Origin of the sequence: Streptomyces sp. NBC_01224 (assembly GCF_036002945.1) — a bacterium.
Classification (GTDB): Bacteria; Actinomycetota; Actinomycetes; order Streptomycetales; family Streptomycetaceae; genus Streptomyces.
Genome location: NZ_CP108529.1, coordinates 3,619,748 through 3,676,739, shown reverse-complemented (window position 1 = coordinate 3,676,739; position 56,992 = coordinate 3,619,748). Strand labels below are relative to the sequence as shown.

The window sequence follows — 56,992 nt, the reverse complement described above, 5'->3', positions numbered from 1 at the left end:
ACGGCCCGTCGGCGCCCCCGGCGGGGCTGACGTCCGGCCGGGGGCCGGGCAACAGAGGGGTGGCACGAGCAAGGGCCCCGTGGACCGGGAGGCGGTCCATGGGGCCCTGCGCGATCAGCACCGGGACGCGGCCTCGGCGCCGAGCCGGACGGCTGCGCCCCGCGCAGACCCTTTCGACCGGATACGGTCGGCTCCGGGCGTCCCCGGAGCCGACCGTTCTTGGGGTGACCGGGCTGCTGTCCCCTGCCGACCGGTCACGCACGCTGGGGCGCGGTCCCACGGCGTACCTGCAGTACGCCACACGCTCCAGCGGAGCCACGCGTGGTTTCTTTCCAAAGCCGCCCCTGGCTGGCACGGACACCGGGACCAACGAAGCCACGGCGGACCCGGTCACGCGCCGTACGGGTGAGAGTCGGCCCGGACTGGGATACGCCCGGACACCCCCTGCCCGTGGGATGTCAGGCCCGGCCGCGGCAGAGCTCGAGCAGCGTCATGGCGAGGGAGGTGCCGGGCTTGCCGAGCGCGTCCCGGTACTGGCCGAGGATCTCCATCTCGCGCGAGAGGTTGATCCGGCGGCCGCCGGAGGTGATCCGGGCCTCCTGGATGACCGCGGAGATGGCCATCCGCTCCTGGACGAGTCCGATGATCCGGTCGTCGAGGGCGTCGATGCGGGACCTCGCGTTGTCGATCAGCGCGGCGGCCTCATCGGTGTGCGCGCCGGTCTTCTCGGCGGTGGTCTTCGCAGTGCCGGTCCTCGCGGTGCTGCTCTGCACAGGGGCGGTGCTGGTCATGGTGGTGACTCCTCGTGGGGTGCGGCCCCCGAATCCGACCGGTCCGGAACGCCAGAACGCCCCGGGCCTTTCGGCCCGGGGCGCCTGGAACGTTGCTTGTCAGTGGATCAAGCAGCACGACCATGGCAGCCGGCGGGCCGGATGCCATAGGTAAAGACGAAGGTCGTGTGCTGTCGCATAGGAGTCAGTATGGCCCTGCCTGTGCGGGCGGGCCAACACGGAGCCCGGATGCTGAGACGCCGCCCCGGCCCCGGCCCGAGGCCTGCGCTTCCCGCAGCCCGGTCCGGGCGTGACGACGGCCGCCTCCGCAACCCCGGTAGAATCGACAAAACCGACCCCCTTTCACCGCCGGAAGGCCGCCCCGTGCCAGCAGCACCCCCCGCCGCCCCCGACATCGCCACCGACGTGGTCCTCGTTGTCGACTTCGGGGCGCAGTACGCCCAGCTCATCGCCCGACGCGTCCGTGAGGCCCGGGTCTACAGCGAGATCGTCCCGTCCACGATGCCGGTGGCCGAGATGCTGGCCAAGAACCCCCGGGCGATCATCCTGTCCGGCGGCCCCTCCTCCGTGTACGCGGAGGGTGCGCCCTCCCTCGACCGTGCAATCTTCGAGGCCGGGGTTCCGGTCTTCGGCATGTGCTACGGCTTCCAGCTGATGGCCACCACGCTCGGCGGCACCGTCGACGACAACGGTGCCCGTGAGTACGGCCGCACCCCGCTCACCGTCTCCAAGGCCGGCTCCACGCTCTTCGAAGGCACCCCCGCCGAGCAGTCGGTCTGGATGTCGCACGGCGACGCCTGCTCCGCCGCCCCCGAGGGCTTCACCGTCACCGCGTCCACGGACGTCGTACCGGTCGCTGCCTTCGAGAACGACGAGAAGAAGCTCTACGGCGTCCAGTACCACCCCGAGGTCCTGCACTCCACGCACGGCCAGCAGGTCCTGGAGCACTTCCTCTACCGAGGCGCCGGCATCGAGCCGACCTGGACCACGACCAATGTGGTCGAGGAGCAGATCGCGCTGATCCGCGAGCAGGTCGGCACCAAGCGCGCCATCTGCGGCCTGTCCGGCGGCGTGGACTCCGCGGTCGCCGCAGCCCTCGTGCAGAAGGCCATCGGCTCGCAGCTGACCTGCGTGTACGTCGACCACGGCCTGATGCGCAAGGACGAGACCGAGCAGGTCGAGAAGGACTTCGTGGCCGCCACCGGCGTCCAGCTGAAGGTCGTCGACGCCGAGGAGCGCTTCCTGAACGCGCTGGCCGGGGTCTCCGACCCCGAGCAGAAGCGGAAGATCATCGGCCGCGAGTTCATCCGCGTCTTCGAGCAGGCCCAGGCCGAGCTCGTCGCCGAGGCGGGCGCGGCCGGCGAGGACGTCGCGTTCCTCGTCCAGGGCACGCTCTACCCGGACGTCGTCGAGTCCGGTGGCGGCACCGGCACCGCCAACATCAAGTCCCACCACAATGTCGGCGGCCTCCCCGACGACATCGAGTTCCAGCTCGTCGAGCCGCTGCGCCAGCTGTTCAAGGACGAGGTCCGGATGGTCGGCCAGGAGCTCGGCCTGCCGGAGGAGATCGTCCAGCGCCAGCCGTTCCCCGGCCCGGGTCTCGGTATCCGTATCGTCGGCGAGGTCACGAAGGAGCGGCTCGACCTGCTCCGCGAGGCCGATGCCATCGCCCGCGAGGAGCTGACGGCGGCCGGCCTGGACCGCGACATCTGGCAGTGCCCGGTGGTCCTGCTCGCCGATGTCCGCTCGGTCGGCGTCCAGGGCGACGGACGCACCTACGGTCACCCGATCGTCCTGCGCCCGGTCTCCTCCGAGGACGCCATGACGGCCGACTGGTCGCGTCTGCCGTACGAGACGCTCGCCAAGATCTCGACCCGCATCACCAACGAGGTCGCCGACGTCAACCGCGTCGTGCTCGACGTGACGAGCAAGCCGCCGGGCACCATCGAGTGGGAGTGACCTTCCCGACGGTCCCTGCCTGACACCCGGTCGACGCCGATGCCGTCGCTCATTCACCTGGGCGGCGGCATCGTCGCGTACCCGGACCCGTGCCCGTGCCCGAATCGAGTCCCGATGCCTCTGGCCACCTGCGGCAACCGGCGGTAACTTCCGATCCCGTACGCCCTGGGAGCCCCGAGGAGTCGCCATGCCCGAGCCCACACCCATACCTGTGGACCAGCTCCACTTCGCGATGCCGCCCGTCCATGAGTCGGTGGCGGACGAGCGTGCGTACCGCAAGGAACGGCTGGCCGGGGCGCTCAGGCTGTTCGGGGAGTACGGGTACGAGGACGGCGTCTCCGGTCACATCACCGCGCGGGACCCGGAGTTCACCAACTGCTTCTGGGTCAACCCCTTCGGGGCCCCCTTCGACGGGCTCGCGCCGGACGAGCTGATCCTGGTCAACGGGGAAGGGCAGGTCGTCGAGGGGCGGCACCACGTCAATCAGGCGGCGTTCGCCGTCCATGCGCAGGTGCACCGGGCCCGCCCGGACGTCGTCGCCGTCGCGCACACGCACTCCCTGCACGGGCGGGCGCTGTCGGCGCTCGGTGAGTTCATCGAGCCGATCACCCAGGAGTCCTGCGCCTTCTACGAGGACCACGCGGTCTACCAGGCCTACACCGGGGTCGTCGTGGACGAGGAGGAAGGGCGCCGGATCGCCGCCGCGCTCGGCGGCCACAAGGCGATCGTGCTGCGCAACCACGGGCTGCTGACCGTCGGCGACTCGGTGGACGCGGCCGCGTGGTGGTTCATCGCGCTCGAGCGCTCCTGTCAGGTACAGCTGGCCGCACGGGCGGCCGGAAAGCCGGTGCTGATCGAGCACCGGGACGCGGTCACCACCCGTGAGCAGCTGGGCAGCGACCTGGTGGCCTGGATCAACTACCAGCCACTGTGGCGCCGGGTCAGTCGCACATTCTGACGATACGCGCCGACGGGCCGCCCCGATGCCGGGCCGAGCCCTTCCGTACGGCACAATTCGCAGCAATCGCAGCCGAGTTGGCTGGACCGGGGTTTGAAAGGGCGGCGTTCTCCGTGGCGTTGGACGAGGCGAGGGCGGGCAGCACGCATGGCGGCGGCTGCACGTGCGGCGACTGCCCGCACGGGGCGCGCGAGGGCCACCGGCGTGCGGTGGCCGCCTTCCTGGCCAAGCGGGACGAACTCGCCGCAGGTCAGGGGTTGCCGCCGGGGGTCGCCCAGTCCGCCTCCGCGACCCGCCAGTGGGTCTCGGACGAGCTGACCCAGTCCGCCAGGACCGTCGCCGAACGGGGCCGGGAGGCGGGCGACGCCTGGCTGTACCGGGTGTGGCGGCGCACCCTGATCGCGGTGTGGGGGAGCGTCGCCGTGCTGGTCGTCGCCGAGGCCGCCACCGCCGTCGGTGCGGGCTGGACCAACGCTCGTACGGCCGGACTGGTCGCCGGACTCGTCACCGCGGTCCTGCTCACCGGCGCCGCCCATGTCCACCGGGCCCGCGGCGGCCTCCTCGCCCCGGTGATCGGCGAGGACAGCCGGCTCTCCACCTCCCGGGCGGTCGCCGCGTCCTGGGTGCTGCTCGCTGTCTTCTCCGTACTCGTGCTGGCCCTCCAGCTGGCGGGCGCCTCAGGCCACGCAGAGCGTGACGAACTGATCGAGGGGCTGGATCTGGCCAGGGGCGCCGGGGTGGTGACTGTGCTTGCGCTGGTGTGCGCCGTCGCCGTGGTCGTGCGCCGGGTGGTGACCGTACGGGCGCTGTCCGGGCGGCTGCAGAAGCTGCGGGCCGACCGGCCGCGCGCCGCCGACCTGCTCACCGACGACTCCGGGCGGGGCAGCTTCACGGACGTGCAGTACGTGCTGGTGAGCACCGTCGCGGTACTGTTCGCCGCGGTCCGCCTCGCCCGCCGGCCCGAGCAGCTGCCCGACCTGCCCTGGGGGCTGGCGCTGCTGGTCACCGTCTCGGCGCTCGCGTACTTCGCCGGGAAGTACGCGGAGGGCGGGCGCCCTGTGGTGCTCTCGGTGGTCCGGGCCAGGGAGGCCGGGGATCTGGACGCACCGATCCGTACCGGCGACGACATCGAGATCCGCGGTGCGGGCTTCGTGCCGCCCGGTGCCGGGACGCCGGACCGGCTGGCCCGCATGGTCGTCCGGATCGGCCGGGTCCATGTGCATGTGCCGCTGATCCCGGTGACCGGCGGCTTCGCCAACCCGACCGACAACGTCCTCACCGTGCCGGTACCGGTGGAGGTGGAACCGGGGCTGGTGGAGGTACAGGTCGTGACCGCTGCCGGGGTGGAGACGAACCGGGTCGAGATCGATGTGACGGACTGACTGCCGCAGCCCGTGCCCGGCCGGGGGGTGACGGATACCGCCGACCGGACGCCCCACCGGGTGAGCCGGGCGTCCACCGCGTACGTATGGTCTGTTGACGGGTCTACGGAAGGTGGGGCAGCCACATGCAGGACATTCAGAGTTACGGCACGAACGTACGCGGTCTGGGCGAGCCGAGAGGGCTCAAGGAGCTGGCGCGGGAGCACGCCCTGCTGCCGCTGCGGATCTTTCTCGGCGTCACCTTCATCTACGCCGGGCTCGACAAACTCACGGACAGTTCCTTCTTCCGCGCGAGCGGCGCCGGCTCCATCGGCGAGATGATGCACGCGGTACGCGACTCGTCCGCGATCCCGGCCCTCGTCGACCTCGCGCTGAAGAGCCCCGGCGCCTTCGGGTACGCCATCGCCATCGGTGAACTCGCCGTCGGCATCGGCACCCTCATCGGGCTGTGGGCACGGCTCGCCGCGTTCGGCGGGGCGCTGATCTCGCTGAGCCTGTGGCTGACCGTGAGCTGGCAGGTCAAGCCGTACTACTTCGGCAACGACCTGGCCTACCTCATGGCCTGGCTGCCGCTGCTGCTCGGCGGGGCCGCGGCGTTCTCCGTGGACGCCCTTCGCGCGTCACGACGGCGACGGATCATGTAGTTCACCCAGGTCGCGGTGGCGGCCAGCCAGAGGCCGCCGAAGAACAGCGGGAAGAAGAAGACCCATGGGGCGTCCCAGACCCCCGTGGCGTCCGCCGCGTATCCCGCTGCCAGAGCGAGCATGACCAGGCCCGCCACCGCCCGTCCCGGACGGATCTCATGACGTAGCACGGGTGACCTCCACCTGTCCGATGCCGACTTCGAGAGTGAGCTCGACCGTGCCGGCCGGTTTGCTGCCCGGGGGCGGCGGAAGCGTCCTGCGCTCCTGCTGCGACGGATCCATGTCCACATTGCCCTGCCGGCCGTCCGGCGCATCGCCCGTCCGGCTGACCGGCAGTGTGATGTTGCCGAAGCCCGCCCGCGCGTCCACCTTCACCGTCACCGCCTTCGGCACGACGACGACGGCGCGGCCCGCCCCGACGTTCACCCCCGTACGGACGGTGTCGCCCCGGGGGACCGTGATCTCGGTGAGGTCCAGCCGTGCCACCCCGGAGCCCAGTTCGTAGTGCGGCCGCACCGCCGCCACCGAGGCCGGCCGCCAGCCCTCGCGCACCCACTGGGTGCTGATGTCCTTCGGCAGCGCGGACGCACCGGCCAGCAGGGCAGCCGTGGTCATCGACAGCATGACCGTGCCGAACCCGGTCCGCCCGAGGAACGCACTGACCAGCATTCCGAGCCCGAACACCGCGAGCGCACCGGCCAGACCGATCTGCAGACTCGTACCGAACGGCTGGGAGTCCCAGCTCAGCCCCGTGCCCAGACCGCCCACGATCAGTGCGAACAGGAACACGAGACCACCGATCGAGGCCGGACCCCGGGTGCCGGCCTCCTGCGGGGGCGCGCGGAACGGGTCCTGAGGCGTGGCCCCCCGGGGGCGTACCGCCCGGCCGTCGATCGCCGCATCGGCCGGACCCCACAGATAGCCCGGGCCCACCGGACCCGAGGTGCCGTCCTTGATGATCGGATCCCGCCACCACGACGGGCTGCCCGGCGACGGCGGAGCCTTCACCTCGGGCGGCGCGTCCGCCACCGCCTGCGCGGTCGCCGGATGCAGCGGGTCCTCGGGCGCCGCCGTCCTGCGGTTCTGCGTCCAGACGGCGAAGCCGACCACCGCGAGCGACAGCATCGCGGAGAACGCCAGCGTGCCGCCGTTGCCCAGCATGGAGAGAAACAGCCCGCAGCCGATCAGCGCGAGCAGCACCGCGATCAGCGACGCACCCTCGACGCGGCCGGACAGCAGCCGGCGCGCCTCGTTCTCGTCCTCGCCCTCCAGGGGGATCAGCAGCCAGGCGAAGCCGTAGAAGATCAGTCCGATGCCGCCGGTGACGGACAGCACACCGAGCACGATCCGGAAGATCACCGGATCGACGTCGCAGTACCGGCCGAGACCGCCGCACACCCCGGCCACGACTTTGTGCCGCGGGCTGCGCCGCAGTCGTGGTCCCGGTCCGGGGGGCGGTGCGGCGCCGGGGGAGGCGTCCTGGGGAACGGTCATGGCTCCATGGTGACGGGCCGGGCGCCCGTCCGGGACCCGCACCGACCCTGGCCGATCCCTGATATTGGCCCGGCGGTCCCCTGGGGGAGGCAATCCGGTACCGGTCCGGTGGCCCCTGAGGGAGACGCTCCGGTACCGGCCCGGCGGCTCCCGCTGGAGGCGCCCCGCACACTCTCAGGGTCGAGTCGGGGGCGGACCCTGATGCCGTCGCCCGTACGGACATGTGACGATCGGGTCATGCCTGCCGCCACGCCCCGAGCAACGAGCTCTCTCAACGCCGACCCGGAGGAGCCGTCGCTGCGCAAGCTGTACCGCAGCGCCGACGGACGGCTGCTCGGCGGCGTCGCGCGCGGTCTCGCCGGGCATCTCGGGCTGCCCGTCGCCTGGGTGCGGTTCGTCTTCCTCGGTCTGTTCTTCGCGGACGGTCTCGGCGCCCTGCTCTACGCCGTGTTCTGGATCGTCGTCCCGCTCGGTGTCGGTGGTGTGGAGGCGCCGCGCTCCGTCTTCGAGACCGCCCCGGACGGCAGACGCCGGCTCCGCAAACCCGACAAGGGCCAGGTCTTCGCCCTCATCGCGCTGTTCATCGGCGCCATCATCTTCGTCGGCAACGTCGACATGGGCAGCAAGGCCGACCGCTACATCTGGCCCACGCTGCTGATCGGCGCGGGTTCCGTACTGGTGTGGCGGCAGGCCGACAACGCCCGGCGCGCCCGCTGGATGGAGGTCGGCAGCCGCCGCCGGGTGCTGCATCTGGCCCGGGGTCTTGCCGGGGTGGCCCTGGTCGGCCTGGGCCTGGCCGTCTTCATGGTGGTACGCGGGTCCGCGGCCCAGCTCGGCAACGTCCTGACCGCCGCGATCGCCGTCCTCACCGGCATCGCGCTGCTGGCCGGTCCCTACCTCGTACGCATGACCCAGGACCTCTCCGAGGAACGCACGATGCGCATCAGGGCCCAGGAGCGCGCCGAGGTCGCCGCCCATGTCCATGACTCGGTGCTGCACACCCTCACCCTGATCCAGCGCAACGCGGAGGACGCGGGCGAGGTCCGCAGACTGGCCCGCGCCCAGGAGCGCGAACTGCGCAACTGGCTGTACAACCCCGAGGGCACCGGCAAGGACGAGGACGACGAACCCGAGACCCTCGCCGAGGCGGTCAAGCGCGCCGCCGCCGAGGTCGAGGACAAGCACGGCGTTCCGCTGGAGGTCGTCGTGGTCGGCGACTGCCCGCTGGACGAGAAACTGGTCGCGCAGATGCAGGCCGCACGCGAGGCGATGGTCAACGCCGCCAAGTACGGTGGCGAGGGCGGCGCCGTGCAGGTCTACGCCGAGGTCGAGGGCCGCACGGTCTTCGTCTCGGTGCGCGACCGGGGCCCGGGATTCGATCTGGATTCCGTACCGGGGGACAGAATGGGCGTACGAGAATCAATCATCGGCCGGATGCAGCGCAACGGCGGTACGGCGCGGCTGCGTTCGGTGCCCGGCGGGGGCACGGAAGTCGAGCTGGAGATGGAGAGGGCGAGCGATGACCAAGACCACTGAGGCGACAGGGGGCCCGGAGCGCCGGGTACGGGTCGTGCTCGTCGACGACCACCGGATGTTCCGCACCGGCGTCCAGGCCGAGATCGGCCGCACCGAGGAGACGGGCGTCGAGGTGATCGGCGAGGCCGCCGATGTCGACCAGGCGGTCACTGTCATCACGGCGACCCGCCCCGAGGTCGTCCTCCTCGACGTCCATCTGCCCGGCGGCGGCGGCGTCGAGGTGCTGCGCCGCTGCGCCCCGCTGATGGGCGCCGCCGAGAACCCGGTGCGGTTCCTGGCGCTGTCCGTCTCGGACGCCGCCGAGGACGTCATCGGCGTCATCCGCGGCGGCGCCCGCGGCTATGTCACGAAGACCATCACCGGCACCGACCTGGTCGACTCGGTCTTCCGGGTCCAGGACGGCGACGCGGTGTTCTCGCCCCGGCTGGCCGGCTTCGTCCTCGACGCCTTCGCCTCCACGGACGCGCCGCCGGTCGACGAGGACCTGGACCGGCTCACGCAGCGCGAGCGCGAGGTGCTGCGGCTGATCGCCCGCGGTTATGCGTACAAGGAGATCGCCAAGCAGCTGTTCATCTCGGTGAAGACGGTCGAGTCGCATGTCTCGGCGGTGCTGCGGAAGCTCCAGCTGTCGAACCGGCATGAGCTGACCCGGTGGGCGACGGCGCGGCGGCTGGTCTGAGTCAGCCGGCCGCAGGGTCGGGGCCGAGCGAGATGTTCAGCTTCTCGCCGACCCGGCGGTAGCCGATCCCCGCGTAGATCCGCTCCACATCCGCGTCGCCCGGCTCCAGCCACACCACCCGGCAGCCCCGCTCGAAGGCGGTCGAGGTCAGGTGGGCACAGAGCGCGGCGCCGATGCCGCGGCGGCGGAAGGTGCCGGCGACGGCGAGGCCGGCCAGTTCGGTGAGGCCGTCGACCGGGACCGAGCAGCCGCCCGCGCCCGCCGGGACGCCGTCGACCGTGGCGAGGGCCGCGACCCCGCCGCCCCCGGCCGCCGCGCGCAGCCAGGCGGCCTCGCCGCCCTCGGGCTCGCCGGTCCCGCCGTATCCGTGGTGCTGGACGAGCGCGGCGGCCTCGAACTCGGCGGCGGTGACCGGTTCGGCGATCGTGAGGGAGCCCACCGGCTTCGGCGGCAGCAGGCCGTCCGGGGCACAGGCCATGACCGGGGCCCGGTTCTCGACGGTGAACCCGGCGGCGAGCAGCGCGGGTTCGACCGCGGGGGCCCAGCCGGGCAGAAACTCCAGCCGCGGCATCCGGTCGTACTCGCGGAACGCCGCGATCAGGGCGTCGAGGTCCTCCGCCGTCGGCTCGGCGTTCCGGTCGGGTATCGCGTAATTGGCGTACTTGTTCGACCAGTTCGGGTTGTACAGCACGGTGAAGGGGCCGATCCGGAGATGATCGGGGGAGCGCAGGGCGAGCGTTCGGGCATGGGTCTGGACATCGAGATCCATGGGCATGTGCGGGTGTCCTCCGGCCGGTTGATCAGAAGTCGGGAGCCTATGCCACCCGGGTCGCTCCGGCGAAGGGCATCTGGTCGATCGGCGCGATCCGGACCGGTGCTCCCGGGCGCGGGGCGTGGATCATCTGGCCGTTGCCGATGTAGAGCCCGACGTGGCTGACGCCGGAGTAGAAGAACACCAGGTCGCCCGGGGCGAGATCGGAGCGTGAGATGTGCTGTCCGGCGTTGATCTGGGTGTAGGTGGTCCGGGGTAACGAGACACCGGCGGAGCGCCAGGCGGCCTGGATGAGCCCGGAGCAGTCGAACGAGGACGGGCCGGTCGCGCCCCAGACGTACGGCTTTCCGAGCGCCCCGTACGCGAACGCGACGGCCTCGGCGGCACGGGCGTTGGGAGCCTGGACGGGACCGCGTGCGGTGCTGCGGTCGGCACGGTCGGCGGAGCGCGCGCTGTCCGAGCTCTCGTAGGCGGCACGCTCGGCCGGGGACAGGGTGGCGAGGAGCCGCTGCGCGTCGGCCAGTTTGGTCTTGATCGTCGCCTTGTGCTTCTTCAGCTCGGCCTGGCGGGATGCCAGCGCAGCCAGCTTTCCCTTGGCCTGCGAGCGCAGCTGGGCGATCCGGGCGACCTGCCGCTCCACCCCGTCGACCTCGGCGGCCTGGCGGTCGCCGATCCGGTCCACGTACGACGCGCGCTCCAGATACTGGTCGGGGTCGGAGGAGAGCGCCAGCTGTACGGCCGGGTCCAGGCCGCCGGTGCGGTACTGCGCGGCGGCGAGTGAACCCAGTGCGTTGCGCGAGGCGTTGAGACGCTCGGTCCCGCGGGCCGCCTCGTTGCGCAGGGTGTCGACGGCATCGGCGGCGGCGGACGCCTTCTCCTTCGCGCCGTTGTACTGCTCGGTGGCGACTTCCGCGTCGTGGTACAGCCGGTCCACCTCCGCCCTGACCTGGGCGGGGGTGAGCTGGGGATCGGCGTGTGCGGAACCCGGCAGAGCGGCAGCGGTGGCGGCCCCGGCGATGGCGAGGGTGGCTGCGGTGCGGGCAGCAGGGCCGGTGTACGGGCGCTGCTTGGGTTTCCGGTGCGCTGCCACGGGGGCGTGCGTCCTTCCTGGCGACTGCCCGTCGGGGACTACCGGCGGGCCTGCCCGAGGTCCGGCGGCGGGTCACCAACAGGGGGAGTGGCCCGCCGCCGGATTTCTCGGCGGGGTGACCGGTTCGCCGTCCGGGTGCGGAGCGGCGGTGAAGCCGGTCACCTGGGTAGGGACGCTAAACCCGGGGCACGGGGAAGAGTTGTAATGAAGCCTATTGCCCGAATTTGGCGCGGCGCTGTCGCCGATTGATCGGAAAAATTGCACCAGAGTCAGGCAATTGGTGCAGGCGCGAGTGAAGCGGCAGGAAGTCGTACCTGCCTGCGGAGTGGTGATATGGCCGGGGCTAGGCTGCGGACCCATGGACGTACTCATCAATGTCTTCGTCGCCCTGCACATCATCGGTATCGGCTCTCTGCTGGGCGGTTTCCTGACCCAGATGAAGGCGATGGGCGCGGGCACGGCCCGGTTCGTCCCGGCGATGCTGCACGGCGCACTGACGATGCTGGTCACCGGTGTCGCGCTGGTCGGGCTCAACGAGGCCGACGGTCACCACGTGAACAACATCAAGATCGGGATCAAGCTGCTGCTCCTGGTCGTGATCCTCGCGCTCGTCTACGTCAAGCGGGACGAGGAGAAGGCCGACAAGGGTGCCTTCGCGGCGGTGGGCGGGCTGACGCTCGCCAACATCTTCATCGCCACGCTCTGGACCTGAGCCGGCCCGTGCCGCCCATGCTGCCGGACGGGCGGGGACATCAAGCCCGTCCGGCAGCTGAGGACGCAGGGAGGTGAGCCGCTACGACGGCCGCACGCTGCCGTAGATCGGCATGTAGTAGATCGACTCCTCGCGCACATTCGCCCCCGGCTTCGGCGCGTGGATCATCATTCCGTCGCCCTTGTAGATGCCGACGTGGCTGATGTCGTCGTAGAAGAAGACGAGGTCGCCCGGCTGCAGATCGGCCGTCGCGATCCGGGTGCCTGTCTCCACCTGGTCCCAGGTGGTGCGCGGGAGGTCGACGCCCGCGGCCTTCCAAGCGGCCTGGGTGAGGCCGGAGCAGTCGTACGAGGACGGGCCCGTCGCGCCCCACACGTACGGCTTCCCGATCTGGGCCGTGGCGAAGGCGAGGGCCTTCTGGGCCTTGGCGGTGGCGCTGCTGTCCGAGCCGGTTCCGGTGCCCGTACCCGTACCCGTACCCGTACCCGTACCGCTGCCGGATCCTGCCTCCTTCGCGGCCTCTGCGGCCTTGCGGTCCGCCTCCGCCTTGGTGGCGGCCTGCTGCTTCGCGAGCTCCTCCGCCTTGCGCTTGGCCTCCGCCTCCTTCTTGCGCTCCAGCGCCGCGAGCCGCGCCTTCTCCTCGGCGGTCAGCTTGGACAGCGTCGCGCGCGCCTCGCCCAGTTTCTTCTGGACGTTCTGCTTGCTGGTGCGCAGCGTGGTCTGTGTCGAGGTCAGCGTCTCCAGGCTCCGCACCGCTTCGGCACGCTTCTTCGACGCCTTGGCCTGCTGCGTACGGAAGTCCGTGACTGCCTTCTGCTGCTGACCGGTCATCCGGCTCATCAGCTGGCTCTGGTCGAAGTACGACTGCGGGTCGTCGGCCAGGAAGAAGGTGGCGCTCGGCGTGATGGAGCCGGTGCGGTACTGCGCGGCCGCGTAGGCGCCGAGCGTCCTGCGGGCGTCGTTGAGCTTGTCGGCGCGCTTGGCCACGTCCTCCAGCAGGGCGTCGACCTTGGCGCGCTGGGTGGCGGAGGCTTCCTTTGCCTGGTTGTACTGCTGGGTCGCGGTGCCCGCCTGCCGGTAGAGGTCGTCGACCTTCTTCTGGACGTCCTCGATGCCGGGCTTCGGGGCGGGGGCGGCCGTGGCGCTCTGTGCGGAGAGAAGGGTCACGGACGCCAGTGCCGCCGTGGTGAGTCCTACGGCCGGTGTGGTGGTGCGCACCCGGGTGCGCGGTTTGCGATGCGACGCCAAGGCCGGCATCTCCTTCCGTGGACCGCCTACCGGGTTAGCTGTCGGGTTCGGGCGGAACGGAAGGCTGCCCTACGGTCCGAGTGGGGGATAAGGACCGATTCACCCCGGTGCTGCGTGTGGGTCCCCGGCTCCGAACTCCCGCGAGGGCAGGCCGGATTCGGCGTGGGCGCCCGCTCGGCGTGGTTCGCCTCAGGGGGTACGGGCCGCCCGGTCGAGCACGCTAGCCAACCCGTGGTGCTGCTGTGAAGGTCGATGTTCGATATGCCCGATACATTTTCGTGACCTTGGTGAAGTGGGGCGGCAAGGGCCGACGAGGGCCCGAATTCCCTTACACGGAGTGGGTGACCGCTGCCTTTGTGTGCCCGGTCGTCGGGTGCGGTTCGCCATGCGGCCGTCGTGTGTCGTTGCGGCGGCCTAGACTCGACAAGCGATGAGCAGCCTCTTTGACGACAGCTTCCTGGCCGGCCTCCAGCACTCGGAGGAAGAGCCCCCGCCGCCCCCCGAGGACTCCGCACCCGAAGCGGTGCCGGAGGACCTCTTCGCGGGCGTATTCGACGGGCCCCCGCCGCCGCCCAGGGACGCGTACTACCGCGACGGCGCGCACCGCCCCGTCATCGACTCCGCGGCGCTCCTCGACGGGCTGAACACCGAGCAACGCGCCGCCGTGGTCCACGCGGGCTCCCCGCTGCTCATCGTCGCCGGGGCGGGCTCCGGAAAGACCCGGGTGCTGACCCACCGGATCGCCCACCTCCTCGCCGAGCGCGGGGTGCACCCCGGCCAGATCCTGGCGATCACCTTCACCAACAAGGCCGCGGGCGAGATGAAGGAGCGCGTCGAGCAACTCGTCGGACCGCGCGCCAACGCCATGTGGGTCATGACCTTCCACAGCGCGTGCGTACGCATCCTGCGCCGCGAGTCGAAGAAGCTCGGCTTCACCTCGTCGTTCTCGATCTACGACGCCGCCGACTCCAAGCGCCTGATGGCCCTGGTCTGCCGCGATCTCGACCTCGACCCGAAGCGCTTCCCGCCGAAGGCGTTCACGGCCAAGGTCTCCAACCTGAAGAACGAGCTGATCGACGAGGAGACCTTCGCCGGCCAGGCCGGAGGGGGCACCTCCCATTCGAGCGGAGCCGAGAATGGGGGAGGCTTCGAGAAGACCCTCGCCCAGGCCTACGCGATGTACCAGTCCCGGCTGCGCGAGGCGAACGCGCTGGACTTCGACGACATCATCATGACGACGGTCCATCTGCTCCAGGCCTTCCCCGACGTCGCCGAGCACTACCGCCGCCGCTTCCGGCACGTCCTGGTCGACGAGTACCAGGACACCAACCACGCCCAGTACACCCTCGTGCGCGAACTGGTCGGCCCGGCCGGCGAGAGCGACGCCCCCGCCGAGCTGTGCGTCGTCGGTGACGCGGACCAGTCGATCTACGCCTTCCGCGGCGCGACCATCCGTAACATCCTCCAATTCGAGGAGGACTACCCGAACGCGACCACGATCCTCCTGGAGCAGAACTACCGCTCCACGCAGACGATCCTGTCCGCTGCCAACGCGGTCATCGAGCGCAACGAGAGCCGCCGCCCCAAGAACCTCTGGACGAACGCCGGTACGGGCGCCCGGATCACCGGCTATGTCGCCGACACCGAGCACGACGAGGCGCAGTTCGTCGCCGACGAGATCGACCGGCTGACCGACGCGGGCGACGCCAAGGCGGGCGACGTCGCGATCTTCTACCGTACGAACGCGCAGTCCCGTGTCTTCGAAGAGATCTTCATCCGCGTCGGACTGCCCTACAAGGTCGTCGGCGGCGTGCGCTTCTACGAGCGCAAGGAGGTCCGGGACGTCCTGGCCTACCTCCGGGTTCTCGCCAACCCCGAGGACACCGTTCCGCTGCGCCGCATCCTCAATGTGCCCAAGCGCGGCATCGGCGACCGTGCCGAGGCGATGATCGACGCGCTCTCCATGCGCGAGAAGATCACCTTCCCGCAGGCGCTGCGCCGGGTCGACGAGGCGTACGGCATGGCGGCCCGGTCGGCCAACGCCGTCAAGCGGTTCAACACGCTGATGGAGGAGCTGCGCACGATCGTCGAGTCCGGCGCGGGCCCGGCGGTGGTTCTGGAGGCGGTGCTGGAGCGCACCGGCTACCTCGCCGAGCTCCAGGCATCCACCGACCCGCAGGACGAGACCCGCATCGAGAACCTTCAGGAACTCGCCGCCGTCGCCCTCGAATTCGAGCAGGAGCGGGGGGAAGAGGAAGGCGCGGGCACGCTCGCCGAATTCCTGGAGAAGGTCGCGCTCGTTGCCGACTCCGACCAGATCCCCGACGAGGACGAGGACGGCTCAGGTGTCATCACGCTGATGACGCTGCACACCGCGAAGGGCCTCGAATTCCCGGTGGTCTTCCTGACCGGCATGGAGGACGGCGTCTTCCCGCACATGCGCGCGCTGGGACAGGTGAAGGAGCTGGAGGAGGAGCGGCGGCTCGCGTACGTCGGGATCACCCGGGCCCGCGAGCGGCTCTATCTGACCCGGGCGGCGATGCGCAGCGCGTGGGGGCAGCCCTCGTACAACCCGCCGTCGCGGTTCCTGGAGGAGATCCCGGACCAGCACCTGGAGTGGAAGCGGACCGGTCCGATGGCGGCCCCGGCCGGACCGACGTCGGGGATCACGTCGTCGCTGTCCTCGTCGCGCGCCCGGTCGGGCCCCTCGGGCTTCGCGACCCGGCGCACCTCGGACAGGCCGACGGTCACGCTGGTGGTCGGGGACCGGGTCACGCACGACCAGTTCGGGCTCGGCACGGTCACGGCGGTCGAGGGCGTCGGCGACCAGGCGAAGGCGACGGTCGACTTCGGGGACGAGCGGCCGAAGAAGCTGCTGCTGCGGTACGCGCCGGTCGAGAAGCTGTAGTGCGGTAGCCGGGTGGGCGGCCGGGGCAGTTGCACCGGCCGCCGGGTGGCTCAGGTCGGGTCGAGGCCGTGGCTGCGGAGCCAGGGCAGCGGGTCTATTGCCGCTCCGCCCCCGGGCCGTACCTCGAAGTGCAGGTGCGGGCCGGTGGAGTTCCCTGAATCCCCGGAGTACGCGATCACATCGCCGGCCTTCACCGGGCCGGAGCGGATCTTGGTGCTGCTGAGGTGGCAGTACCAGGTCTCGGTGCCGTCGGCCATGGTGACGATGGCCATGTTCCCGTAGGCGCTGTTCAGCTGGGTGCGTACGGTGCCGTCGGTCGCGGCCATCACGGGCGTGCCGTACGAGACGGGGAAGTCGATGCCCGTGTGCACGGACATCCAGTTGACGCCCGCCTGGCCGAAGTACGCGCTGAGGCCGTGCTGCGCGACCGGCAGGAGGAATTTGGGGCGCAGCGCCTCCTTGCGGGCGGCCTCTTCCTCGCGCTTCTTCTTCTCGGCGGCCTGCCGCTCCCTCAGGTCGATGCGTTCCTGGGTACGGCTGGCGCGGTCGGCGAAGTTCTCCGCGTCGGCGCTGAGGTTGGCGAGTTGGGTGTCCAGCTTGTTGTTGGCGGCGACCGGCTTGACGGAGCCGGGGTCGGCGGCCGCCATCGTGGTGTTGTTGTCCTTCTTGTCCTCGCCGCCCATTCCACTGACGGAAGCCGCGGCGATACCGGCCACGCTCATCACGCAGGCGGAGGGAATGGCGACGGTGAGGAGCGCGGAACGCTTTGCGGGGGAACGCCGCCGACTGCGACTGCCGCCGCCACCGCTGCGGGTGGCGGGGCGTCCGATGGGACGGTGGGTGTCGGGCGCGGCGTCGGCCGTGTCGTCGGCGGCGGCTTCGCGCACGTCGGTGTCGAAGTCAGCCTCCGCCCCCGTCTCCGGGAGGCTGAACTCGGCGGTGCGCTGAGGCTCGTACGGGTCGAAGGAGTCCTGGTCGGCATAGGACTCGTACGACTGGTGCGCCTCGTGCGCCTCGTGCGCCTGGTGCGCCTCTCGTGCTTCGTATGCCTCGTGTGTCGCTAGAGCCTCGTGCAACGTTTGCGCGGTTTGCTGTTCCTGCTCGGGCGTGGCGCCGGTGTTCCAGGCGGTGGCGTCGTACGCGCCGGTGTCGTGCGCGGCCGTGTCGGTCGTCGCCCACTGGCCGGTCTGGTACCAGCTGTTGGTGTCCCACTGGCCCGTGGCGTCCGGGGCGCCGCCCTGGGCCGGAATTTCGGCGAAGGTGGCGGTAGCGGTAGCGGTGGCGGCCGTGGTCGCTGCCGTGCCGTAGTCGGCTCCGGGCGTCCAGGTGGCTGTGGTGTCGTACGTGGGGCCCGCGGCGTACTGCTGGGACTCCGCTGCGTACGGGGCGTAGGCGTCGTACGAGGTGGTGGCGTGTGCACCCGTGTCCCACTGCGTGGAGTCGTACTGGCCGCTGTACCCGGCCTGGCCGGTGTCGTAGCCGCTGCCGTACGTGCCGTCGTAGCTGCCGGGAAGGGAACCGAAGAGCGGGTCGCTGTCGAAGCCGCCGGTGGCTTGGCTGTCGTATCCGGCGTACCCGGCGTGGGGGTGCTGGTCGTTCACCAACTTCTCTCTCGCCTCGGCAGCAGGACCTGTGGTCTGGGGTCCGGTGGAGGGATCCCAGGGGGAGCAGTGGCCGCGACTGTACCCGGCGGTACGTGACGTCGACAATCTTCGGCAGGCTCGGGTGGCTCAGGAAACGGGCAATCGGCCGTCTTTCGACGGGCTGTCCACACAGCCTTGGCTCTATGTTCGAAACGCGTTCTATTTTTTTGGGCCTCCGGCGGAGTGCGGTGAGGCCGGGCCAGTCTGGTCAAGCCACCGAAGCGGCCCCTGCTGCCCCTGTTGTTCCGGTGGTTCCTGTGGCTTCGATCATCGATTCGCGGGATTCCAGCGCCTGCCGGACCGCGGCGGCGACAGCGGGGTGCACCGGGAGCGCGAGATGGCCGATGCCGCTGACGCGTACGTTCAACGCGTCGAGATCCGGATGGTCGATGCAGGCCGCCTCGGCCGGGACGATCACCCGGTCCAGCTCGCTCCAGAAGCTCACGAACCGGGTGCGGCAGCCGGGCGCCGGCCTGCGCAGTTCCTCGATCGGCGCGGAGCCCGTACGCATCTGGCGCACGATGGGGTGAGCGCTGGCCAGTGGGGCGACGGACGTGCCCCCGTGCGGTGTGCCGAGGGTGACCAGGGTGCGGACCCGCTGGTCACCGCCCAGCCGCTGTACGTAATAGCGGGCGATCAGGCCGCCGAGGCTGTGCCCGACGATGTCGACCCGGTGGTGTCCGGTGCGGGCGCAGATCTCCTCGACGTGCCGCCCGAGCAGCTCGGCCGCCGTACGGATGTCGCAGGTCAGCGGCGAGTAGTTGAGCGACTCCAGATGGCGCCAGCCGTGCCGGGCGAGGGAGCGGCGGAGCAGGACGAAGACCGAGCGGTTGTCGATGAAGCCGTGCAGGAGCACGACGGGCGGCCGCTCGCCGCCCTCGGCGGGGAGGGCGGAGGTGCTGGCCGGGGCGGTGGGGGGTGTGGTGGTCGGTTCTGCCGCGCGCTGCGGGGGCCGTCGCTCCCCGGCGATGCCGGTGGGGTAGAGGAGCACATGCCCGGCGAGCACCACCAGTTCGAGTGCGGTGGCCTTGAGCAGCGCGGATGACAGCCGGGCGCAGCACAGACACGGCCGGCGCAGCAATAGGGGAAGGAAAGGCAGGACCTTCATGGCCGACCTCCTGCTTCGGCAAGCGGGGAGGCGGCTCCGGTCCCCGTATGCCCTCATGGGGTGCCGTTGCGGAGGTACGGGCGGGCGAACCCCGGCCATCCGGCCGGGGTTCGGCTCCGATTCGCAGGCTTCTGTTCACCGGTGGTGACCGGCGAACGATCGGCAGCCCGTACCACCGTGCCGCGCGGCTGGCGGCGCGGTGGTACGGCGACCTCTTGGCGGCTCCCCTGGCGGCCGGTCCCGCACGGCAGGTGTGCCGCGTCAAGCGGGAACGGCGCCCGGTGAACATGTCCCACGTGTGATTTCCCCCTCCCCGTCCACCGCGAAACGGCGGGTTGCGGGATGCTGTCGATAACGTTCGTTCACATCCCCGGCCCTTCAGGCACGGGAGACGCATGTGGAGGCAGTGATGGGTGTGACCGGTCCGATCCGTGTGGTGGTGGCCAAGCCAGGCCTGGACGGCCATGATCGCGGGGCCAAGGTGATCGCGCGGGCGCTGCGCGACGCCGGTATGGAGGTCATCTACACCGGGCTCCACCAGACGCCCGAGCAGATCGTGGACACCGCGATCCAGGAGGACGCCGACGCGATCGGCCTCTCGATCCTCTCCGGTGCGCACAACACGCTCTTCGCCAAGGTGATCGAGCTGCTGAAGGAGCGTGAGGCGGAGGACATCAAGGTCTTCGGCGGCGGCATCATCCCGGAGGCGGACATCGCACCGCTGAAGGACCAGGGCGTCGCGGAGATCTTCACCCCGGGTGCGACGACGACGTCGATCGTCGACTGGGTCAACGCGAACGTCCGCCACCACGCGGAAGCCTGACCTCTCCCCACCGCAAGGCAGCGGGCTGACAGGCCCGTCTGCCCGCGGCGGTGTACCGGGTGACGGCTGCGCGGGGGTGGCCGGCGGGGGCCGATTGCCCCTGGAGTTGCTTGCCCCGAGCCACTGCCTGCGGCCGACTCTGCGGGCTGCGCCGGGGGCCGGGTGCCTGGGATCGGCCACTGGTCCCGCCGGACACCTGGCCCGGGCCTCCGCCCAGCCCCGCCCCGGGCCCCGGCGCCTGTCGGACACTTGTCCTCGAGTCTCCGGCCCCTCCCGGCCCTCCCAGGCCCCCGGCGCGCCCGTGCCGCTTGCCCGGGACCGGGTGACCGAGGCCGGCCGCCGGCCCCCGCCGGACACTCGGCTCTCGGGATCCGGCGCCACTCGGGCTCCGGTCCCTCCGGGACCCTGGCCCCCGCCCAGGAGCCCGGTTCCTGCCGATTCCCCTCGGGCCGGAGTCCGCCGATCCCCCTCAGCCCGGTATCAGTTCCAGGTCCATCGCCGAGCGCAGCCGCAGCGTGGAGACCAGCCGTTGGAATGCCTCCGACCAGTAGCCGTTCGCGCCCGGTGAGGCGTCCTCCGGTTCGTCCGGGGTGGTGGTGAGGACCTCCAGGCGGTCCGCCTCGGCCGGGTTCAGGCAGCGCTCGGCGAGGCCCATCACGCCGCTGAAACTCCAGGGATAGCTGCCCGCGTCCCGGGCGATGTCCAGGGCGTCGACGACCGAGCGGCCGAGTGGTCCGGCCCAGGGTGTCGGGCAGACCCCCAGCAACTGGAAGGCCTCCGACAGTCCGTGCGCCGCGATGAAGCCGGCCACCCATTCGGCCCGTTCGGCTGCGGGAAGTATGGCGAGCAGTTTCGACCGCTCGGCGAGCGACGCCGTACCGGGGCCGTTCGACGGGGGGATGGACGGGGCGCCGAGCAGCGCGCGGGCCCACTCCGGATCCCGCTGCCGCACTGCTGCCCGGCACCATGCCGCGTGCAGTTCCTCGGTCCAGCCGTCGGCCACCGGCAGGCCGACGATCGCCTGTGCGGCGCGGCCACCGAACCGCACCGGCCAGGTGGCCAGGGGGGCCGCCTCCACCAACTGGCCGAGCCACCAGGACCGTTCGCCCCGCCCGGACGGCGGCACCGCCACCACGCCGTCGCGCTCCATCGACGCATCGCATTCATGCGGTGCCTCCACGGCGACGGAGGCCTCGTCGCCGGTGAGGTCCGGGCTCACACAGGACATCGCGCGGCCCGCCATCCGCTCGGCGAACGCCGACTCCGGCAGCGCCGACAGCAGTTCGGCAGCAGTTGAACGGACATTGCGACTGCGGTCGGAGAGCGCCTGTTCCAGGAAGGTCTCATCCACTCCGGACAGTCCGGTGCGCAGCGAGTCGAGAAACATCAGCCGGTCCTCGGCGCGCTCGGTGGTCCATGTGGTGGCGAGCAGCGCGAGCGCTTCAGCGGGATCGTGTGCCCGTACGGCCCCGAGCAGGGCGACCCGTTCGGCGAACAGGCCCTCCTCCCACAGCCGGGCGGCCGCTTCCGGCTCCCTGGCGTCCGGCGGCAACGAGCCGCCGGACGAGCCGCGCAGCGCGAACTTCCACTCGGGGTTCAGCCCGGCCAGCCACAGCCCGCGCGGCCCGGCGAAGGCCAGGGCCTGCGGCCGCAGGTCGCTACGGGACCTGGCCGCGTCCAGCAGGGACGGGAGCAACGCGGCCGGGGCCCGGTAGCCGTGCTGATTGGCGGTGGCCAGCCACTGGGGGATCAGCTCCGTGAGATCAGGAGCCGTACCCCGCCGGCCGCCCGAGCCGCTCGGCGCCGACCGGTCCGCGAGCAGCTGGGCGAGCCTGCGCTGCGCGGCCGGGGGCAGCGGCGGCCGCGGGTCTGCGGGCGCCGGCTCGGGCCGGGCGGCCGCGGAGGCGGGCAGCAGCCCCGCTCTGCGCTGCACGGTGTGGAGCGCCGCCGCGTCCAGAAGTCCGCCCGGTCCGCCGCCTCCCTCGGCCGGGCGGCGGTCGGTGCCGAGAAGCGCCGCGGTGACGAGCTCTTCCCAGGGCGCGGGTGTGACGGTGCGAGACATCGGTCCCCCTTCGAATCCAACGTCAGATGAGCGGCACGGTCTCGGACGTCGTGACGACGCTGCTGATCCCGACGCCGTCGGAATCGACTCCGCAAGCTCCGGCGTTCGTGTCCGTGGACCAGGCCGCGAGCGGGTCGAATCCTCGGTGGCCGCATTCGCCGAAGACCGTGATGGGCGAGCCGCCGGAGAGCGCGACGAGCTTCCACAGGCCGGGCCGGGACAGCGCCGCAGGGGCGACGGGCAGGGCCGCATCGCCCGCCGCATCGACCAGCTGCCAGCCGTCCCCGGACGGCACGGGTATGACCTCGCGCAGTGTCACCGGCCAGGCGTCCAGCCAGGGATCGTCCAGCAGGGCGTCTCCGTACGCACCGATCGCGGCCGCCGCCGTACCGCCCGGCGGTGGCGTACCGGTCGGTGACGGAACACCGAACTGCCCGCCCAGCTCCGCCCGTAGCCGGCCGGCGCCCGGATGGAGCGTGATCTCGGCGTCGATCGTGACGCCCACCGGCATTGCCAGCCCAGGGGTGCGCCCGGCTGCCCCGAAGGAGAGCAGCAGAGCCGTGCGGCCCGAGTCCCTCCCGTACAGCCAGATGCGGCGCGTGACGATCTTGCCGTCCGGGGTGTCGTACTGGGCGAGGACCAGCCAGTGGTCGCGGATTGGTGGGCCCTCGGCGGGGGCGGTCAGCCCCACGCGGGTACGGACCGTGGCCGCCAGTGGCTCCGGCAGCCGGTCGATCCCCAGCCACGCGCTGTCCAGCAGATGCAGCAGCGCGCACTCCTCCAGCAGCCGCACCGGCCAGCCCGGCCCGGACGCCGGGATGGAGCCCAACTCCCGTACACGGGCGGCCAGGCCGGGAGCCTGGGCGTCTACCATACGGGCTGCCGTCTCCTCCCACAGCCCGTACCCCGACTGATCGGCCGCTGCCAGACCGCCGCGCAGCAGATCCGTCAGCCGCTGCTCCAGCTCCTGCGCACCGCCGGTGATCCGCGCGGCCCGGCGCTCGGCGCGCCGCCGGGCGGCCTCCGGGTCGGCCGGGCCCGCGGCCGAGGCACCGCCCGCCGTCGGCCCGCCCTTCTCCCCCTTGTCCGCCGCGCGCTTGCGACGACCCGTCAGCCACTCACCGGCCCAGTCCGGCACCTCGCCGGCGGGCAGGGCCGAATCGCCGGATGCCCGGACCAGCAGCAGACCCAGTGCGTGCTTGCACGGGAACTTCCGGCTGGGGCAACTGCACTTGTAGGCAGGACCGGTGGTGTCCACCACCGTTTGATACGGCTTGCTCCCGCTCCCCTTGCACAGACCCCACACCGCACCCGAACCGTCACACCCGGCGCCCAACCACGGACCGGCCGAACCGAGCTTGCTCCCCGCCTTGCGTGACGTCTCGTCAGGAGCCAGGGCCAGGACCTGCTCCACCGTCCAGCGCGCCGCCGGGTCGGCGGTGCGCAAGGGTTCTCCCCCGTGAGATAGCAGCATGGGAACGACGGTAGAACGCACCACTGACAATCATCCTGACCTGCTGATTTGCCGTCATGCATACCGCTTGACTTTACCCGCCCTTTGCGATTCTCTGCGAACTCCAGACCTTTGAATCCGGGGGGATCCGCTGATGAACCGCACCGTCCGTAACATCCGCAACGTCCGCACCATTCGGACGGCCGTCTGCGCCGCCGTCGCCCTCGGTCTCGCCGTGGGCCTCGGCGCCTGCTCCGAGACCGTCGACCAGGTGGACAAGGCCGTGGACGAGACGTACGAAGTCACCTACGAGGTCACCGGCACGAGCGTGGACGAGATTCAGTTCCACGCGGGCGGCGGCAAGGCCATGGACCCGGAGATCGAGACGGTCAAGTCCCCCAAGCTGCCGTGGCGGAAGACCGTCACGCTGCGCGGAATCATGCCGCCCGCCGTCATGCCGATAGCCCTGGACGAGGACGGGGCCGATGTCACCTGCTCGATCACCCACAAGGGCAAGGTCATCAAGGAGGCCAAGGGCGAGGGCCTCGTCACTGCGGGCGGCTGCGTCGCGGTCTCGCCGGTGACCGGCTGAACGCTCCGCCCGTAGCCGCTGAATCGGCCCTGACCTGCGGGCGGGGCCGATTGTCAGTGCCATGGTGCACGGTGGAAACCACATCAGGTCGACCGATCTGGAGGGGGATCCATGACCGTGTCCGAAACCACCGCCGCCGCTGGCGTACAGGCCCTGCGACCGCATGCCGAGGATGCCTTCGCTCATGAGCTGAAGGCTCTTGCCGCGGCCGACGACCGTCCGCGGCCCGCCCGTTGGCAGCTGTCCCCGTGGGCCGTCGCCACCTACCTGCTCGGCGGCGCACTGTCGGACGGCACGGTGATCACGCCCAAGTACGTCGGTCCGCGCCGCCTCGTCGAAGTCGCCGTGACCACACTCGCCACCGACCGGGCCCTGCTGCTCCTCGGCGTTCCCGGCACCGCCAAGACCTGGGTCTCCGAGCATCTCGCGGCCGCCGTCAGCGGCGACTCGACGCTGCTCGTCCAGGGCACGGCGGGCACCCCGGAGGAAGCCGTCCGCTACGGCTGGAATTACGCACAACTGCTTGCGCACGGGCCCAGCCGCGGCGCCCTGGTGCCGAGTCCGCTCATGCGAGCCATGTCCGACGGCATGACCGCGCGGATCGAGGAACTCACCCGTATCCCCGCCGATGTGCAGGACTCGCTGATCACGATCCTGTCGGAGAAGACGCTCCCCGTCCCCGAACTGGGCCAGGAGGTCCAGGCGGTCCGCGGTTTCAACGTCATCGCCACCGCCAACGACCGCGACCGCGGGGTCAACGAGCTGTCCAGCGCGCTGCGCCGCCGGTTCAACACCGTCGTGCTGCCGCTGCCGGCCACCCCCGACGCGGAGGTCGACATCGTGTCCCGGCGCGTCGACCAGATCGGGCGTTCGCTCGACCTCCCGGCCGCGCCCGACGGCATGGCCGAGATCCGGCGCGTCGTGACGGTCTTCCGCGAGCTGCGTGACGGTGTCACCACCGACGGCCGCACCAAGCTCAAGTCTCCCTCGGGGACGCTGTCGACGGCCGAGGCGATCTCCGTCATCACCAACGGCCTCGCGCTGGCCGCGCACTTCGGCGACGGGGTGCTGCACCCCGGTGATGTGGCGGCGGGCATCCTGGGCGCGGTCGTCCGCGATCCCGCGGCCGACCGGGTGGTCTGGCAGGAGTACCTGGAGACCGTGGTCCGGGAGCGTGACGGGTGGAAGGACTTCTACCGCGCCTGCCGCGAGGTATCCGCATGACCCGGGCCGTGCGTTCCGCCGGACCGCTGCTGCTGGGAGTGCGGCACCACGGCCCGGGCTCGGCCCGAGCCGTCCGTGCGGCCCTGGAGGCCGCCCACCCGCGGGCGGTGCTGATCGAGGGACCTCCTGAGGGTGACGTACTGCTGCCGCTGGCCGCCGACGAGCAGATGCGGCCACCGGTCGCGCTTCTTGCCCATGCTGTCGACGACCCGGGACAGGCGGCGTTCTGGCCGCTGGCCGCGTTCTCGCCCGAGTGGGTCGCGATCCGCTGGGCGCTGGCGCACGACGTCCCGGTCCGCTTCATCGACCTGCCCGCGGCGAACTCCCTGGCCATGGCACAGGCAGCGGAACGCGAGACGGACGGGGGAGTGGACGGGGACGGATCCGGGGAGCCGTCCACGGTCGGCTCGCCTGCGCATGCCCCGATCGACCCCATCGGGGTACTGGCCGAGACGGCGGGTTACGACGACCCGGAGCGCTGGTGGGAGGACGTCGTCGAACACCGCACCCAGGGCGGCGAAGCCGTCGACCCGCGGGCGCCGTTCGCCGCGCTCGCCGAGGCGATGACGGCCCTGCGTGAGGTGTACGGGGACGGCGGCCACCCTCGCGACACCGTCCGAGAGGCGTATATGCGTATCCAACTGCGCGGGGCGGTAAAGGAGTTCGGAGACGACATCGCGGTCGTCTGCGGTGCCTGGCATGTGCCCGCGCTCATCACGAGGACCACGCTCGCCGCTGATCGGGCCCTGCTCAAGGGGCTGCCCAAGGTCAAGGCCGAGCTGACCTGGGTGCCCTGGTCGCACCGCCGGCTGGCCCGGCACAGCGGATACGGGGCGGGCATCGACTCGCCCGGCTGGTACGGACACCTCTTCGAGACCGCCGACCGCCCGATCGAGCGGTGGATGACCAAGGTCGCCGGACTCCTGCGCGACGAGGACCGGTTCGTCTCCTCCGCCCATGTCATCGAGGCCGTCAGGCTCGCCGAGACCCTCGCCGCCATGCGCGGCCGCCCGCTGGCCGGGCTGAGTGAGACGACCGATGCGATCCGGGCCGTGATGTGCGAAGGCTCCGATGTGCCGCTCGCGCTCGTACAGGACCGGCTGACAGTCGGCGAGACATTCGGCGAAGTGCCGGACACCGCCCCCGCCGTACCCCTGCAGCGCGACCTCACCCGACAGCAGCGCACGCTCCGGCTCAAACCGGAGGCTGTGGAGCGGGAGGTGGAGCTCGACCTGCGCAAGGACACCGACGCGGCCCGCAGTCGGCTGCTCCACCGGTTGCGGATCCTCGCCGTCGGCTGGGGCGAGCCCGTGGCAGGCCGGGCGAGTACCGGCACCTTCCGGGAGAGCTGGCGGCTGAGCTGGGAGCCCGAGCTGTACGTACGGGTCGCGGAGGCCGGGACATGGGGCACCACCGTGCTCGCCGCGGCGACCGCCAAGGCCGAGACCCAGGCGGCTTCGGCGACCGCACTCGCCGAGGTCACCGCACTCGCCGAGCACTGCCTCCTCGCGGAACTGCCCGACGCGCTGCCCGTGGTGATGCGGGCCCTCGCCGACCGTGCCGCACTCGACGCCGACGTCGGCCATCTCGCCGACGCCCTGCCTGCGCTGGCCCGCACCCTGCGCTACGGCGACGTGCGGTCCACGGACACCGCGGCTCTCGGCGAGGTCGCGGCCGGGCTCGCCGAACGGATCTGCGTCGGGCTCCCTCCCGCCTGCACCGGACTGGACGCCGACGGCGCCGTCGAACTGCGCCGCCGGGTGGACGGGGTCCACAGAGCGATCGGGCTGCTCACCGGATTCGTTCAGGCGGTTGACGGGGCCGGGCTGCGTGAGCGCTGGACCGCCGTGCTGCACAAGCTCGCCGACCGGGACACGGTCGCGGGCGTCATCCGGGGCCGCGCGGCCCGCCTGCTGCTCGACGGAGGACGGCTCGCGGAGGACGACGCGGCACGGCTGATGGGCCTGGCCCTCTCGCCCGGCACACCCCCGGCCGACGCCGCGGCCTGGATCGAGGGGTTCGTCGGCGGAGCCGCCGGGGGCGGCATGCTCCTCGTCCACGACGAGCGACTGCTGGGCCTGGTCGACGCCTGGCTCACCGGGGTTCCAGCCGACACCTTCGCCGATGTGCTGCCCCTGTTGCGCCGCACCTTCTCGGCGTACGAAGCGGGCGTACGGCGCACGCTCGGCGAACTCGTACGGCGCGGTCTGTCCTCCGGGGGGCCGGCAGCCACCGCCACCGGGACGACGGCACCCGGCTTCGGCCCCCGACTCGACGGAGCCAGGGCCGACGCGGTGGTGCCGGTGCTGCGTCTGCTGCTCGGTCTGGACACCGGCACCGGCACCGGCCCGGACCCGGGTGGCGTCTACCCGGACAACAGAGATCCGGACGAGAGAGCCGAGAACGTCAAGGAACCGCTGGGGGCGACGGGATGACCACGGACACGGCCGGTACCGCACCGCACCCGGCCCACAGCTCGCCGCCAGGCCCGGCGGACCGCTCGGCACGACCCCGCCCGCAGTCGGGCCCGGCGGACGACGAGCGGCTGCGTCGGTGGCGGCTGGTCCTGGGCGGGGACAGCGCGGAGAGCACCGGCTGCACCCTCACCGGACGCGACGCCGCGATGGACGGCGCACTGACCGCGCTGTACGGCGGCGGAGGCGGACCCGGGGGCCGGGGCGGGAGCAACCGCTCGGCCGGACTCGGGGCCTCCGCCCCCTCCGTGGCCCGTTGGCTCGGCGACATCCGCACGTACTTCCCCAGCTCCGTCGTCCAGGTCATGCAGCGCGACGCGATCGACCGACTCGGCCTCTCCGCACTGCTCCTCGAACCGGAGATGCTGGAGGCCGTCGAGGCGGACGTCCATCTCGTCGGAACGCTCCTCTCTCTCAACAAGGTCATGCCCGAGACGACGAAGGAGACCGCGAGAGCCGTCGTGCGTAAGGTCGTCGACGATCTGGAGAAGCGGCTCGCCACCCGCACCCGGGCCGCACTCACCGGCGCGCTGGACCGCTCGGCCAGGATCAACCGGCCCCGCCACCACGACATCGACTGGGGCCGAACCATCCGGGCCAACCTCAAGAACTACCTCCCCGAGTACGGCACCGTCGTCCCCGAGCGGCTCATCGGCTATGGGCGGGCCGCGCAGTCCATGAAGAAGGACGTCATCCTCTGCATCGACCAGTCGGGGTCGATGGCCGCCTCCGTCGTCTACGCCTCCGTCTTCGGCGCGGTGCTCGCCTCCATGCGAACCCTGCAAACCCGGCTTGTCGTCTTCGACACGGCGGTGGTCGACCTCACCGACCAGCTCGACGACCCCGTCGACGTACTCTTCGGCACCCAGCTCGGCGGCGGCACCGACATCAACCGGGCGCTCGCCTACTGCCAGTCGAAGATCTCCCGCCCCGCCGACACCGTCGTCGTCCTCATCAGCGACCTCTACGAGGGCGGCATACGCGACGAGATGCTGAAGCGGGTCGCTGCGATGAAGGCATCCGGCGTGCAGTTCGTGACGCTGCTCGCGCTGTCCGACGAGGGTGCGCCCGCCTACGACCGCGACCACGCGGCGGCCCTCGGGGCCCTGGGCGCACCGGCGTTCGCCTGCACCCCGGATCTGTTCCCGGAAGTGATGGCAGCGGCGATCGAGAAGAGGCCACTTCCCATACCGGACAAGGAGACTCATCAGTAACAGGGAGCCTGCGCGACCCCGGGAGGTTCGTGCAAGCATCGTCCCGTCATCCGCGGAGGACCGCATTCCGCGGTCCGCGCCATCCGGAGACGGCTCATCCCGACGTGACCACCGCAGCCGTTCGTTCCGCCACCGACCCGCACCCCTGGCGCAGGCCGGTCGGCCGACGAGGGCTGCAGGTGATGCTGTTCCTCGGCGGGCTGCTGGCCCTGGGGCTGCTCTTCGGGACGCGGGCCCATGCGGCGCAGCAACCCGCTCCGTCGCTCCCCGGCACGGGGGCAACGATCACCCGCGCAGCGGACACGGAAGCGGAAGCCGAAGCCGAAGCAGAAGTCGCTACGGGCCAGGCGCGCACGGCGTCGGAGCCCAGGCGCAGCCGTTCGTCGGCGGTCTCGTCGGTACGGTCGGTGACGATGTCCGTCCCATTGCCGGGAACGCGGCCTACGGCGCCGAGGGTCTGACGTCCATCACTCCGGCGTATGTGACCGATGCGACAGGCTCGGTGCCCGCCTTCGGCACTCCCGGGTACCCGGCCCGGAGCACCTGACACCGGCGGCCCCGGACCGCCCGGTCGGCCCGGTCCGGGGCCCGTCCCCGCTGCACCGCACGAGTGTCCTTTTGTCCACTGCGACCCGGGCGCCGGCGGGATCTGTGACCGTAATCACCGCTCAGGTGCGATCTGCGATTTAGGGTCCTGCGGAGCGCGGGGATAACCTGCGAGATGGACATGCCGCGTACCCCGGGTCACCGTGTGCGCCTTCCTAGTGACAGAGCAGTCACGTTGCCCCTCGCGGCACGCCCACGCTGAAAACGAACCGCGAGACCACTGAAAAGGGACGGACGCGCGTGGACCTGTTCGAGTACCAGGCGAGGGACCTCTTCGCCAAGCACGGTGTACCGGTGCTGGCCGGTGAAGTCATTGACACGCCTGAGGCAGCCCGCGAGGCGACCGAGCGGCTGGGCGGCAAGTCTGTCGTCAAGGCGCAGGTGAAGGTCGGCGGCCGCGGCAAGGCCGGCGGCGTCAAGCTGGCCGCCACCCCCGACGAGGCGGTCGCCCGCGCGACCGACATCCTCGGCATGGACATCAAGGGCCACACGGTCCACAAGGTGATGATCGCCGAGACCGCGCCGGAGATTCTTGAGGAGTACTACGTCTCGTACCTCCTCGACCGCACCAACCGCACCTTCCTGGCCATGGCCTCGGTGCAGGGCGGCATGGACATCGAGGAGGTCGCGGAGAAGACCCCCGAGGCCCTCGCGAAGGTCCCGGTCGACTCCAACACCGGTGTCACGATCGAGAAGGCTCGCGAGATCGTCGCCCAGGCGAAGTTCCCGGCCGAGGTGGCCGAGAAGGTCGCCGAGGTCATGGTGACGCTGTGGGAGACCTTCGTTGCCGAGGACGCGCTCCTCGTCGAGGTCAACCCGCTCGCCAAGGTCGCCTCCGGCGACGTCCTGGCGCTGGACGGCAAGGTGTCTCTCGACGAGAACGCCGACTTCCGTCAGCCCGAGCACGAGGCGCTCGAGGACAAGGACGCAGCCAACCCGCTCGAGGCTGCCGCCAAGGCCAAGAACCTCAACTACGTCAAGCTCGACGGCGAGGTCGGCATCATCGGTAACGGTGCCGGTCTGGTCATGTCGACGCTGGACGTCGTCGCGTACGCCGGTGAGAACCACGGCAACGTGAAGCCCGCCAACTTCCTCGACATCGGTGGCGGCGCATCCGCCGAGGTCATGGCGAACGGCCTGGAGATCATCCTCGGCGACCCGGACGTCAAGTCCGTCTTCGTCAACGTCTTCGGTGGCATCACCGCGTGCGACGAGGTCGCCAACGGCATCGTCCAGGCACTTGCGCTGCTCAAGTCCAAGGGCGAGGAAGTCACCAAGCCGCTGGTCGTGCGCCTCGACGGCAACAACGCGGAGCTGGGTCGCAAGATCCTTTCCGACGCCAACCACCCGCTCGTTCAGCGCGTGGACACCATGGACGGCGCGGCCGACAAGGCCGCCGAGCTCGCCGCGGCTGCGAAGTAAGGGACGAGGGACTCCAACACCATGGCTATCTTCCTCACCAAGGACAGCAAGGTCATCGTCCAGGGGATGACCGGTGCCACCGGCATGAAGCACACCAAGCTCATGCTCGCTGACGGCACCAACATCGTCGGCGGCGTGAACCCGCGCAAGGCCGGCACGTCCGTCGACTTCGACGGCAACGAGGTACCCGTGTTCGGGACCGTCGCCGAGGCGATGGAGAAGACCGGCGCGAACGTGTCGGTTCTCTTCGTGCCGCCGGCCTTCGCCAAGGCCGCCGTCGTCGAGGCGATCGACGCCGAGATCCCGCTCGCCGTCGTGATCACCGAGGGCATCGCTGTCCACGACTCGGCCGCCTTCTGGGCGTACGCGGGCTCGAAGGGCAACAAGACCCGGATCATCGGCCCGAACTGCCCCGGCCTGATCACCCCCGGCCAGTCCAACGCCGGCATCATCCCGGGCGACATCACCAAGCCCGGCCGCATCGGTCTCGTGTCGAAGTCCGGCACGCTGACCTACCAGATGATGTACGAGCTCCGTGACATCGGCTTCTCGTCCGCCGTCGGCATCGGTGGCGACCCGATCATCGGTACGACGCACATCGACGCCCTCGCGGCGTTCGAGGCCGACCCCGAGACCGACCTGATCGTGATGATCGGCGAGATCGGCGGCGACGCCGAGGAGCGTGCGGCGGACTTCATCGCGAAGAACGTCACCAAGCCGGTCGTCGGTTACGTCGCGGGCTTCACCGCCCCCGAGGGCAAGACCATGGGCCACGCCGGCGCCATCGTCTCCGGCTCCTCCGGCACCGCGCAGGCGAAGAAGGAGGCCCTTGAGGCCGCCGGCGTCAAGGTCGGCAAGACGCCGACCGAGACCGCCAAGCTGGCGCGCGAGATCCTCGGCGCCTGATCGCTTCACCGCGACGGAGCAGCAGCGCAGTATCGCGTCACCGCACAGACGGCGCGGGCCCGTACCCCGGTCAGGGGTACGGGCCCGCGCCGTATCTGTTTCCCGGTCCGGCTGTCCGTCTGCCGGTCCGCCCGGTCAGCCGGCGTCGGGGACCAGCCGGGCCGGACCCTGGACGAGCTCGCCCTGAAGCTTCTTCTGCAGATTCAGGTCCTGCGGCGTCAGTTTCTGCGGGCCACCTCGTGGCGGCACCCCGCCGACCTGCTGAGCGGGCGACTCCGGGGTTTCGTATCGGGCCGGAGCCGTCGCCAGGGTGAACAGCGTCAGACCGATGAGCAGCACCGTGAAGGAGATGGCCGCTCTGGTCCACACCTGGGCCTTGCGCTCGCTGTCCGTACGGATCGTGTCGGGCGAGGGGAGCGAGGCGGGGGGCTGGGCCCGGGCGAGTGCGCCGAGCTGTTGATGCAGGAGCGCCGACTTCTCGGTGGAGGACGACGGCTCCGCCAGGTCGGGCAGCCGCTCGGCGACCGCGGCACGTGCGTTCATCAGCCTGCTCGCCGTCGCCGGGGTGCTGGCTTCCGTCTCCGCCGCGGTCTCCGGAAGATCCAGGCCGACACCGTCGTAGAGCAGCAGGGTGCGACGGTACGACGGCGGCAGGTCGAGCAGCGCGCCGAGCAGTGCGCGCGCACCGGGTTCGGCGGGCGGCGGGTCGAGGGGGCGGTGCGTGCGGCGCAGCCGGTGCCAGGGCGACATCGCGTACTCGTACGCGGCGGCCCGCACCCAGCCCGCCGGATCACGGTCCACCGCGACCTCCGGCCAGTGTTCCCAGGCCCGCGCGAAGGCCCGCGCGACGGACTCCTGGGAGAGGTTCCGACGCCCGGTCAGCAGAAACGTCTGGTGGAAAAGGGCGGCGGCGCAGCTCTTGTACAAGGCATCGAATGCCTCGGCCGGTGCTTCAGATGCTTCAGGAGTTTCAGGCGCGGCACAGGTGGCGGATGGGCTGTCCGTGACAGATGTGCCGGACGCGCCGTACGTGTCTGGCAGTTCGGGGGTGTTGCCCGGCTCGGTCGGGGCCATGGCGGTGCTCCCAGTGGCTTCGACGGGGGTCGGCGGACGGGACAGCGGACGGGACGGCGGTTGTTTCGTGGCGGTCACCGGCTTGGACAGCCTCGCGACCGCCGCCGGTGTCGTCGGGCGGGCCGCCCGTTCGGTGCATCGGACGAGCTCTCTGTCATGAAAGACCCCCCGCGGGCCCTGCACTGGGCGAAAAAGTACATAAACGCATATTGAGCGACACAGCGGTCGTTCGCCTGTTACACGGAATAAGCGCGTGTCGTTGGGAGCATTGCCGTGTGACCCAAGTGACCGAACGCAGCCCGTCGTTGTCGGCAGAGCAGGGCCGGTCCGCCGTTCTGGCCCTCGCCTTCCTGCGTGGGGCGCTCGCGGCCGGGCTGGGGCTGGGCGCACTCACCGTGCTCGTCATGGGGCTGTGGATCAGCTCCCCGGCTCCGGACAACAGCCCCGGCGGGGCCCTCCATGTGGCGGCCGGTCTCTGGCTGCTCGCCCACGGTGCCGAGCTGATCAGGGCCGACACGCTCGGCGGAGCCCCCGCCCCGGTCGGCCTCGTCCCGCTGCTGCTCGCCGTGGTGCCGGTGTGGCTGGCGCACCGTGCGGCCCGGGACGCCCTGGAGTCCGTCGAGGGGCGCCCGGCGCCCTCGGCAGCGGGCGCGTTCGCCATGGTCAGCGGCGGATATCTGCTGGTCGGAGCCGCTGTCGCGTTCTACGCGCGGGGTGGTTCGCTGTCCGTGTACGCACCGTCGTTGCTCTTCCCTTCGGCCGTTGTGGTGATGGGCGCGGCGGCTGCCGGGGTCTGGACGGCATCGGGGCGCCCGATCGCGCCGCCGTCCTGGGCGCCGGTGCGCCTGCACGAGAAGCTGGCGCGTACCCGGTTCAGGGAGCACGCGGAGACGGTGTGCCGGTCGGCCGCGGCCGGGGTGGCGGTGCTGCTCGGTGGCGGGGCGCTGCTCGTCGCGGTGGCGCTGGTGTGGCATGCACAGGCGGCTGAGCAGTCGTTCGTCCAGCTCTCGGGCGACTGGTCGGGCCGGGTCCCGGTACTGCTGCTCGCGCTGGTGCTGGTGCCGAATGCGGCGGTGTGGGGTGCCGCGTACGGACTCGGTCCGGGCTTTGCGCTCGGTACGGCGTCCGCGGTCACCCCGCTCGCCTTCTCGGGGCGCCCGGCGCTGCCCATCTTCCCGCTGCTTGCCGCAGTACCGGCCCACGGTCCGGGGACGGTCCTGAACTGGGCGGCCGGGGCGGTGCCGGTCGTGGCCGGGGTGACGGTCGCCTGGTTCACGGTACGGCGGGCCGCGCCCGCCCATGCCGGGCGGGAGGAGGCGTGGAGCCTGCGGGAGACCGCGCTGACGGCCGGCCTGGGGGCGGTGGGGTGCGGGGTCGGCACGGCGGCGCTGGCGGCGGCCGCGGGAGGACCGCTCGGCACCGGTGCGCTGGCGGAGTTCGGCCCGGTGTGGTGGCTGACGGGCGCGGCGGCCCTGGCGTGGACGGTGCTGCTCGGCGTCCCCGTGGCGCTGCTGCTCCGGGCCTGGCGGCTGCGGGGCAGCGGCGGGGGATGCTGGGTGCGTCGAGCAGTGGAGGAGACGGCAGCGGCGGAGTGCGCGCCCGCAGCTCAGGCGCCTGCGGGGGGCCCCGGGCAGGTGCCTCGGGAGCCGGGTGGCGGCGACCGGCGGTGGTGGAAGCGGTCCGGGCGCCGGGACGAGGGCGAGGTGGCCGAGCCGGTGCCCGGTCAGGGAGCCGTTCGCGTGCCCGTCCGCGCTTTCGGGGGCGTACCCGCTGCGGCGGCCGCCCCAGCAACCGGCGGCGCTGCGTCGGCGTCCGCGGCGGACGGGTGGAGCGACGACTCCGAGCCGTACGACTTCCTGCCGACCGACCCCTGGCGCGAACGGACGGCCCTGCCGGGTGAGGCTGGGCCGTCTGTGGATCCGTGAATCCGCGAAGTGTCAGTTCTTGACGCCGAAGAAGGGCTCCAGCGGCTTCGGCAGCAGGTCGTTGCAGGCCAGTTGGCCGGACTTGGTCAAGGCGTCGTTCACACAGGTGTAGTAGTCGCGGTAGACGAGCTGCACCGTGAACGTCGTCGCGACGATCGAGAGCGCAAGCAGCGCCGTCACCAGGCCGCTGACCGCAGCCGTGGTCTGCTGTCTCCCATAGCCAGGAGCGGCGGGGGCGCCGGGCGCGGACGCCGGAACACGCCCGGAACCGGAGCCCTGGAGGGGGCCGGCGGCCGGCGCACCGGACTCTGCGGCCGGTCCGGGTGCTCCGGCGGCGCCCGGCGCGGACGCGCCACTCGGCTTCGCGCGGAGCGAGCTGATCGACCAGTACACGGCGAGTGCGCCGAGCAGCAGGGCGATCTCCGGGAAGTCGAAGAGTGCGAAGAAGAAGGCCCACATGCCGCAGAGCAGCGCGTAGCGTGCGCGGCGCTGGGCGGGGTCGGTCGGATCCCAGCGCACCCCGCCGGAGCTGCCCCCGGGGCCGCCCTGACCGTTCGGCCCGCCCTGGCCTCCGGGGCGGCCGCCGAAGCCGCCGCTCTGGCGACCGGGCTGTTGGCTGCTCCACTGGCCGCCCCAGACCGGCCGGTCGTCGGAGGAGCCGCCCTCGGGCGACCCGTCGTCGTTGCCCCGGCCCCCGTTCCCCTGGTGGTTCCCGTTGCCGTTTTTGGCGTTCGAAGGGTGGCGGGGTTGCCAGGGCTGGTCGGGCCGGTCCTCGGGCGGTGCGGCGAACGGGTTGTCGCCCGCGGGACCGGAAGGCCCCGACGACCCGGGAGAACCTGAAGAGGAGGAAGGGCCTGCGGGGGACTGGCGCTCCCGCAGCATCAGTGGGGTCCGCTCGGGCAGCGGGTGGCGGAAGGCGGTGCGGCGGCGTCGGTCCGGCATATGGTGAACGTCTTCCCCATCTCGTCATTTCCGCCCTGCGGACGGTTCCCTGTCCCCTGACGCTACCTCCCGGCCAGGAGGGGCCGAAAGCTGGGAGCGCGGCGCAGGTGGCCGATACCCGTCACCCGGACCCTTTCGTGCTTCGCTGCGGCCGCCGCGCAGTCGACCTGCGGCCTCTCACCCCCGTCCCGTGGGGGTCCCCCGAGGTGCCGGTATCGTTGCTGACGGTCGGCTCGTTCGTAGAGTTCCCCGTATCGCGGGGCTCGATTCTTTCGTACGACCATACAAATCAGCGCTGCTCTGCTTCACCACGCGAGAAAGGGCCCAGACGTGGCCTCCCCGCCCCCCTCCGCCGCACCGGCCCGTCTGGTCGTGCTGGTCTCCGGCTCCGGTACGAACCTCCAAGCCCTGCTCGACGCCATCGGCGACGACCCCGAGGGCTTCGGCGCACAGGTCGTCGCGGTCGGCGCCGACCGCTCCGGCATCGTCGGTCTGGAACGGGCGGAGCGCGCCGGACTGCCGACCTTCGTGTGCAGGGTCAAGGACCACGCCACCCGCGAGGAGTGGGATGCGGCACTCGCGGCCGCAACGGCCGAGCACCGCCCGGACCTCGTGGTGTCCGCGGGATTCATGAAGATCGTGGGCAAGGAGTTCCTCGCCCGGTTCGGTGGCCGGTTCATCAACACCCACCCCGCCCTGCTCCCCAGCTTTCCCGGTGCCCATGGGGTGCGTGACGCACTCGCGTACGGCGTGAAGGTCACCGGGTGCACCGTCCACTTCGTCGACGACGGCGTCGACACCGGTCCGATCATCGCGCAGGGCGTGGTCGAGGTGGCCGAAGCGGACACGGCGGAGGGCGAAGCCGCTCTCCACGAACGCATCAAGGAAGTCGAGCGCAAGCTGCTCGTCGAGGCCGTGGGGCGGCTCGCCCGTGACGGCTATCGCATTGAGGGACGAAAGGTTCATCTCGGTCATGTCGGTGAATAAGCCCATCCGCCGCGCCCTGGTCAGTGTCTACGACAAGACGGGGCTCGAAGACCTCGCCCGCGGTCTGCACGAGGCGGGTGTCGAGCTGGTCTCCACCGGCTCCACCGCCGGGAGGATCGCTGCTGCCGGGGTGCCGGTCACCAAGGTCGAGGAGCTCACCGGCTTCCCCGAGTGCCTCGACGGCCGCGTCAAGACGCTGCACCCGCGCGTCCACGCCGGCATCCTCGCGGACCTGCGCCTGGACGCCCACCGCGAGCAACTCGCCGAGCTGGGTGTGGAGCCGTTCGACCTGGTGGTCGTCAACCTCTACCCGTTCAAGGAGACCGTCGCCTCCGGCGCGTCCGCCGACGAGTGCGTGGAGCAGATCGACATCGGCGGCCCGTCCATGGTCCGCGCCGCGGCCAAGAACCACCCCTCCGTGGCCGTCGTCACCAGCCCCGAGCGGTACGCCGACGTCCTGGCCGCGGTCAAGGCGGGCGGCTTCGACCTGACCGCCCGCAAGCGGCTCGCCGCCGAGGCGTTCCAGCACACGGCCGCGTACGACGTGGCCGTCGCGTCCTGGTTCGCGGACGAGTACGCCGCCGCCGACGACTCGGGCTTCCCCGACTTCTTCGGTGCGACGTACGAGCGCAGCAATGTCCTGCGGTACGGCGAGAACCCGCACCAGCCTGCCGCGCTCTACACCTCCGGCACCGGCGGCCTGGCCGAGGCGGAGCAGCTGCACGGCAAGGAGATGTCGTACAACAACTACACGGACACGGACGCCGCGCGCCGGGCCGCGTACGACCACGCCGAGCCGTGCGTGGCGATCATCAAGCACGCCAACCCGTGCGGCATCGCGATCGCCGACGACGTTGCCGAGGCGCACCGCAACGCGCACGCCTGCGACCCGCTGTCGGCCTTCGGCGGTGTCATCGCCGTCAACCGCCCGGTGACCGTCGCCATGGCCGAGCAGGTCGCGGAGATCTTCACCGAGGTCATCGTCGCCCCGGCGTACGAGGACGGCGCGGTCGAGATCCTCGCCCGCAAGAAGAACATCCGTGTGCTGCGCTGCCCCGACGCCCCGACCTCCACGGTCGAGGTCAAGCCGATCGACGGCGGCGCGCTGCTCCAGGCCACCGACCGCCTCCAGGCCGACGGCGACGACCCGGCCAACTGGACCCTCGCCACCGGTGAGGCACTCTCCGAGGACGAGCTGAAGGAGCTCGCCTTCGCGTGGAAGGCGTGTCGCGCCGTCAAGTCCAACGCGATCCTCCTCGCCAAGGGCGGCGCCTCGGTCGGCGTCGGCATGGGCCAGGTCAACCGGGTCGACTCCGCGAAGCTGGCCGTCGAGCGTGCGGGCGAGGAGCGGGCCCGGGGCGCGTACGCCGCGTCCGACGCGTTCTTCCCGTTCCCGGACGGGCTGGAGATCCTGACCGCGGCCGGCATCAAGGCCGTGGCCCAGCCGGGTGGTTCGGTCCGTGACGAGCTGGTCGTCGAGGCCGCGAGGAAGGCGGGCGTGACGATGTACTTCACGGGTACGCGGCACTTCTTCCACTGACACCGAACCGGCAGAACGACCGAAGGCCGTACCCCCGCGCACGTGCGGGGGTACGGCCTTCGTGTGATTCCGGTGCCTGGGCCGGATCAGTACTGCGGCTGCTGCTGGCGGTTGAACCAGGCGCTGCCGTCGGCCCTCGCGACGAAGACGGTGATCAGCACGGCGAGAACCGTGTGAACGAGACCGAAGATGACGAACGGGTAGATACCGAGTATCGCGGTGATCACACCGAAGACGATCGCCGTGATGCGGATGCCGTTGGTTCCCTTGCCGAACTTCACGGCGAGGAACACGGCAAAGGCGCCCCACAGCACTGCGAAGACCACGATGCCCCACAGGGCATTGCCGGAGTAGTCGGCGAGCTGCTGGAACTGAACGTCGTCCTTGAGCGTCGCGTCGTTCTTGGCGGCGCCCACGGCTGCGGCGCCGATCGCGAAGATGACCGCGCCGATGACCTGCAGGCCGGTGATCACGTAGAGCATGACGCGGGCTGCCTTCACGCCGCCCGGCATCTCGGTGGGCACGCCGGGGAAGCCGTATCCGCCCTGCACGGGCGGGGCCGCCGGGTAGCCGCCCTGCTGCGGCGCGCCCTGCGGGGACTGCTGCGGGTAGCCGTACCCCGGCTGCCCGCCCTGCTGCTGCTGGCCGTAGGGGTTGTTCGGGTCGCCGAAGCTCATGGCGAATTTCCTCCGTTGTGAAAAGTGCGGGGACGACGCGGCCCGAGCGGAGGAAACAAGCGCAATGAGTACGGTCTGTCCCCCCGACACTGTCCGCGGTACTGCGCGGCTCATAGTTGTCTTGACATCGGCTTTTTGTCCAGCCGATTGCCGAATGTGTTGTGCAAGCGCAACCTGGTGGCCATGGTCGGCACCCAGAATTGGTATGCGGGTGGGGTCATCCGCGAGTATGGGGACATGACTGCCCAGATTCTCGATGGCAAGGCCACCGCAGCCGCGATCAAGTCCGATCTCACCGTCCGCGTGGCGGCCCTCAAGGCGCAGGGCATCACCCCCGGCCTGGGAACCCTGCTCGTCGGGGACGACCCGGGCAGCCGGTGGTACGTGAACGGCAAGCACCGTGACTGCGCACAGGTCGGCATCGGCTCCATCCAGCGCGAACTCCCCGACACCGCCACCCAGGAGGAGATCGAGGACGTCGTACGGGAGCTCAACGCCAACCCCGAGTGCACGGGGTACATCGTGCAGCTTCCCCTGCCCAAGGGGATCGACACCAACCGCGTCCTGGAACTGATGGATCCGGCCAAGGACGCCGACGGCCTCCACCCGATGAACCTCGGCCGGCTCGTACTGAACGAGGCGGGCCCGCTGCCCTGCACCCCGCAGGGCGTCGTCCAGCTGCTCCGCCACCACGACGTGGAGATCAACGGGGCGCACGTCGTGGTCGTCGGCCGCGGTGTCACCATCGGCCGCTCGATCCCGCTGCTGCTGACCCGTAAGTCCGAGAACGCCACCGTCACCCAGTGCCACACCGGTACGCGTGACCTCTCCGCCCAGCTCAAGCAGGCCGACATCATCGTCGCCGCCGCCGGAGTGCCGCACATCATCAAGCCCGAGGACGTGAAGCCGGGCGCGGCCGTGCTCGACGTCGGCGTCAGCCGGGACGAGCACGGCAAGATCGTCGGGGACGTACACCCGGGCGTGGCCGAGGTCGCCGCCTGGATCTCCCCGAACCCGGGCGGTGTCGGCCCGATGACCCGCGCCCAGCTGCTCGTCAACGTGGTCGAGGCGGCCGAGCGCAACGCAGCCGACGCAGTCTGAGCCGGCTGACCCGATCCGGAAGGAGCCCCATGGGTGCTGGTACGAGTCCGGCCGACCCGGCCGCCGAGGCGGGCCGGACGTCTGAGGTGCCGTCCGACGCGGACGTCTCCGGTGCGGGTGCGACGGACGAGGCCGCGCCGGATCGGGCTGCGACCCGTGAGGGCGCCGCTTCGGAGGGTGCTGCTCGTGAGGGGACGGTCGTCCGGGCGGATGCGGACGCCGGTGAGGACTCCGGCGACGCGGGCCTGGGCGAGGGTGCCCGCCCGGAGGCTGCCGCTGCCTCCGGTCCCGGCGGCAGCGGCGCCCCGCACAGCGGTTCGCGTCCGTCGCGGAGGTTCCCGTCGTTCACCCGGGACACCGCGCGCCCCGAGGGCGGTGGCCGTGCCGCGTCCGGGGACGCGCCCGCCCCGGCCCGGCAGTGGCCGCTGCTCGCCGTGCTCTGCACGGCCGGGATCGGGCTGCTGATCGTGGCCGTCGCCCCCTTCGCGGAGGCCTTCAGGATCGGCACGATGCTGATCGGTGTGGCCCTCATCGGGGGTGCCGTGCTGCGGGTCGTGGTCCCGTCGGTGGGCATGCTGGCGGTCCGTTCCCGCTTCACCGACCTGGTGACGTACGGGCTGCTCGGCTTCCTCATCGTGATGCTCGCGCTGGTGGCGCAGCCCAAGCCGTGGCTGGACATTCCGTTCCTGGAGGACGCGGTCCACTTCACGATCCGCTGAGGCCGTCCGTACAGCTACGGCTATGGCTGCGCGGCTTGAGGACGGTGTCCGTCCCCTCCCCCGAGAAGGGACGGACACCCGAGGGCGGAGGCAGCCACCGAAACGCAAGCGCTCCGGGATGTGGTGACTTGAGCGGCCTTGCCCCCGTCCTGGCTTCAGCCTGGTGGACGGCGAAGACCGCTACAAGGGAACCCTGTGGCCTGTGGCACGGAAGTGACCATTCCGCCACCGTGTGATCGCCCGGCAACGTGTTCGGCACGCATCGGTGTGTTCGGCACGCATCGGTGGTGCCGGGGGCGTGCGCGGGTGCGCCCCGCGTCCCGAACACCCCTGTGCGCCCCGTCCGATGGAACTGTCGTCCTGCGTTCGGGCGTACTCCTGGGTAGTCCAGAACGGAAGAAGAACCGGATCCGGGCAAGGGGAAGCAATGCCTCGTTGGAAGGCGCTATCGGATGAACTCGACCCGCAGATCAGGGAGTTCGCCGGCCAGCTGCGCAGGCTCGTCGACCACAGAGGGCTGAGCATCGCCGCGGTGGCCGACCGCACGGGCTACAGCAAGACGTCGTGGGAGCGCTATCTGAGCGGGCGTCTGCTCGCGCCCAGAGGAGCGATCGTCGCTCTCGCCGAGGCGACGGGTACCAATCAGGTGCATCTGACGACCATGTGGGAGCTGGCGGAGCGGGCATGGAGCCGTTCCGAGATGGGCCAGGACACGGCGATGGAGCCCATCCGGATCTCCCGGGCGCGTGCGTCGCTCCCGCTCGTCCCGCAGCAGCCCCCGCACCGGACGGGAGACGGGGGAGCGGACCGCTGCGGCGGCGGCCGCAGGCGACTGGCCGTGCTCCTCGCGGGGGCGGTCGGTGTGCTGCTCGTACTGACCGGGGCGGTGCTGCTGGCCGGGGCGGGGCGGTGACGACGATGGCGGGAGGCCCACCGTCCAGCGACCGCCTCCCGGGTGAGCGGATACGGCCGGGTGAGCGCTGTGTGACGGGTTGTGTGCGGTGCCACAGGGGGCCGGGCGGTCGGGGGGTTCCGGGTCGGATAGCCTGATCGCTGGATATCTCTTCACATCAAGATTCAGGGATGTCCAGCACCAGGGGCAGGGACCCCCACCGCCAGCTGTCTAACGGAGATCGCCATGACCCGCACTCCCGTGAATGTCACCGTGACCGGCGCAGCCGGCCAGATCGGCTACGCGCTGCTCTTCCGCATCGCCTCCGGCCACCTGCTCGGCCCGGACGTGCCGGTCAACCTGCGCCTCCTGGAGATCCCGCAGGGGCTGAAGGCCGCCGAGGGCACCGCGATGGAGCTCGACGACTGTGCCTTCCCGCTGCTGCGCAACATCGAGATCACCGACGACGCCAATGTCGGCTTCGCCGGGGCCAACGTCGCCCTCCTGGTCGGCGCCCGCCCGCGTACGAAGGGCATGGAGCGCGGCGACCTGCTCTCCGCCAACGGCGGCATCTTCAAGCCGCAGGGCAAGGCCATCAACGACAACGCCGCGGACGACATCAAGGTCCTCGTCGTCGGCAACCCGGCCAACACCAACGCGCTCATCGCGCAGGCCGCGGCCCCGGACGTACCGGCCGAGCGCTTCACCGCGATGACCCGCCTCGACCACAACCGCGCGATCTCGCAGCTGGCCGCCAAGACCGGTGCCGCCGTCTCCGACATCAAGAAGCTGACGATCTGGGGCAACCACTCGGCGACCCAGTACCCGGACGTCTTCCACGCGGAGGTCGCCGGCAAGAACGCCGCCGAGCTCGTCAACGACGAGGCGTGGCTGGCCGACACCTTCATCCCGACCGTCGCCAAGCGCGGCGCCGCGATCATCGAGGCCCGTGGCGCGTCCTCCGCCGCCTCGGCCGCCAACGCCGCCATCGACCACGTCCACACCTGGGTCAACGGCACCGCCGCCGGCGACTGGACCTCCATGGGCATCCCGTCGGACGGCTCCTACGGCGTGCCCGAGGGCATCATCTCGTCCTTCCCGGTCACCACGAAGGACGGCAAGTACGAGATCGTCCAGGGCCTGGACATCAACGAGTTCTCCCGTACGCGCATCGACGCGTCGGTGCAGGAGCTCATCGAGGAGCGCGACGCGGTTCGCGAGCTCGGCCTGATCTGATCCGTACGCCCTCCGAGGCGTACACCACCGCCCCCGGCAGCAGCCGCTGCCGGGGGCGGCTGCGTCGATACGTGGCCGTGGCCGGGAACTGACCGCGCCGCTTCCCGAGTCTGGGCTGTCATGCGCGTGACGATGATCCTTCCGGCCCTGACCGAGGCGACCAGCCCGCTGTTCCGGCCCATCAAGTACTCGCTCTTCCCGCCGCTCGGCCTGGCGACCCTCGCCGGCTACCTGGACCCGGACGACGAGGTGACGCTCCTCGACGAGCATGTCGAGCGGGTCGACATCGAGGCGCTCGACAGCCCCGATCTGCTGGTCGTCCAGCCGTACATCACCTCCGCCCGGCGCGGCTACGAGATAGCCGACCACTTCCGCGCCCGCGGCGTCCATGTCGCCATGGGCGGCCTCCATGTGACCTCTCTCCCGGACGAGGCCGCAGCACATGCCGACACGATCTTCACCGGGCCGGGGGAGGACACCTGGCCGCTGTTCCTGAAGGAGTTCCGGGACGGCGCGCCGGGCCGCAGGTACGACTCGAAGCTGCGCACCCTGGCCGGACTGCCACCCGTGCGGAGGGACCTGATCAAACGGCATCTGTATCTGGTGCCCAACTCGATCGTCGTCTCGCGCGGCTGCCCGCACCACTGCGACTTCTGCTACAAGGACGCCTTCTTTGCGGGCGGCAAGTCCTTCTACACCCAGGCCGTGGACGACGCGCTCGCCGAGATCGAGCGGCTGCCCGGCAGGCATCTGTACTTCCTCGACGACCATCTGCTCGGCAACCGCCGTTTCGCCGAGGCGCTCTTCGACGGGATGGCCGGAATGGGACGGCTCTGGCAGGCGGCCGGCACCGTGAAGTCCGTACTCCAGCCGGACCTGCTGGAGCGGGCCGCGGACGCGGGGCTGCGCAGCCTGTTCGTCGGCTTCGAGACCGTCAACAGCGCGAACCTCGCCGAACGCCGCAAGGACCAGAACATCGGCAAGGACTACGCGGCCGCCGTCCGCCGGCTCCATGACGCCGGTGTCATGGTCAACGCCAGCTTCGTCTTCGGGCTCGACCACGACGGCCCGGACGTCTTCGACCGGACGGTGCAGTGGGCTGTCGAGCAGGGCATCGAGACGGCCACCTTCCACATCATGACGCCCTATCCGTCCACCGGTCTGTGGAAGCAGATGGAGGCCGAGGACCGGATCGTCCACCGGGACTGGGACCTTTACGACACCCGCCATGTCGTCCACCGCCCGAAGGGAATGACCGCGCGCCAGCTGGAGGACGGGTACTGGCGTGCGTACCGGGACTTCTACCGGTGGTCCAACATCTGGCGCGGCGCGGCTGCCCAGCCGGGCACACACGAGCGGCTCAGGCATCTGGCGTACGCGGGCGGCTGGAAGAAGTTCGAACCCGCCTGGGACGCCCTGATCCGCTCCCGCAACGTGGTGCGGGCCATGCCGATGCTGGAACGGACCCTGGCGGCCTTCGGCGGCAGACAGGCGTGATCGTGCGCGGCCCCGGGGCGCCTACCCCTTCCGCAGTTCGTCCGCGATCTCGCGTACGGCTGCCATGGCCCGGCGCTGCAGCCCGGGGCCGAAAGTGATCCGGTCGGCGCCCAGTTCTCCCAGCCGGCGCGGGGTCGGGCCGTCCGGCCGGGCGAGGGCGTTGAGCGGGGCCGGGACGGCCGCGGCCAGTCGGGGCAGGGCCTCGGGCGGGGCCATGATCGGGTAGACGCAGTCCGCGCCCGCCGCCACGTACAGCAGGGCGCGGCGCACCGTCTCCGCCTCCTGGTCCGTGCCGTCGGGGACGCCGTGGACGTAGGTGTCGACGCGGGCGTTGACGAAGAGCCGGTCGCCCGCGACCGCCCGTACCTCCGCCAGCCGGTCCGCCTGCCGCTGGGCATCGACGAGAGTGCCGTCGGCCGAGTCCTCCAGATTGCAGCCGACGGCTCCGGTGTCGAGGAGGCGTTCCACGAGTTCCTCCGGCGCCAGCCCGTAGCCCGCCTCGATGTCCGCCGAGACGGGGACGTCGGCCGGGACGGCCCGCACGATCCTGGCCACGGCCGCGAACATCTCGGCGGCGGGCGTCGCCCCGTCCTCGTAACCGAGCGAGGCCGCGACCCCGGCACTGGGTGTGGCGAGCGCCGGGAAGCCCGCATCGGCGAAGACGCGGGCGCTCGCCGCGTCCCACGGGCCGGGGAGGATCAGCGGATCGCCGGGGGCGCGGTCGTGGTGCAGGGCACGGAGGACGGATGCGGTCATCACGGGGCTCCCGGGGGTGTTCCGACGCAGGGGCGGGCGGGGTGCGGGGCGTGCCGGGTCAGTGCTTGATGTCGCCCGGCGTGTAGTGACCGGGGACCATGCGGGTGGTCACGGCGAACCGGTTCCAGGCGTTGATAGTCGTGATCGCGGCGATGAGGTGGGCGAGCTCGGTCTCGTCGAAGTGCTTGGCGGCTTTCTCCCACACCTCGTCCGGCACGAAACCGTCGGTCAGTACGGTCACCGCCTCGGTCAGCTCGATGGCCGCGATCTCCTTCGGCGTGTAGAAGTGCTGCGACTCCTCCCATGCGCTGAGCTGGACGATCCGCTCGATGGACTCGCCCGCCGCCAGTGCGTCCTTGGTGTGCATGTCGAGGCAGAACGCGCAGTGGTTGAGCTGCGAGGAGCGGATCTTCACCAGCTCCCCGATGACCGGGTCGAGGCCCTTGCGGGATGCCGCGTCCAGCCGGACCAAGGCCTTGTAGACATCAGGGGCGAGCGCGGCCCACTGCTGCATACGAGGGGTGTGCTCGGGGGTGAGTTCGGAGGTCGGGTGGCTGTGCTCGTTCGTCGTCATGGGTATGACGTTACGGCGAGGATGGCGCAGCGGTATGGTCCATTTCCATGACAGATTCCTGGGCCACTTTCGGCGCCGACCTGCATCTGGAGACGACGGGTGCGGCGGGGCTGCGGGCCGGGCTCATGGACGCCCTGCGCGAGGCCGTACGGACGGGGCGACTGGCGCCCGGCACCCGGCTGCCGTCCTCCCGCAGCCTCGCCGTGGACCTCGGCATCGCCCGGAACACCGTCGCCGACGCGTACGCGGAGCTGGTCGCCGAGGGGTGGCTCACCGCCCGGCAGGGTTCGGGGACCAGGGTGGCGCGGCGGGCCGAGCCGCGCCGGACGGCCACCAGGGCGACCCGCTCCCGGCCGGTGCGCTCCCGGCCCGCCCACAACCTGCTGGCCGGGTCGCCCGACCTCTCGACGTTCCCGCGCGCCGACTGGCTCAAGGCCGCCCGCCGCGCCCTGACCGCCGCACCCAACGACGCCTTCGGATACGGCGATCCGCGCGGGCGCATCGAGCTGCGCACCGTCCTCGCCGACTATCTGGCCCGCGCCCGCGGTGTGTACGCGGACCCGGAGCGGATCGTGATCTGTGCCGGTTTCGTGCAGGCGCTGAAGCTGATGGGGACGGTGCTGCGCGAGCGGCGGGTGCGGGAGGTGGCCGTCGAGTCGTACGGACTGGACGTGCACTGGAAGCTGCTCGCGGACGCCGGGCTGCGCATGCCCTGTCTGCCGGTCGACGGACTCGGGGCCAGGACCGGTGAACTGGCCGGGCTGCGCGGTGCGGGCGCGGTCCTGATGACGCCCGCGCACCAGTTCCCGACGGGGACGCCGCTCCACCCCGACCGGCGGGCCGCGGCGGTCGACTGGGCGCGCGGTACGGGCGGGCTGATCCTGGAGGACGACTACGACGGCGAATTCCGTTACGACCGGCAGCCGGTCGGTGCGCTCCAGGGCCTCGACCCCGAACGCGTCGTACACCTGGGAACGACGAGCAAGTCGCTGGCGCCGGGACTGCGGCTGGGGTGGATGGTGCTGCCGGAGAACCTGGTGGGGGAGGTGGCCGAGGCCAAGGGGCTGAGCGACTGGTCGTCGAGCGCGCTGGAACAGCTGACGCTCGCGGAGTTCATCGAATCGGGCGCGTACGACCGTCATGTGCGCTCGATGAGGCTGCGCTACCGCCGCCGTCGTGATCAACTCGTCGCGGTACTGGCGGAACGCGCCCCCGGTATCCGGGTCAGCGGTATCGCCGCCGGTCTGCACGCCGTGCTCGAACTCCCGGAGGGCGGCGAGGAGGCCGCGTTGCGGGCGGCGGCGTGGCAGGGGCTCGCGCTGGAAGGGCTCTCGCGCTTCCGGCACCCGCAGGCGCCGCCGGGGCGCGACGCCCTGGTCATCGGTTACGGGACACCGACCGACAGCGCCTGGGCGGGGGCGCTGGAGGCCCTGTTGCGAGTGCTTGCATGAGCCGGGAACGCGACAGTGGCTGCCGTCCAGCCCGGAGGCGTTCATCTGGCTCCGGCTCTACCAGAGCGAGGGCCCGCCGCTGGATCCGCGGTCACCACTGCGGTGGACGCTGCGATCACGGCGAAGGACTGGCCTACCAGCCACTGAACTACGAGGCCCTGCGCGCGGTGTTCCGTCGGACCAACGCCCTGCTGGGCACGGACTGGTCCATGCACGACCTGCGGCATACCGCCGCGCTGCGGATGTCCCGGGACAAGCGGCTGACCCTGCGCGACGTGCAGACCATTCTCGGACACGCCCACCTGGGCACCACCGCCGACGTGTATCTCGTCGAGGAGGAAGAGCAGGTCATCGCCCGGGTCCAGGAGTATCTGGCCGACCGGGAAGAACGGGCGAAGCGCCCCGCGCCGTCCGCTGCCGCTGCCGGCTACGAAGCGAGCGACCTCGCCGTGCTGTTCGGGGGTGGCCAGCCATGACCTACGGCGGAGGACGACGCGCCAACCCTGTCCGGCGCGCCGGCACCGGGCCGATCCCGCCCAATCCGCTGTTCGTCGAACACGACCTGAAGGCTGACGAAGGCCGTGTCGGCCCGCACGAGCACCTCACACGCGACGAACTGCTCACGTTCTGACGGCCGTTGGGGGCGCCGATCGGCACCGTCGCGATCGAGACGTGCGAGAGCGCGGGTGATGGCCTCGGGGCCAGCGGCCCTGAGTCGTTGGTGGGCGGCTTATTGCCGGCGCCTCTCCCGCACGAGGCGCTTCTCAACTCTCTGAACGGAGGGTTGGTCGCGCTCTCTGTCAGAAGGCGGGCTCGTCGTGCCGCAGGCTGCGGAACACCGCAAGATCGTCAGTCTTCACACGCTGATGATCAGCGGTGGCCGTACGCGTGCCCGTGCCAGCCCCGGCAACGGTGCCCCGGGCCGCGGTGCGGCGCGCTCACAGTGCCAAGGCCGATCCAACGCAGCCGGCCGGTCATGGTCTCCGGCTCAGAGGAGTCCCAGTTCCGCGAGGTCGATCTCGTGGCCCGTCACGGTGCCTGGCAGTTGGTGACCTTGCCCGCGGTGCCGGTGTACTGCCGCGACACGCACGCCGAGGCGTTTCCATCCTTGAGGAACCCGGTGTCATCGAAGATCAGTGCGGTCGGTTTGACCGCCGCTTCCATCCTCCAGGCCAGCCGGGCCCTCACATGGGCCGGATCCCACGGGCTGGTGGTCACGAAGTGGGCCAGGGCCTGCCGGTTCCCGTCCACCCCGAGCCGGGCGGCCATCGGCTCGACCGACTTGCGCCGCCCATCGGTGAGCAGTCCCCGCAGATAGACCTGCCCCCACCGACGCTGATCATTGCGGGCGAACGGCTCGAACACCTCCGCCGCGAACTCTTCCAACTCACCACGCACAGCAGCAATCTCGTCCGGAGACGGCGATGATGGAGGAGGACCAGCCCGAACCGGACTTGCCCGTCCTCAGGTCGCCTGCGGGCAGCGAGCCGTAGAGGTACTGGAGTTTGCCCGAGGAGGTCAGGGCGTCCCGTTCGGGGACCTGACCGGGGACCGCTGCAACGACCTGCTGGTCCGCACCGGCGACAGCCTGCGGCTGTACAAGCCGGGCTGCGGGGCGGCGCCGTCCACCTCCACCCCCTACACCACGCTCGGTACCGGGTGGGGCCAGTACGACGTCCTGACCCCGGTCGGCGACGTCACCAAGGACGGCCGGCCGGACATGATCGCCCGCAACCGCTCCACCGGCGCCGTGTACCTGTACAAGGGCGCCAGCGGCGCCAAGCTGGCCTCGCGGGTGAAGCTGTACGCGGACTGGCGCGGCTACAAGAAGATCGTCGGCACCGGAGACCTCAACGGCGACGGCGTGGGCGACCTGCTCGCGCAGGACAAGTCCAACAAGCTGTGGCGCTACGACGGCACCGGCTCCGGCACCTTCAAGGCGCGGGTCAAGCTCGCCGACGACTGGGGCTCCTCATACAACGTGCTGGTGGGCACCGGCGACCTGAACAGCGACGGCAAGGCCGACCTGATCGCCCGTGACACGGCCGGTAACCTCTACCGGTACTACGGAACCGGCAAGGGCACCTTCAGCGCCCGCAAGAAGGTGAGCGCCGGCTTCAACAGCTACAAGGCCCTGTTCTAGCCAGGGGGTGCCCGCAAAGTAGCGGCAGGTGCCCGCGGGGCGGAGGGAAGGGACTTTGCGGACACGCCTTGGAGCGGATGATGGTGTCCGATTCACATCGGACACCGTCATCCAGAGCCAGTCAGACGTGGTTGACAGGGAGGACGTCCGGGAGAGGGCGCCAACCCGCAGCACGGCTCGCATGGTTACCGCTACGGCGATGCGAAGCAGGGCACGCGCGGCGTGCGCACCGGCACCATGCCCACCGTGCACCGGCAGCAGGCCTCCGGGGACTGGACGCTGGAGGAGCGGCTCGGCGACGCCGCCGCCCCGGGTCGGCGTGCAGCCCCGCCGGGTCCATCAGCACCACAAACTGGTTGCGGGCGGCGGCCACTTCCCCTTCCAGTGTTGCGCGGACATGGGCGGTGACGGCGGCGATGTCAGCCGGGTCGTCCAGGGTGGCCGACCAGGTGGCCGCGCTCAGGCTGGCCTCGTCGACCAGGGCCTCGGTCTGGCGCCGGTGGTGGAGCGGACGATGGCTTCGGCGATCTCGTCCCGCTGAAGCGGATCGGGCCTTGGGTCGCGGCCAGCAGGGTGCAAGGTGACCGTGACGGTGCCGGATGGCGCAACCGCGCTCCTGCACGCCCTGCTCGCGCTGACCAACATCGAGGTCGCACGCTGACCGACGATCTTCGCCACAGACAGCCACCCACGACCAGCACAAGCATCCCGGAGACCGATCACACCAGCCCATTGACCTGCGGCTTTAGGATGAACAGAGCTCAATGAGTACGTCCTGACCGCACTGCACTTCGATGCCGCCGGTTTTCTGTGGTGAGGCCGTCGATGTCCGGCATCCGGATGCCCGGCAGGACCACGTCCGGGCGCTCCGCGCGGACGGTGTCGACGACCGGCACCGGTCGCCGCCGCGACGGCCTCGATATCGTCGGCCGCGTTGAGGATGAGCGGAAAGCCGGAACGGCGCAGTGCCTCGACGTCCACCACCACGAGCCCGATCACATGTGTTCCGCCTCACGGTCTGGTTGCGGCGGCTGGCTGTACATTCGAAAGCACACACGCTGATGGCTGTCCATGCCTACTGCACTGCCGCACCGAGCCCGAAGCCCCGGATGACCAGGGCGGCTCCGCGAGCAGCGGCTCCGGACACCCGGCGCAGGTCGGCCTCCGCCGGATGGCGGGGCGGCCCGGACATCTGCCGGATACCCGGCGATCAGCCCACTCTCAAATCTGGAAGGCATGACTCAGTACTCAGACGTTGCAGCTCCTGTGGTAAACGCCCCGGCCCCTGTGCGCGACAGCGGAAAGGCACCGGCGGGTCGGCTGATCGGACTGGACCTGGCCCGCGGACTCGCGGTATTCGGCATGTACGCGGCTCATGTGGGGCCCGACCCTGACCAGGGCGGTGCGATCGGATTCCTGATGGAGCTGGCCCACGGCAGGTCCTCCGCTCTCTTCGCCTTCCTGGCGGGCTTCGCCGTTGTCCTCATCACCGGGCGCGTGACGCCTAAGACGGGGCGGGCCGGGCGCCAGGCAGTGGCCAAGGTGGTGATCCGGGCCGTGATCCTTCTGGCCCTGGGCACCGTGCTGACCATGAGCGGCATCCCGGTCGACGTGATCCTCGCCTTCTACGGCCTGTACTTCCTGCTCGTACTGCCGCTGTACCAGCTCGGCTCCGGCCCCCTGGCGGCGATCGCCGCGGGAACGGCCCTCGTCCTGCCCCAGGTGCTCTACGCGGTGCAGCAGGCGATCGGCGACAGTGGCGTCCCATCGCCCGGTGAGCCCGACGGCATCGTCTCGCTGCTCTTCACCGGCACCTACCCGGCCCTGACCTGGATCCCGTTCGTGATCGCCGGCATGGCCGTGGCCCGCCTGGACCTGGCTGCCACCGCTGTCCGGACACGCCTGGCCCTCACGGGTTCCGTCCTCATGATCACCGGCTACGGAGGCTCCTGGCTGGCGCTGCACGTCGCTCCCGGCGCCGCCAACGCCATCGGCGCGGGTGGGGCGAGCGCGTGGTGGTCCGACACCGCGGGCTATCCGTCCGGTGACACCCCCGCCTGGCTGCTGGCTGCCTCCCCGCACAGTGAGACCACCCTGTCGATCCTGGGCAACACCGGTGTGGCGATCATGGTCGTGACCGCGTGTCTGGCCGCGACGGACGCCTTCCCGCGGCTCCGGTCCCTGGCCCGGCCGGTCATCGCAGTCGGTTCCATGTCGCTGACCGCGTACGTTTTCCACCTCGTCGGCATCCGGTTCCTGGGCATCGAAGAACTGCCAGGATCGCCGCTGTATGTCCTATTTGGCTTCATCGTGGCCGCCTTGGTGTTCGCGACCGTCTGGTCGCGCTTCCAGCAGCGCGGACCACTGGAATGGCTGATGACCAAGGCGACGGACCTGGCCCGGCACATCCGCTGAGCGCGGAACCGGTCGGACCGTCACACCGACTCCCCGACGGTCAACGCCCCCGAAGCCGACCGCTGCGGTGCACCACGCGCTGCGTGTCCACCTGGATGGTGCGAGACGGTAGCGACCGGCGCCGGGCTGCGCTGCCCGATCGCCTGGCCCGCTCCGGCCCGGCGCGGGGAAGTGAAGCGTCGGCCGTAAGGCAGCGCGCGCAGCAGTTCCGTTGCTCCCGCTCTACGCCGGCGTCGGGCAGAGCCTGAATTGCCCGCCTGCCCGCCTGCCCGCCTGCCCGCCGCCCGGTGCGGTTCGCGCCGGGCGCGGACGGTGCGGGCGGGCTCAGACCGGTTCGGGGGCGTCCTGCGGCGCCTCGCCGAACCGGGCCAGGGCCAGCGCTCCCGCCACCGCCACCACGAACCCGGCGACCGCCAGCCAGACCAGGCCCTCGCGGGTACGGTCCCCGAGCCAGATGACGCCCACCAGCGCCGGGCCGATCGTCTCGCCGAGCACCATGCCGGCCGTCGCCGTCGTCACCGAACCGCGCTGCAGTGCCGAGGTGAGCAGCAGGAACGCCGAACCGCCGCCCAGCAGCAGCGCGTACACCGCGGGGTTGGCGAGCAGCGCCGTCGGGGACAGGTCGTCGATCAGCCGGACGGCGACCTCCACCACCCCGAAACCGCACCCCGCGCCGAGCCCCAGTACGAGCGCCCGCGGCTTGTCCGGGAGGCGTCCGGCCCCCGCGCCGATCAGCAGAATGCCCAGCGAGATCCCCAGCATCCACCAGCTCAGGGCCGCCGGACCGGCCGCGTGGCCCTCGCCGCCGGAGGCGAGCCCCAGCATGCCCAGGCCCGCGCAGACGACCCCGACCGCGGTCCACTCGACGCCGCTCAGCCGCACGCCGAGAAGCCGGGCGGCGACCACCGCCGTCACCGCGAGACTCGCCGCCAGGGCGGCGCCCACGACGTAGATCGGCAGGGACCGCAGGGCGATGATCTGAAGCACGAACCCGCAGCCGTCGAGGGCGAGTCCGGCTACGTAGCGCCACTGGCGCAGCGCGCGCAGCAGCAGCGCGGGATCGACCCCCGCGCCCGACCCCGGCTCGGCGGCGGCCCGCGAGGCGACGGCCTGGAGGACGGAGGCCGTACCGAAGCAGACAGCGGCGCCGAGCGCGCAGATCATCCCGAGGAGCACATCAAGGACTCTACTTGCGGACGTGCGGTGGACCCGCTTCCCGCCGAAACCAGCAGCCCTTTAATCTGACAAGTAGCTGTACTGGCTTGATTCGTACGACGGGGGAGACGGAAAAATGGCCACACGAAGGCTGAGGTCGAGCACGGTGGTGCTCGGTGGCATGGGGGTGCTCGCGGCGATGATCACCTCCTGCGGTTCGGAACCGGACAAGCGGTGCGTCGACCCGCTCACCCAGGACAAGCTGCCGAGTTACGAGTGCAAGAACGACAGCGGCAAGGGGTCGTACTACTACGGCGGCAGCAGCAAGAACGGCAAGGTGGAGGGCGGCAGCTTCAACAAGTCCGCGGTCGACCGCGGCGGCTTCGGCTGCTCGGGCACCGGCGGCGGCTGAACCGGTATGGAGCGCCGCACCACGCAGCCGCGTCCCGGCTGGCAGCAGACGGTGGAGGAGCAGGGACTCGTCTACCCGCTCACCCGCTACCCGGACGGATCACTGCGCCCGTACTGGGACGAGAGCGCCTACTACGTCTTCTCGCTGCCCGAGGTCGAGGCGCTGGAGGGCGTCGTCGAGGAACTGCACACCATGTGCCTGGCCGCGGCCGCGCACATCGTGGAGCAGGAGCGCTTCGCCGATCTCGGCATCACCGACCCCCGGCTGTCCGCGCTGATCGCCCAGTCCTGGCATCGCCGTGACGAACTGCCTTCCCTGTACGGCAGGTTCGACCTGCGCTACGACGGAACCGGTCCGGCGAAGATGCTGGAGTACAACGCTGACACCCCCACCTCCCTGGTGGAGGCCGCGAGCGCCCAGTGGTTCTGGATGGAGGACCGTTTCCCGGGCGCCGACCAGTGGAACTCCCTGCACGAACGTCTCGTCGCGGCGTGGAAACGGCAGGCCGACCTGCTGCCGCCCGGACCGCTGCACTTCGCACACTCCGACGGGGACGAGCTGGGCGAGGACCTGATGACGGTCGCCTATCTGCGCGAGACCGCCGAACAGGCCGGCATCGACACGGAGGCGCTCTCCGTCGAACAGATCGGCTGGGACCGGCTTGCCGGGCGGTTCGTCGACGAGCGGCTCCGCTTCATCCGCAGCTGCTTCAAGCTGTACCCGTGGGAGTGGCTGGCGACCGACCGGTTCGGGCCGCATGTGCTGGACACCCTCGACAACGGCGGCGGCACCGGCACCACCTGCTGGATCGAGCCCGCCTGGAAGATGCTCCTCTCCAACAAGGCGCTGCTGGCGATCCTCTGGGAGCTCTTTCCCGGCCACCCGAATCTGCTCCCCTCCTCTCTCGACGGCCCCCGTGAACTCGCGGCGACGGGGACGGGGGCGGGCGATGGAGGTGGCCTCGGCTATGTCGCCAAGCCGCTGCTCGGCCGCGAGGGGGCCGGGGTCACGATCCATGAGCCGGGAAGCCCCGCGGTGCTGCGGGACGAGCCGTGCTGCTACCAGGAGTTGGCACCGCTGCCGGACTTCGACGGCAACCGGGTGGTGCTGGGGGCGTGGGTCGTCGAGGACGAGGCCGCCGGGCTCGGCATCCGCGAATCGGCGGGGCCGGTCACGGACGAGTACGCCCGCTTCCTGCCTCACGTGATCCTCTAGATCCCGGCCCGGCGGCCCGGCGACCGACGACGGAACTCAGCCGCGCAGGACGCCGCGGAGCTGTTCCAGCCCCCAGTCCAGGTCCTCCTTGCTGATCACCAGTGGCGGGGCGATCCGGATCGTCGAGCCATGGGTGTCCTTGACCAGCACCCCGCGGTCCATCAGCTTCTCGGAGATCTCCCGGCCGGTGCCGTGGCGCGGGGCGATGTCGACGCCCGCCCACAGCCCGCGGCCCCGTACCGCCTCTACCGCGCCCCCGCCCACCAGCAGCCCCAGCTCCTGGTGGAGGTGTTCGCCCAACTCGGTGGCCCGCTGCTGGAATTCGCCGGTACGGAGCATCGTGATGACCTCCAGCGCGACCGCACAGGCAAGGGGATTCCCGCCGAACGTCGAACCGTGCTCACCGGGCCGGTACACCCCGAGCACATCCTTCGACGAGACCACCGCCGACACCGGGACCACACCACCGCCCAGCGCCTTGCCGAGCACATACATGTCCGGCACGACACCCTCGTGCTCACAGGCGAAGGTCTTCCCGGTCCGGCCCAGGCCCGACTGGATCTCGTCCGCGATGAACAGCACATTCCGCTCACGGGTGAGTTCACGCACCCGGGGGAGATAGCCGGGCGGCGGCACCAGCACCCCGGCCTCGCCCTGGATCGGCTCCAGCAGCACCGCCACGGTGTTCTCGGTCATCGCCTCCGCGAGCGCGGTCAGATCCCCGTACGGCACGATCTCGAACCCGGGCGTGTACGGACCGAAGTCCTCCCGTGCCTCCTGGTCCGTGGAGAAGCTGATGATCGTCGTCGTCCGGCCGTGGAAGTTGTTCGCGGCGACGATGATCTTCGCCATGCCGTCCGGGACGCCCTTCACCCGGTAGCCCCACTTGCGGGCGGTCTTGACCGCGGTCTCCACGGCCTCCGCCCCGGTGTTCATCGGCAGCACCGTTTCCATGCCGCACAACTCGGCGAGCTGTGTACAGAAATCGGCGAACCGGTCGTGGTAGAAGGCGCGCGAGGTGAGGGTCACCCGCTCCAGCTGTGCCTTGGCCGCGTCGAGCAGGCGCCGGTTGCCGTGGCCGAAGTTGAGCGCCGAATATCCGGCGAGCATGTCGAGGTAGCGCCGGCCCTCGACATCGGTCATCCAGGCTCCGTCCGCCGAAGCGACGACGACGGGCAGCGGATGGTAGTTGTGCGCGCTGTGCGCCTCGGCGGAGGCGATGGCAGTTTCCGTGGTCGACACGGGATCTCCGTTCGTCGTGCGGCGTGGGCGGAGGGTGGTGCCCACTTTGTATCGTCGGTCGGAACCCTGGCGAGGAAACCTTCAATTCACGGCGCGCCCGTCCGCGCCGTCCACCGCCCGCAGCCGTCCCGCCGGCCCGGCTGTGTTCCTCGTCTCATTCACGGCGGTGCGTGTCCTGCGTCCGCACACCTTCCGCACCGGCTGCCGGAGATCGGTTCCGTACCTGAGACAATGGGTTGCATGGCCTCTGAACGCCCCCGCGTGCTCTCCGGAATCCAGCCCACCGCAGGCTCGTTCCACCTCGGCAACTACCTCGGTGCGGTCCGCCAGTGGGTGGCGCTGCAGGAATCCCACGACGCCTTCTACATGGTCGTGGACCTGCATGCGATCACCATTCCGCAGGACCCCGCAGAGCTGCGCGCGAACACCCGGCTCGCCGTCGCCCAGCTCCTCGCCGCCGGTCTCGACCCGGAGCGCTGCACGCTCTTCGTCCAGAGCCATGTCCCCGAGCACGCCCAGCTCGGCTGGATCATGAACTGCCTCACCGGCTTCGGCGAGGCGTCCCGCATGACGCAGTTCAAGGACAAGTCCGCCAAGCAGGGGGCCGACCGCACCACGGTCGGTCTCTTCACGTACCCGATGCTGATGGTGGCCGACATCCTGCTGTACCAGGCCGACCAGGTCCCGGTCGGCGAGGACCAGCGCCAGCACCTGGAGCTGACCCGTAACCTCGCCGAGCGGTTCAACGGCAGCTACGGCGACACGTTCACCGTGCCGGACCCGTACATCCTCAAGGAGACGGCGAAGATCTACGACCTTCAGGACCCGTCTTCGAAGATGAGCAAGTCGGCGGCCACCCCGAAGGGCCTGATCAACCTCCTCGACGAGCCGAAGGCCACCGCCAAGAAGGTGAAGAGCGCGGTCACCGACACCGACACGGTCATCCGCTTCGACCGGGCCGAGAAGCCCGGGGTCAGCAACCTGCTGACCATCTACTCCACGCTGACCGAAACCGGTATCGCGGATCTGGAGCAGAAGTACGAGGGCAAGGGTTACGGTGCGCTCAAGACCGACCTTGCCGAGGTCATGGTCGAGTTCGTCACACCGTTCCGCACCCGCACCCAGGAATACCTGGACGACCCGGAGACGCTGGACTCGATCCTGGCCAAGGGCGCGGAGAAGGCCCGCTCCGTCGCGGCCGAGACCCTGGCCCGGACGTACGACCGGATGGGCTTTCTGCCCGCGAAGCACTGAGTCCAAGGACCCTGGCGGTTTCGCGGCCGCAGGCGTCACACTGGCGACGGGAAGTTGATCCGGTCGATGGCTGAAAACAGGCCAT

49 protein-coding genes, 2 pseudogenes and 1 riboswitch (1 of these 52 only partly in view) are annotated in these 56,992 nt (G+C 70.9%); of the genes and pseudogenes, 33 read left to right on the top strand and 18 right to left on the bottom strand.

What is annotated here, in order from left to right; translation table 11 throughout:
- Positions 1–30 carry the 3' portion of a peptidase gene (locus OG609_RS15920; RefSeq protein ID WP_327273442.1) on the top strand. The gene continues 1,692 nt to the left of window position 1, outside the view, so 30 of the gene's 1,722 nt are visible here — the last part of the coding sequence; its start codon lies off the left edge, out of view; it ends in the stop codon at positions 28–30.
- A 428-nt stretch (positions 31–458) separates the two neighbouring features.
- On the opposite strand, the gene OG609_RS15915 is transcribed toward OG609_RS15920, so the two are convergent.
- Positions 459–791 carry a chorismate mutase gene (locus OG609_RS15915; RefSeq protein ID WP_327273441.1) on the bottom strand — a complete coding sequence of 111 codons (333 nt, stop codon included), beginning with the start codon at positions 789–791 and terminating at the stop codon, positions 459–461.
- A gap of 363 nt (positions 792–1,154) precedes the next feature.
- On the opposite strand from OG609_RS15915, the gene guaA reads away from it, so the two are divergent.
- The 4 genes from guaA (at position 1,155) to OG609_RS15895 (ending at position 5,734) form a co-directional block, all read left to right on the top strand.
- Positions 1,155–2,750 (top strand): glutamine-hydrolyzing GMP synthase, encoded by a 1,596-nt coding sequence (gene guaA / locus OG609_RS15910; RefSeq protein WP_327273440.1) that lies wholly within the window; start codon positions 1,155–1,157, stop codon positions 2,748–2,750.
- 187 nt (positions 2,751–2,937) lie between these two features.
- Positions 2,938–3,708: a class II aldolase/adducin family protein gene (locus OG609_RS15905; RefSeq protein WP_327273439.1), complete on the top strand. Its 771-nt coding sequence runs from the start codon at positions 2,938–2,940 to the stop codon at positions 3,706–3,708.
- Positions 3,709–3,821: 113 nt separating this feature from the next.
- A complete protein-coding gene (locus tag OG609_RS15900) occupies positions 3,822–5,090 on the top strand; it encodes a hypothetical protein (RefSeq protein ID WP_327273438.1) in 1,269 nt (422 codons plus the stop codon).
- Positions 5,091–5,215: 125 nt separating this feature from the next.
- On the top strand, positions 5,216–5,734 hold the full coding sequence (locus tag OG609_RS15895; protein WP_327273437.1) for a DoxX family protein: 519 nt from the start codon (positions 5,216–5,218) through the stop codon (positions 5,732–5,734).
- Between the two features lie 156 nt (positions 5,735–5,890).
- Here the strand turns inward: OG609_RS15895 and OG609_RS15890 are convergent, their stop codons facing one another.
- Positions 5,891–7,228, bottom strand: a complete 1,338-nt coding sequence (locus OG609_RS15890) for a PspC domain-containing protein (RefSeq protein WP_327273436.1) — start codon at positions 7,226–7,228, stop codon at positions 5,891–5,893.
- 237 nt (positions 7,229–7,465) lie between these two features.
- Between OG609_RS15890 and OG609_RS15885 the strand changes: the two genes are divergently transcribed.
- Positions 7,466–8,764, top strand: a complete 1,299-nt coding sequence (locus OG609_RS15885) for a PspC domain-containing protein (protein WP_327273435.1) — start codon at positions 7,466–7,468, stop codon at positions 8,762–8,764.
- Positions 8,748–9,443 (top strand): response regulator transcription factor, encoded by a 696-nt coding sequence (locus OG609_RS15880; protein ID WP_327273434.1) that lies wholly within the window; start codon positions 8,748–8,750, stop codon positions 9,441–9,443. Before OG609_RS15885 ends, OG609_RS15880 begins: the two co-directional genes overlap by 17 nt.
- Before the next feature lies 1 nt (position 9,444).
- On the opposite strand, the gene OG609_RS15875 is transcribed toward OG609_RS15880, so the two are convergent.
- Positions 9,445–10,218, bottom strand: a complete 774-nt coding sequence (locus OG609_RS15875) for a GNAT family N-acetyltransferase (RefSeq protein ID WP_327273433.1) — start codon at positions 10,216–10,218, stop codon at positions 9,445–9,447.
- 40 nt (positions 10,219–10,258) lie between these two features.
- Complete coding sequence (locus OG609_RS15870) at positions 10,259–11,305, bottom strand: C40 family peptidase (RefSeq protein WP_327273432.1); 1,047 nt, start codon at positions 11,303–11,305, stop codon at positions 10,259–10,261.
- A gap of 358 nt (positions 11,306–11,663) precedes the next feature.
- Between OG609_RS15870 and OG609_RS15865 the strand changes: the two genes are divergently transcribed.
- A complete protein-coding gene (locus tag OG609_RS15865; RefSeq protein ID WP_327273431.1) occupies positions 11,664–12,017 on the top strand; it encodes a hypothetical protein in 354 nt (117 codons plus the stop codon).
- A gap of 81 nt (positions 12,018–12,098) precedes the next feature.
- Here OG609_RS15865 and OG609_RS15860 read toward each other — a convergent pair whose 3' ends face one another.
- A complete protein-coding gene (locus tag OG609_RS15860) occupies positions 12,099–13,274 on the bottom strand; it encodes a C40 family peptidase (RefSeq protein WP_327273430.1) in 1,176 nt (391 codons plus the stop codon).
- A riboswitch (cyclic di-AMP (ydaO/yuaA leader) is annotated at positions 13,273–13,438 on the bottom strand. (Overlaps the previous gene by 2 nt.)
- 257 nt (positions 13,439–13,695) lie before the next feature.
- On the opposite strand from OG609_RS15860, the gene pcrA reads away from it, so the two are divergent.
- Complete coding sequence (gene pcrA, locus OG609_RS15855; protein WP_327273429.1) at positions 13,696–16,173, top strand: DNA helicase PcrA; 2,478 nt, start codon at positions 13,696–13,698, stop codon at positions 16,171–16,173.
- A 50-nt stretch (positions 16,174–16,223) separates the two neighbouring features.
- On the opposite strand, the gene OG609_RS15850 is transcribed toward pcrA, so the two are convergent.
- Entirely contained in the window at positions 16,224–17,774 is a 1,551-nt protein-coding gene (locus OG609_RS15850; protein WP_327273428.1) for a M23 family metallopeptidase, read from the bottom strand.
- Between the two features lie 250 nt (positions 17,775–18,024).
- Positions 18,025–18,924 (bottom strand): esterase/lipase family protein, encoded by a 900-nt coding sequence (locus OG609_RS15845; protein WP_327273427.1) that lies wholly within the window; start codon positions 18,922–18,924, stop codon positions 18,025–18,027.
- A gap of 409 nt (positions 18,925–19,333) precedes the next feature.
- Between OG609_RS15845 and OG609_RS15840 the strand changes: the two genes are divergently transcribed.
- Positions 19,334–19,747, top strand: coding sequence for a cobalamin B12-binding domain-containing protein (locus tag OG609_RS15840; protein ID WP_327273426.1), 414 nt, complete (start codon positions 19,334–19,336; stop codon positions 19,745–19,747).
- Between the two features lie 469 nt (positions 19,748–20,216).
- Here OG609_RS15840 and OG609_RS15835 read toward each other — a convergent pair whose 3' ends face one another.
- Together OG609_RS15835 and OG609_RS15830 are read right to left on the bottom strand one after the other, a co-directional pair.
- Positions 20,217–21,809, bottom strand: a complete 1,593-nt coding sequence (locus tag OG609_RS15835) for a DUF5691 domain-containing protein (protein WP_327273425.1) — start codon at positions 21,807–21,809, stop codon at positions 20,217–20,219.
- 22 nt (positions 21,810–21,831) lie between these two features.
- A complete protein-coding gene (locus OG609_RS15830) occupies positions 21,832–23,283 on the bottom strand; it encodes an SWIM zinc finger family protein (protein WP_327273424.1) in 1,452 nt (483 codons plus the stop codon).
- A 133-nt stretch (positions 23,284–23,416) separates the two neighbouring features.
- On the opposite strand from OG609_RS15830, the gene OG609_RS15825 reads away from it, so the two are divergent.
- From OG609_RS15825 to sucD, 7 genes are all read left to right on the top strand, one after another.
- A complete protein-coding gene (locus OG609_RS15825) occupies positions 23,417–23,854 on the top strand; it encodes an MmpS family transport accessory protein (RefSeq protein WP_327273423.1) in 438 nt (145 codons plus the stop codon).
- A 111-nt stretch (positions 23,855–23,965) separates the two neighbouring features.
- Positions 23,966–25,078 carry an ATP-binding protein gene (locus OG609_RS15820; protein WP_327273422.1) on the top strand — a complete coding sequence of 371 codons (1,113 nt, stop codon included), beginning with the start codon at positions 23,966–23,968 and terminating at the stop codon, positions 25,076–25,078.
- Positions 25,075–27,513 (top strand): DUF5682 family protein, encoded by a 2,439-nt coding sequence (locus OG609_RS15815; protein WP_327273421.1) that lies wholly within the window; start codon positions 25,075–25,077, stop codon positions 27,511–27,513. Before OG609_RS15820 ends, OG609_RS15815 begins: the two co-directional genes overlap by 4 nt.
- Positions 27,510–28,766: a VWA domain-containing protein gene (locus tag OG609_RS15810; RefSeq protein ID WP_327273420.1), complete on the top strand. Its 1,257-nt coding sequence runs from the start codon at positions 27,510–27,512 to the stop codon at positions 28,764–28,766. The genes OG609_RS15815 and OG609_RS15810 overlap by 4 nt, the downstream gene beginning before the upstream one ends.
- A 104-nt stretch (positions 28,767–28,870) precedes the next feature.
- The gene (locus OG609_RS15805) at positions 28,871–29,227 is read left to right on the top strand and encodes a hypothetical protein (protein WP_327273419.1); all 357 of its coding nucleotides are present in this window, start codon (positions 28,871–28,873) and stop codon (positions 29,225–29,227) included.
- Between the two features lie 385 nt (positions 29,228–29,612).
- The gene (gene sucC, locus OG609_RS15800) at positions 29,613–30,794 is read left to right on the top strand and encodes an ADP-forming succinate--CoA ligase subunit beta (RefSeq protein ID WP_327273418.1); all 1,182 of its coding nucleotides are present in this window, start codon (positions 29,613–29,615) and stop codon (positions 30,792–30,794) included.
- 21 nt (positions 30,795–30,815) lie between these two features.
- On the top strand, positions 30,816–31,700 hold the full coding sequence (sucD, locus tag OG609_RS15795; RefSeq protein WP_327273417.1) for a succinate--CoA ligase subunit alpha: 885 nt from the start codon (positions 30,816–30,818) through the stop codon (positions 31,698–31,700).
- 135 nt (positions 31,701–31,835) lie between these two features.
- Here sucD and OG609_RS15790 read toward each other — a convergent pair whose 3' ends face one another.
- Positions 31,836–32,774, bottom strand: coding sequence for an RNA polymerase sigma factor (locus OG609_RS15790; RefSeq protein ID WP_442817967.1), 939 nt, complete (start codon positions 32,772–32,774; stop codon positions 31,836–31,838).
- 284 nt (positions 32,775–33,058) lie between these two features.
- Here OG609_RS15790 and OG609_RS15785 point away from each other — a divergent pair, with 284 nt between their 5' ends.
- Positions 33,059–34,699 (top strand): cell division protein PerM, encoded by a 1,641-nt coding sequence (locus OG609_RS15785; protein WP_327278068.1) that lies wholly within the window; start codon positions 33,059–33,061, stop codon positions 34,697–34,699.
- 12 nt (positions 34,700–34,711) lie between these two features.
- Here OG609_RS15785 and OG609_RS15780 read toward each other — a convergent pair whose 3' ends face one another.
- Positions 34,712–35,641, bottom strand: coding sequence for a hypothetical protein (locus OG609_RS15780; protein ID WP_327273416.1), 930 nt, complete (start codon positions 35,639–35,641; stop codon positions 34,712–34,714).
- 330 nt (positions 35,642–35,971) lie between these two features.
- Between OG609_RS15780 and purN the strand changes: the two genes are divergently transcribed.
- Both purN and purH read left to right on the top strand, forming a co-directional pair.
- Positions 35,972–36,628 (top strand): phosphoribosylglycinamide formyltransferase, encoded by a 657-nt coding sequence (gene purN, locus OG609_RS15775; RefSeq protein WP_327273415.1) that lies wholly within the window; start codon positions 35,972–35,974, stop codon positions 36,626–36,628.
- On the top strand, positions 36,615–38,168 hold the full coding sequence (purH, locus tag OG609_RS15770) for a bifunctional phosphoribosylaminoimidazolecarboxamide formyltransferase/IMP cyclohydrolase (RefSeq protein ID WP_327273414.1): 1,554 nt from the start codon (positions 36,615–36,617) through the stop codon (positions 38,166–38,168). The genes purN and purH overlap by 14 nt, the downstream gene beginning before the upstream one ends.
- Positions 38,169–38,254: 86 nt before the next feature.
- Here the strand turns inward: purH and OG609_RS15765 are convergent, their stop codons facing one another.
- Positions 38,255–38,845, bottom strand: coding sequence for a hypothetical protein (locus OG609_RS15765; protein WP_327273413.1), 591 nt, complete (start codon positions 38,843–38,845; stop codon positions 38,255–38,257).
- A gap of 237 nt (positions 38,846–39,082) precedes the next feature.
- Between OG609_RS15765 and OG609_RS15760 the strand changes: the two genes are divergently transcribed.
- From OG609_RS15760 to OG609_RS15740, 5 genes are all read left to right on the top strand, one after another.
- A complete protein-coding gene (locus tag OG609_RS15760; protein WP_327273412.1) occupies positions 39,083–39,946 on the top strand; it encodes a bifunctional methylenetetrahydrofolate dehydrogenase/methenyltetrahydrofolate cyclohydrolase in 864 nt (287 codons plus the stop codon).
- Positions 39,947–39,975: 29 nt separating this feature from the next.
- Positions 39,976–40,665, top strand: a complete 690-nt coding sequence (locus OG609_RS15755) for a DUF3017 domain-containing protein (RefSeq protein ID WP_327273411.1) — start codon at positions 39,976–39,978, stop codon at positions 40,663–40,665.
- Between the two features lie 427 nt (positions 40,666–41,092).
- Entirely contained in the window at positions 41,093–41,578 is a 486-nt protein-coding gene (locus tag OG609_RS15750) for a helix-turn-helix domain-containing protein (RefSeq protein WP_327273410.1), read from the top strand.
- Positions 41,579–41,803: 225 nt separating this feature from the next.
- A complete protein-coding gene (locus OG609_RS15745) occupies positions 41,804–42,793 on the top strand; it encodes a malate dehydrogenase (RefSeq protein ID WP_327273409.1) in 990 nt (329 codons plus the stop codon).
- 120 nt (positions 42,794–42,913) lie between these two features.
- Entirely contained in the window at positions 42,914–44,290 is a 1,377-nt protein-coding gene (locus OG609_RS15740; RefSeq protein WP_327273408.1) for a B12-binding domain-containing radical SAM protein, read from the top strand.
- Between the two features lie 21 nt (positions 44,291–44,311).
- Here OG609_RS15740 and OG609_RS15735 read toward each other — a convergent pair whose 3' ends face one another.
- Both OG609_RS15735 and OG609_RS15730 read right to left on the bottom strand, forming a co-directional pair.
- Entirely contained in the window at positions 44,312–45,046 is a 735-nt protein-coding gene (locus OG609_RS15735; protein WP_327273407.1) for an isocitrate lyase/PEP mutase family protein, read from the bottom strand.
- 58 nt (positions 45,047–45,104) lie between these two features.
- A complete protein-coding gene (locus tag OG609_RS15730) occupies positions 45,105–45,620 on the bottom strand; it encodes a carboxymuconolactone decarboxylase family protein (protein WP_327273406.1) in 516 nt (171 codons plus the stop codon).
- Between the two features lie 47 nt (positions 45,621–45,667).
- On the opposite strand from OG609_RS15730, the gene pdxR reads away from it, so the two are divergent.
- The 3 genes from pdxR (at position 45,668) to OG609_RS15715 (ending at position 47,702) form a co-directional block, all read left to right on the top strand.
- Positions 45,668–47,071 carry a MocR-like pyridoxine biosynthesis transcription factor PdxR gene (pdxR, locus tag OG609_RS15725; protein ID WP_327273405.1) on the top strand — a complete coding sequence of 468 codons (1,404 nt, stop codon included), beginning with the start codon at positions 45,668–45,670 and terminating at the stop codon, positions 47,069–47,071.
- Between the two features lie 167 nt (positions 47,072–47,238).
- Positions 47,239–47,547, top strand: coding sequence for a tyrosine-type recombinase/integrase (locus OG609_RS15720; protein WP_327273404.1), 309 nt, complete (start codon positions 47,239–47,241; stop codon positions 47,545–47,547).
- Positions 47,544–47,702: a hypothetical protein gene (locus OG609_RS15715; protein ID WP_327273403.1), complete on the top strand. Its 159-nt coding sequence runs from the start codon at positions 47,544–47,546 to the stop codon at positions 47,700–47,702. Before OG609_RS15720 ends, OG609_RS15715 begins: the two co-directional genes overlap by 4 nt.
- 407 nt (positions 47,703–48,109) lie before the next feature.
- On the opposite strand, the pseudogene OG609_RS15710 reads toward OG609_RS15715, so the two are convergent.
- Positions 48,110–48,478, bottom strand: a pseudogene (locus OG609_RS15710) (transposase); the annotation flags it as partial.
- Between OG609_RS15710 and OG609_RS15705 the strand changes: the two are divergent.
- Complete coding sequence (locus tag OG609_RS15705; protein WP_327273402.1) at positions 48,414–49,214, top strand: FG-GAP repeat domain-containing protein; 801 nt, start codon at positions 48,414–48,416, stop codon at positions 49,212–49,214. The pseudogene OG609_RS15710 and the gene OG609_RS15705 overlap by 65 nt on opposite strands.
- An 812-nt stretch (positions 49,215–50,026) precedes the next feature.
- Here OG609_RS15705 and OG609_RS15700 read toward each other — a convergent pair.
- Positions 50,027–50,201, bottom strand: a pseudogene (locus tag OG609_RS15700) (DNA-binding response regulator); the annotation flags it as partial.
- A 249-nt stretch (positions 50,202–50,450) separates the two neighbouring features.
- Here OG609_RS15700 and OG609_RS15695 point away from each other — a divergent pair.
- Complete coding sequence (locus tag OG609_RS15695) at positions 50,451–51,629, top strand: DUF418 domain-containing protein (RefSeq protein ID WP_327273401.1); 1,179 nt, start codon at positions 50,451–50,453, stop codon at positions 51,627–51,629.
- A gap of 324 nt (positions 51,630–51,953) precedes the next feature.
- On the opposite strand, the gene OG609_RS15690 is transcribed toward OG609_RS15695, so the two are convergent.
- On the bottom strand, positions 51,954–52,793 hold the full coding sequence (locus OG609_RS15690) for a hypothetical protein (protein ID WP_327278067.1): 840 nt from the start codon (positions 52,791–52,793) through the stop codon (positions 51,954–51,956).
- A gap of 127 nt (positions 52,794–52,920) precedes the next feature.
- Here OG609_RS15690 and OG609_RS15685 point away from each other — a divergent pair, with 127 nt between their 5' ends.
- Complete coding sequence (locus OG609_RS15685; protein WP_327273400.1) at positions 52,921–53,196, top strand: hypothetical protein; 276 nt, start codon at positions 52,921–52,923, stop codon at positions 53,194–53,196.
- A 6-nt stretch (positions 53,197–53,202) separates the two neighbouring features.
- On the top strand, positions 53,203–54,411 hold the full coding sequence (locus OG609_RS15680; RefSeq protein ID WP_327273399.1) for a glutathionylspermidine synthase family protein: 1,209 nt from the start codon (positions 53,203–53,205) through the stop codon (positions 54,409–54,411).
- Positions 54,412–54,447: 36 nt separating this feature from the next.
- Here OG609_RS15680 and rocD read toward each other — a convergent pair whose 3' ends face one another.
- Positions 54,448–55,653: an ornithine--oxo-acid transaminase gene (rocD, locus tag OG609_RS15675; protein ID WP_327273398.1), complete on the bottom strand. Its 1,206-nt coding sequence runs from the start codon at positions 55,651–55,653 to the stop codon at positions 54,448–54,450.
- A gap of 240 nt (positions 55,654–55,893) precedes the next feature.
- On the opposite strand from rocD, the gene trpS reads away from it, so the two are divergent.
- Positions 55,894–56,907: a tryptophan--tRNA ligase gene (gene trpS / locus OG609_RS15670; RefSeq protein ID WP_327273397.1), complete on the top strand. Its 1,014-nt coding sequence runs from the start codon at positions 55,894–55,896 to the stop codon at positions 56,905–56,907.
- The last annotated feature ends 85 nt before the right edge of the window (positions 56,908–56,992 follow it).

Coding starts and splice junctions, on each gene's coding strand:
- OG609_RS15915 (WP_327273441.1), bottom strand. CDS start 791: ATGACCAGCACCGCCCCTGTGCAGAGCAGCACCGCGAGGACCGGCACT.
- OG609_RS15905 (WP_327273439.1), top strand. CDS start 2,938: ATGCCCGAGCCCACACCCATACCTGTGGACCAGCTCCACTTCGCGATG.
- OG609_RS15895 (WP_327273437.1), top strand. CDS start 5,216: ATGCAGGACATTCAGAGTTACGGCACGAACGTACGCGGTCTGGGCGAG.
- OG609_RS15890 (WP_327273436.1), bottom strand. CDS start 7,228: ATGACCGTTCCCCAGGACGCCTCCCCCGGCGCCGCACCGCCCCCCGGA.
- OG609_RS15885 (WP_327273435.1), top strand. CDS start 7,466: ATGCCTGCCGCCACGCCCCGAGCAACGAGCTCTCTCAACGCCGACCCG.
- OG609_RS15880 (WP_327273434.1), top strand. CDS start 8,748: ATGACCAAGACCACTGAGGCGACAGGGGGCCCGGAGCGCCGGGTACGG.
- OG609_RS15875 (WP_327273433.1), bottom strand. CDS start 10,218: ATGCCCATGGATCTCGATGTCCAGACCCATGCCCGAACGCTCGCCCTG.
- OG609_RS15865 (WP_327273431.1), top strand. CDS start 11,664: ATGGACGTACTCATCAATGTCTTCGTCGCCCTGCACATCATCGGTATC.
- OG609_RS15860 (WP_327273430.1), bottom strand. CDS start 13,274: ATGCCGGCCTTGGCGTCGCATCGCAAACCGCGCACCCGGGTGCGCACC.
- pcrA (WP_327273429.1), top strand. CDS start 13,696: ATGAGCAGCCTCTTTGACGACAGCTTCCTGGCCGGCCTCCAGCACTCG.
- OG609_RS15845 (WP_327273427.1), bottom strand. CDS start 18,924: ATGAAGGTCCTGCCTTTCCTTCCCCTATTGCTGCGCCGGCCGTGTCTG.
- OG609_RS15840 (WP_327273426.1), top strand. CDS start 19,334: ATGGGTGTGACCGGTCCGATCCGTGTGGTGGTGGCCAAGCCAGGCCTG.
- OG609_RS15835 (WP_327273425.1), bottom strand. CDS start 21,809: ATGTCTCGCACCGTCACACCCGCGCCCTGGGAAGAGCTCGTCACCGCG.
- OG609_RS15830 (WP_327273424.1), bottom strand. CDS start 23,283: ATGCTGCTATCTCACGGGGGAGAACCCTTGCGCACCGCCGACCCGGCG.
- OG609_RS15825 (WP_327273423.1), top strand. CDS start 23,417: ATGAACCGCACCGTCCGTAACATCCGCAACGTCCGCACCATTCGGACG.
- OG609_RS15820 (WP_327273422.1), top strand. CDS start 23,966: ATGACCGTGTCCGAAACCACCGCCGCCGCTGGCGTACAGGCCCTGCGA.
- OG609_RS15815 (WP_327273421.1), top strand. CDS start 25,075: ATGACCCGGGCCGTGCGTTCCGCCGGACCGCTGCTGCTGGGAGTGCGG.
- OG609_RS15810 (WP_327273420.1), top strand. CDS start 27,510: ATGACCACGGACACGGCCGGTACCGCACCGCACCCGGCCCACAGCTCG.
- sucD (WP_327273417.1), top strand. CDS start 30,816: ATGGCTATCTTCCTCACCAAGGACAGCAAGGTCATCGTCCAGGGGATG.
- OG609_RS15790 (WP_442817967.1), bottom strand. CDS start 32,774: ATGGCCCCGACCGAGCCGGGCAACACCCCCGAACTGCCAGACACGTAC.
- OG609_RS15780 (WP_327273416.1), bottom strand. CDS start 35,641: ATGCCGGACCGACGCCGCCGCACCGCCTTCCGCCACCCGCTGCCCGAG.
- purH (WP_327273414.1), top strand. CDS start 36,615: ATGTCGGTGAATAAGCCCATCCGCCGCGCCCTGGTCAGTGTCTACGAC.
- OG609_RS15765 (WP_327273413.1), bottom strand. CDS start 38,845: ATGAGCTTCGGCGACCCGAACAACCCCTACGGCCAGCAGCAGCAGGGC.
- OG609_RS15760 (WP_327273412.1), top strand. CDS start 39,083: ATGACTGCCCAGATTCTCGATGGCAAGGCCACCGCAGCCGCGATCAAG.
- OG609_RS15755 (WP_327273411.1), top strand. CDS start 39,976: ATGGGTGCTGGTACGAGTCCGGCCGACCCGGCCGCCGAGGCGGGCCGG.
- OG609_RS15750 (WP_327273410.1), top strand. CDS start 41,093: ATGCCTCGTTGGAAGGCGCTATCGGATGAACTCGACCCGCAGATCAGG.
- OG609_RS15745 (WP_327273409.1), top strand. CDS start 41,804: ATGACCCGCACTCCCGTGAATGTCACCGTGACCGGCGCAGCCGGCCAG.
- OG609_RS15740 (WP_327273408.1), top strand. CDS start 42,914: ATGCGCGTGACGATGATCCTTCCGGCCCTGACCGAGGCGACCAGCCCG.
- OG609_RS15735 (WP_327273407.1), bottom strand. CDS start 45,046: ATGACCGCATCCGTCCTCCGTGCCCTGCACCACGACCGCGCCCCCGGC.
- OG609_RS15730 (WP_327273406.1), bottom strand. CDS start 45,620: ATGACGACGAACGAGCACAGCCACCCGACCTCCGAACTCACCCCCGAG.
- pdxR (WP_327273405.1), top strand. CDS start 45,668: ATGACAGATTCCTGGGCCACTTTCGGCGCCGACCTGCATCTGGAGACG.
- OG609_RS15715 (WP_327273403.1), top strand. CDS start 47,544: ATGACCTACGGCGGAGGACGACGCGCCAACCCTGTCCGGCGCGCCGGC.
- OG609_RS15695 (WP_327273401.1), top strand. CDS start 50,451: ATGACTCAGTACTCAGACGTTGCAGCTCCTGTGGTAAACGCCCCGGCC.
- OG609_RS15690 (WP_327278067.1), bottom strand. CDS start 52,793: ATGATCTGCGCGCTCGGCGCCGCTGTCTGCTTCGGTACGGCCTCCGTC.
- OG609_RS15685 (WP_327273400.1), top strand. CDS start 52,921: ATGGCCACACGAAGGCTGAGGTCGAGCACGGTGGTGCTCGGTGGCATG.
- OG609_RS15680 (WP_327273399.1), top strand. CDS start 53,203: ATGGAGCGCCGCACCACGCAGCCGCGTCCCGGCTGGCAGCAGACGGTG.
- trpS (WP_327273397.1), top strand. CDS start 55,894: ATGGCCTCTGAACGCCCCCGCGTGCTCTCCGGAATCCAGCCCACCGCA.